We start from the raw sequence: 55889 nt of genomic DNA on the forward strand, positions 1-55889 counted from the left end.
CCACCGTAAGCGGCATTAGTCAAAAGCCCTTGTCGTGAGCGTTACGGAAAAGGCATCGTAAAGATGTCAGGTGTGAGCCAAGGAAGACGAGTACAAACAAACTGCCGTGAACGTGTCGAAAAGATTAAGATGACATCAAAACTGAAGGGAGTAGTTAATTCAGGAAAAGTTTGGCGGAAACCTGTTTACTGGCCAAGCGGTGTCCGGCATAAAGGCAGCGTGATCCTGGTTCGGGCTCTTGTATTGAACTACAGGAACCTTCGTTGGCGATGCAAAGGGAAAGGCGCAAGTGTAAAAAGCGAGGCCGATAATACCAATGCGCCATCAAGGGACGGAGCGACTCGTACGAGCAATGAAAGCCTTGTAATGAGGCTGGAGCAAAGGGGTCGCGTCATCTGGTCATACAGTCATGTCAACTGTGCAAACAGAAGGAGCTTTTCGGTATGACAAAGCCATATGAAATTTCCAAAGAACTTGTCTTGAAAGCGTATCAACAAGTGAAATCTAATGGAGGTGCAGCCGGTGTAGACCGAGAATCGTTACAGGCATTTGAAACAAAACTGAAAGACAACCTGTACAAGGTATGGAACAGGCTCAGTTCCGGCAGTTATTTTCCGCCGCCGGTAAGGGGTGTGGGCATTCCGAAGAAATCTGGAGGAGTGCGTATGCTTGGTGTTCCAACCGTGGCGGACAGGGTAGCTCAAAGCGTTGTAAAAATGGTGCTTGAGCCCATATTGGAACCAGTTTTTCATGAAGATTCGTATGGTTATCGTCCGGGGCGTTCAGCTCATGACGCTATAGCTGTAGTGAGGAAGAGAAATTGGGAATATGATTGGGTTGTAGAATTCGACATCAAGGGGCTGTTTGATAACATCGATCATGAGTTGTTAATGCGCGCTCTTCGGAAACATTGCCAAACTCCTTGGGTTTTTCTTTACGTAGAGCGGTGGCTAAAGGCACCGATGGAGACCCCGGAAGGTGAGCTGATAGAACGGACAAAAGGAACGCCCCAAGGGGGAGTGGTGAGTCCACTGTTGGCGAACCTGTTTCTGCACTATGCGTTTGACCGGTGGGTGAGCGAAAATCTACCCGGTGTGCCGTTTTGTCGGTACTCCGATGATGGCGTTCTTCACTGTAAAAGCAAGATACAGGCAGAGCTGGTAAAGCGAAAGATTGGTGAGCGTTTTCGTGAGTGCGGATTAGAGTTACACCCTGATAAGACGCAAATAGTGTATTGCAGGGATAGCAATCGCAAGGACGAGCATCCAGTAAATCAGTTTACATTTCTTGGTTTTACCTTCTGTTCACGGGAAGCCAAGAAGAAAGATGGAACTTACTTTATTGGGTTTCTGCCGGGAGTAAGCCGGGATGCACTGCGACACATGCGGCAGACGATCAGAAGGTGGAAGCTACAGCTCAAAAACAGCTTGGAACTTGCGGATTTATCAGCACAGTTCAACCCGATACTGAGGGGATGGAAGAACTACTACACGCGATTTTACGGTTCAGCAATGGCTCCGGTTTGGCAACACATGAACTATTACTTGGCACACTGGATGATGAGAAAGTACAAGCAATTGAGTGGGCACAAAACCAGAGCAAGCAGAAAACTGCGACTTCTGGCGGAAGAGAATCCAAACTTATTTGCGCATTGGAAAGCGGGGTATACCTCGATGGCTAGATGATGGGAGCCGGATGAGCGGGGACGTTCCTGTCCGGATCTGCGAGGGGCTGGAGGTGAAATTCCTCCGGTCTACTCACCTCAAACATCAAGTCAGCAACGCTATATCGGAAGGAATAAACAGCAAAATCCAGTTAATAAAAGCAACTGCTCGAGGGTTTCGAGGCTTCGAAAGCTATCGAACAAGGATCCTCTTTTACTGTGGGAAACTGGATATGAAAATCTGAGGGTGCCGTAAAATGAAATTTCTTTTCCATTAAAATGCGCGAAGAGCCATTCATCGAATAGTCGTGTAAGGCGCAATAGAGTAGCGCAGGTTAGCAAGTTAGCTGTCATTGTAACGTTACACAGCGGACAGCAACTACAATATATAAATTACCATTCCTTTGGTCAGAAAAATTCAAAATGACATATAGGTAACATTCAAATCATGAGTAATATAAAAATATCCATACGTTTTTTTGATGACCGCGAAGTGCGAGCTGTTTGGGACGAGCAAAATGCCAAGTGGTGGTTTAGTGTGTTGGATATTGTAGCTTTGCTTACCGACCAGGACGACTACACCAAAACCCGCAACTATTGGAAATATCTTAAAGCCAAATTGAAAAAAGAAAAAAACGAGTTGGTTAGTGCTACTACCCAACTGAAACTTTTGGCAAATGACGGTAAACGATATTTAACTGATGTGTTGGATTATACTGGCATTATTGCCTTAGGCAAAGAATTTCCGGGCAAAAAGGCAAACCGATTTATTGAATGGTTTACCTATAGTGATGAAAGTATAGACGGAAAAAGCAAGACAAAAGCGTATGCATTGTTTGAAAGTACTTTTATCAATAGCCTGGAAATTGGTTCAACCAAAGGTTTACAACAAATACATGCTTATTTATTTGGCGGATTATATGATTTTGCAGGGCAGATCAGACAAAAAAACATTTCAAAAGGCGGGTTTCAATTTGCCGTATCACGTTTTTTAGGTAGCACATTAAAGCAAATAGAAGCAATGCCCGAAACTACATTTGACGAAATCGTAAACAAATATGTAGAAATGAACATTGCCCACCCTTTTATGGAAGGTAATGGAAGAAGCAGCAGAATATGGTTGGATTTGATACTTAAAAAACGCCTTAAAAAATGCGTTGATTGGAGTAAAATAAGCAAACGAGATTACATGAATGCGATGATGTTAAGTCCAACCAAAAGTAGTGTTTTAAAAACACTTCTGGAAAAGGCGCTTACCACCAAAATAAACGACCGCGAAATGTTTATGAAAGGCATCGACTACTCATATTACTATGAAGAAAATGTCTAATGAAAAACGGTAAAAAGCTGTGGCGAGCTTGGGGACATCCTGAAATCATGAACTTGCAATCACAAAGCAGAGTTACCTTTCTACGAACTAAACCAACCAGTTGAGGCATGCCGAGAGGTTCAAGACTTGATTCGTCGGCACTATGCTTATGTGCAGGAAATCGGTGACGCAGCGCAATAGAAGCACAGCTTTTTCAGTGAAAGTACATAACCGTTAACTCTTTTACGATGGGTCAGTTTTTCCGAAAACAGCTTCCAGAGTCGGGGCTGTGAGAACGGCTTCACTCCATGTTTCCAGCTCATCCTCTTTTGCGCTCCCTAACTGCTCTGATGCCCACTGAGGCAATGGGCCAAAGCGACGTTCGAGTAGCCTTTTCAATAACCTGGATTCGCCCTCGACGCGGCCCTCGACGCGGCCCTCGACGCGGCCCTCGACAAGGCCTTCAACACGTCCCTCAACACGGCCTTTGGCTATACCTTTGGCTATACCAATTCGTTCTATGCTTGTAATGTATTCCACTTTTTTGTTCTCCTCAATAGTTTCAAGTTCTTGCCAGATCTGACTGTTCAACCAATCCGGGAGTTGCATCAACCAATCTGCGATATATAACAAATCAATGATACGTTGTTTTTCCCAGTGATGCTCATAAAGTATCCGTACCAAACGGAGTTTGGCTTCGTAGCGTTCCTGATGTTGTTTTCGGGTTTGCTGGGTCAGGATATGAGCCGCAGTAATCCATCCAAAAGCGTTATCCGAAGCCAACAATTCGTCGAGCTTATCTTCATAATCGGTCAGCTTGGCAACCGGGAATTTGATAGTATGACTGCAGCCCAATACGGTATAACCATAAGAGGTTGGTTTCCATTGTTTGTGTTTATCCGCCAGCACCGCCAGACTGGCAACAGGCTTGTCATATCGGTCGAAAATCCGGTAGTTGTAGACAAACATGCGTTTGGCAAACTCAGCCTGTTTTGTGCCCTGCACTTCAACATGAATGTATATCCACTTTTCATCACCATTCAGCACACTCACCCTGACCAGCTTGTCAACAAAACGCTTCCCCAACTCGGCATCCTGAACGACGGCTTGCAGTTCCTGATCAAGAAAAACATGATCCTTCGACCAATCAATTTCTGCATGAGCCGCAGGAAAGTAAAACTCCATAAACTCGGGGAAGTAGCGCTCAATGGCACTTTTCCATGGGCTGTCATAGTGATCGTTCGAGTTTTCCATTCGATCTCTTTTGTTTGGACAAACAACCAATCAGGAACAATCGGCATGAGTCACACCAAGCCGTTATCAAACTAAATATAGAGGGGAGTGCGCTTAAAACAAAATCCATTCGGCGAACCCTGTGCCTCCATATTCCAGATATAAGAGACCGAGCATACGAGTCGGCGACAAAAGGACACTGCGCCTTATCGGAAAATGGCTCAAGACGGGATATAACGAAGACGGGAAACGATATCGGCAAACAGAAGGCACACCGCAGGTGTCGGTGATCTCGCCACTGCTTGCCAACATCTATCTTCACTACGTGGTGGACGAATGGGTCGAACAGGAGAGACGTCGCCGAAACCATCATACCGAGCAGACGTTCACAACTACGTTAAGTAAACGCAACGATGGAACGTTCTTCCGTATATCGAAACAACTCTATAATATATTATATTGTAATACTATAGAATTGTAACCTGTATTCGGTATTCAGTATTCAGGTGGCCGCTTTGCTGCTGGACGGTGTATTTTCTTTGAGCAGGCTCGCTTAACGCAAATCACTGATTTCGACTACCTTTTCTCCGGAACGCAACAGTTTGGCAGCTTTATCAAGTTTTTTTTCAAGCACTTCCCGCATTCTTGCATTCGATGTGTTTCCGCAAGTCACCCAGAGGAGCTGAGGTGGGGTATTGGAGACAGGTGCGCATCAATCCAGATGATCATGCCGCAATCACCGGATGGTCGAGTTTTTTGCTGGCATATTTCAATGCCGCCAGAATATCCTCTTTTTCAAGATCGGGTAATTCCTCGATTATTTCATCCTGATTCAGACCTGCGGCAAGGAGGTCAAGGATGTCGATTACCCTGCCTCGCAGTCAACGGATGCATGGACGCCCGCCGCACTGATAAGGGTTGATGGTAATCCGCTTTTGCCACTCGTTCATATCATTTATCCTGATTATTTTATTTCTTGGGGTATCTGGGAAAGAAACGAAATAGTTTTTTAATCGTTCAAATCGGAAGGGCAGCTCTATGGCATTATTGCCTTAGGCAAAGAATTTCCGAGCAAAAAGGCAAACCGATTTATTGAATGGTTTACATATAGTGATATCATAAAATTGTAATGATAATAATTCAGAGCTATCCTTCTACGGTACAAATCAACCAGTAGAGGTAAGCCGCAAACCTTATGGACTATCAACAGTTACTTGCCCTCTTCAAAGAGACCAACATCGAGTTGCAGCACAGAGCCGCCCGGTCGGTCGACACCTCCCTGGTGATCCGGAACTGACTTTTCGGGTGGTACATTGTCGAATTTGAGCAGGGCGGAGCCGAACGATCTGAACTCTATGGCAAAGGCCTGATTAATCGGCTCTCAAAAGAACTCAAAACCCTTGGGTTAAAGGGTATCTCTTCGACTAACCTTAAATTGTGCAGAACTTTTTATCTGGCTTATCAAAAGATTGGTCAGACGCCGTCTGACCAATCTTTTGAAATTTCGGCTGGTTTGCAAAAGATTCAACAGATGCTTCCTGTGACATCTTTTGGTGCCATTGCCAGTGCTCCTGAAACTCTCTGTAACACTGGCAGGCAGCTTAGCTCTCGGGTGGTCGCATTATGTTGCTTTGCTGACCAATTCGAATGCTGATGAGCGTCGGTTCTATGAAATTGAAGCCCGTGAAAACAGTTGGGGTGCCAGAGAGCTTGAGCGGCAGATATCGGCCTCGCTCTATGAACAGTTGACGCTCAGTCGTGACAAGGAGGGAATCAGGCAGCTCTCAGAGAAGGGGCTGATTATTGAAAAACCGGAGGATGTGATTAAAAGCCCTTGCGTGCTTGAGTTTCTGGATATGGAAGAGAAGAGCGCGTATTCAGAACATGCACTTGAAACGGCCATTATCGACCACCTCGAACACTTTTTGCTTGAACTTGGCAAGGGGTTTCTCTTTGAAGCGTGCCAGAAACGGTTCGTCTTCGACAACGACCCATTGTGAATAGAGTTGTTTTCGTGTTGTTTTTTCTCTTTGGATGAGTTGATGAATCATATTTTTTTTACATCCAAGTATTACAGCTTTATGGGGTAAGATCCGTCATTCGATTCAGCAGCAAAAGTTATCGTAGGGAATACCGTAAAACTATGTATAAAAACAACAAAGCAGCGGAAGGAGGAGCCAAATCAACACCTGCTGATTCTTGAAGAACTGTAGTAATTTAAGGATTAATAACGTAAATTAAAGTATTCAGTATGGAAATATTTTTTCCGAAATCTGGGGATTCCTACTTACCGCTTTTGTCACTTAATGTGTTATGATGAAAAATTATTTTATTTAATCATAAAAAAGGAGGTGTTATGTCTAAAGATCTATCAAAAAAACAGTAATTGGTGTTTTGGCTAGTAATGATGACGTAATCGCCAATCAACGATTAATGACTGTTATTAATCAGATTTATAATTTAGAACTAAATCAAGATAGTGAGCGCTTAGATAATTTCCCATTTCATTTTGTTTTTACTGGTGGAACTTATGATCGCTTATTCTATGGTGATAAAAAGCTTAACTTAGCCCCGTTAAATCAAATAGTAGTTAATTGGTTGTTAAACTCATGTGGATTAACGCGATTAAAAAAAACAAATGAGGGGGGAGTAATTATTTTATCTGACTTAATTTGTCAGAGAAAATTAAGTATCGTTTGGCCTTTTTTTGCACCTAATGCAAATCATTGGCAAAGAAACGAAAACTTAGCTTTAACTCGTTTGTGCGATCAATGGCATGCAAAACGATTGATGAATATTGGCTCAGTTTTAGCATGGTATCATACTGAGTTTGAACTTGATAAAAATAGAAATTATCAAGCAGTACCATTGCAACTTGATATTGAGACGATACCTGATAATATAGTACATGTTCCATTGGATACTCCATCTCAGATTAGCAATGAATTATTGTGTAGGCAAACAATTCCATCTCCTCTGGTAGAGCAACCTAAAAGATTTGAAGAAATGACCATTGCATTAATTGCTCATGATGATATGAAACCAAGAATGGTCGAATTTGCAGTCGATCATGAATATGAACTTGGTCAATTTTGTGCTATATTAGCAACAGGTACAACAGGGCGTGAGGTTGCTGCAGCAACGAATAGGACGATTGGAAATAAAATGATTCGCTATCATTCTGGTCCTAAGGGTGGAGATATTGAAATAGCAACAGCTATTTTATATGGTCATTGTGATGTTGTAATATTTTTTGTTGATCCCTTAAGTCCACACCCTCATATTGACGATATACGTGTTGTTGTTCAGGCATGTATGGTTTCAGATAGAGTTGTGATGATCACTAATGAAATGCATGCAAGAGAGTTTATGACAAGAGCGGTTAGGGGTAAGCAGCAATTAAAGTTATATGCGATATAGTTAAACCTGATATGAGTGCTTTAGCATAAAAAGAGCCCTCGCTTGAGGATTTAACGTATAATCTTGTAATGAGTAAGCCTATATATTTTAGAGTAACAGGGCGGATCGATAGGGGACGTTCATGAAATCATAAACTTGTAATGACCTCAATCCTGAGTTATCTCTATACGATACACATCAACCAGAATAGGCATGCTGAGAGGTACAAGACTCGATTCGCCAGGCATGGGTTCATTTTTTGCGCTTTTTGTGGTGCTGAAGCACTCAAGGAGGCAAATATATGGGTGCTTGACCTTCTGAATCGGCAGCATCTGCATGAAGGAGATATAAGACCGACATCGAATACGGCTCTATACACCATGGCGGTTTGAAGTGGCTTCGATTTATTCAGTAAACCGTAAATTATAAATCGCAATGTTTGATTTAATGCGCAACCTGTTACCCAAAATCGCAATGGGCGTTGGAGGCTCAACGTGGGACAGTATTGCTTCTCGCCTGTTTGGTTATGACATATTTGTCTCGTTTGCATTGGGGCGACCACCAAGGGGGACAAGAAATTATGCTTCGGATCTTACACGTCGCTTGAAGGATCATGATTTTCGGGTGTTTTTCAGCGAGGAAGAAGCTGCTCCAGGAGAAGCCTTGGATGCAGCTCTTCAAAAAGCATTGTTTCGTTCAAGGGCACTGGTTGTCGTGGCAAACAAGGAGACGCTGAATGACCCGAGGTGGGTACAGGTGGAGGTTGAGAAATTCAGGGAACGACATCCAAAACGTCCTGTCATCACCATTAACGTCGAAGGGGCAATCCATGACCCTTCGATCAAGGACAGGACGAACAAATGGCTTGGCCACCTCGGCAAGATATGGCTGGATGAAACAGAGGGTGCCGTCAGGGAAGGAAAAGCCAGTGACGATCTTGTTGAACGGCTGGCGATAACGCCGAGGCATGCCAGGGTCAATACGCTTTGGAAAACGCTTGTATTCGGGGTAGTCTTTTTGCTTTTAACTTTGACGATCCTGTCGTTTAAAAGTGCAAACCGCGCAAGGTCAGAGCTGAAAAAAGAAGTATCTCTGAGGCTCGTGAGCGATGCTGACAAAATGATTACTGGCCAACAGGAAGGGGACAATCTGAAGGTGTTACAGAACTTGATAGCGGCCTACCGGATTATGCCTGGGACGGTAACGGAGGGTGGTTTGATGAGCGCCTTGCTGCATTATCGCGATCTGAAGAAAATCGTGACGGATAAGGAGCCCATCATCGCAATGACCTACAGCCCGGACGGGAGTCAGATTGTTGTTGGCCGTGAGGATTGTGCCGTAGAGTTCTGGGATGCTAAAACAGGCAATTTTATCAGGAGAACCGTTTTTGAAAACAACGAGGACGCGCTGATTAACAAAATGTTCATCAACGTCGCTAAGGGGCGTGCCGTTGCCACAGTTCCTGTTGGTGGTGGTGAGTTGACCGTTCGCGTCTATGATATTAATACGGGTGTTTTGACGGTAAAATGTATCACATTAAAAAAAGATGAGCTGACCGATGTCAAGATGAGCCCGGACGGCATGGTTGTCATCACCGTCACCAATGAAAGGCAGGCTAACAAGCTATACCCAGAAAAGGTGATGCGTTTATGGGATGCCAGCACTGGCCAGATGATCGGTTTGCCTATTATCAATCATGGGTGTGAACGGGTCGAATTCAGTCCGGATGGGCGATTTGTGGCGAGCGGCAACAGTTATTATAAAAGAATTCTCTTAAGTGAAATTTACCAGAAAACTGTTCGTCTCATCGACTTGAAGACTGGCAATATGGTGTGGGAGTCGATCAGGGGCTCCTCCGATGTTGGATATGTCAGCGCCATGGCCTTCAGCAGGGATGGTAGTCGGTTTGTCGTTGGCGATTCAAAGGGTTTTTTGCAGGTTTTGGATGCCAGTACGGGTGGCCAGATAAATAAAATCAAGGGGCATGAGGCGTATATCAACAGTCTGGCGTTTAGTCTCGATGGCAGATACATTGCTTCAACCAGCCAAGATCGAACGGTCAAGATATGGAATGCCGTTATGGGAGTGGAATGCAGTGCGTTAATGAAAAACAGCACCTTTTCAGGATCATCAATAGTGACGTATTCGCCAGACGGACGTGAGTTAACATATGCTTCGTTTGGGGGGACGGTGGAGATATGGAGAACTTCTGGATGGGAATCTTCTCAGAATAACATTGGGAAGGTTATCTGGCCCGAGACAAGCATCACATGCACCAGCAAGGACGGACGTTTGGTCGCGTTGGGGTATGGTGATGGATCGATTTTGGTCTTTGATGCAGCGAGCGGGAAACTCGCTGGACCGTTAATAAAAGGATATATCGGATTGCCATCAATCGATCGTTTTGGAGGAATAGAAGCCATGTGCTTTGACCCCGATGGCAATTCGATCATCGCTTGCCATTTCCACGGCGAAATGCAACGATGGGATGTAAAGACGGGGAAAAATATTGGCAGCACCATGATCGCAGGGGAAAATTTTTTATTTCATCCCGTTGCCGTAGCAGTCAGCAATGATGGCAAAAAAATCATAACAGGTGCGGAATACGGTCAATTGCAAATGTGGGATGCTCAATCGCAACAACCGATTGGCGGTGAAATGAAGGGCAGCATTGCTATGATGCTGAAAACCATTAAATACAGTGTGGACGGTCAGCGTATCATTTTGGGGGGGGACTTTGGAGAACTGGAATTGCTGGACGCGGATTCCGGGAAGCATCTTGCTGGTGAACGGAATTTCAAAAAGTCACTATATTCCGGATTTTTGGCATGTCTTGCAGAAAGCGTAGATGGAAAATATCTGGTTACCGGTACTGAAAATGGGTCTCTTTCTCTCTGGGATTCGAGAACTTTAAATTTGGTTAAAAAAGTATATAACGCCCATTTGGGGAAGATTACCAGTATAGGGTTCAGTCCTGACGGCAAATATATCATATCCGCTGGCGAAGACCGGACGGAACGTTTTTGGGAAGCAGGCTCAATGAAAATGATCGGAGAGCCCTTGCGTCTGCATGAATACAAGGTGGAGCGTGTGACCTTTTGCGATGAAGGTCGGCGAATTTTCTCGGTTGATGCAAATAAAATCGTTAAAAGCTGGCCAGCCCCTGTTGGATGGGTAGACGAGCTTTCTTCAAGAATAAACAGGAATATGACTGATAAAGAGTGGAAGGAGAGGGTTTCTTCTGAGTTAGACTATTTCAAACAAAGTCGTCAGCTTCCGATTGCCAAAGAGAAAAGGGCATTTGTATATGACTATTAAAGGCCTTGGTGCCTATTCGAAAAAATCCGGAAACCCAAAAAGGCTATTGCGAGCAGGTACTTCGTGCTAACGAGTATATTCGATAAGCGGATGAAATCGAGAATGGAGTCAAAGGCAAGTGAACTATGAAAATTAACCACACGCATGTGGATATATAGACCGACAAATATCATAACGGAATTGCTGAAGCGGAGTGGCAGAAAGCAAGAAAGCGTGAGATGGTCGTATCGGTGGTATTCATCTGGCATTCTGAAGTGATCAAGACGCTTGAGGGGCCGGTTCGATGCGGGGTTGGCGATGCGATTGTTATTAGTATTAGTGTTTGCGGCGAACGGTGGCCAGTTCAACGGGAGTTGTTTGAAAAACTCTATTAGCCGATTCATCCAATACAAATGGGTGAAGATAGCTGGTATCGCAGCCTTTCGCAGGCAGCAGATGTTACCCCTCTGACTTGTTCATATCGACTGGAGCTACCCGGTCACCAGGGAATGCTTTCTGGAAAAGCGGGCGACTGGTTTGTCAGAAATCAGTATGGCAGCATGGGAATTGTGGCTGGGGATATTTTTTCCGAAACCTATGATCTCGTCAAATAAAACATTCCAGAAAAGTGTACCGTTAGGTAAAAATAGAGCGGAAAGTTAAGTGGCTTGACCGCTATGGCGTCGTCGCTGTTGGAGTATTGCTTACATTTGTTATCCATGGGGGAATTAGGGACGTTCATGAAGTCATTATTTTGCCCTGATCACAATGCAGGGTTAACTTTCTGCGATACTCACCAATCAGTAGAGGCATGCCGAGAGATCCAAGACTCGATTCGCCAGACAAGTTGCATTAATGCAGGAAATAGGTGAGGCAGTCCAATAGAATCACAGTAATTTATTGTTTTTAACGTGTTTTACTGCAATCGTATATTTCCTTTTTGCAAAACGAGTTGTTCTACCCAAAGGCTCCCATAACCCTTGCGGCTTTCGAATGGATAAAAAAACTCTCTCCAGGCGGAATGTCGAGGAAAAGAAACGCTTCCCTGGCGACGGGATGCCGCAGGCCCTCAAGGCCGAACTGATGGCTTGCCTCTCGATAGACAAGAGGGTGAAGGCATGAGCGGGAGAAAAAAACAGGTAAGGAACTCTCTATCGTCCGCTCTTCGGCGGCTGAATATCTGACCTTTGTCGCCGGTTGTCGGCAAGTCGGAACCAGCGTTGAAATGCGCTATGAGTATGAAAATATCTGGCTGACGCAGAAAATGATGGCAATACCGTATGATGTCTCCGTTCCTGCCATAAACCAGCATCTGAAGCGTATTGTCGATGATAATGAGCTTGAAGAAACCTCAGTTATTAAGGATTACTTAACAACTGCCAGCGACGGCAAAAACTATCAGGTCAAGCACTACAATCTTCATGCGATGATTGCTGTCGGCTTCAATATTGAAAACGAACGTGCTGTACAGTTTCGTAAATGGGCCAATCAGATGAAATTTTTCAGGATGCCGGAAAGGTGACAGCAGAAATTGCCAAAGCACACGCCGAAAGCGAGTTTGAAAAGTACCGGATCGTGCAGGACAGGCTGTTTGAAAGCGACTTTGACGTTTATCTTCTCGTAACAGAAGCAGTTATTTGATGTGAACCCATCATGGAGAGCTGGCCATTCCAGGAGTTGCGAGATTGGATTGTAGCGGGAGTGTTGCATCTTGTGATGGGTCAGGGAATCGATTGAAATTACATCGTCGTGATTTTCGAAGCCCTGCAGGAAGGCTCTCGAAGCAGGGGGATGAAGGGCATGGAAAACAACCTGGTTCCCATGCCTAACCAGCACACCGTCGAATTACGGTTATTCAGTGAAAGTACATCGCCAGTAACTCTTTTACGATGGGTCAGTTTTTCCGAAAACAGCTTCCAGAGTCGGGGCTGTGAGAACGGCTTCACTCCATGTTTCCAGCTCATCCTCTTTTGCGCTCCCTAATCGGACTGATACCCACTCAGGCAAAGGGCCAAAGCGACGCTCAAGCTGCCTTTTCAATAACCTTGATTCGCCCTCGACGCGGCCTTCAACACGGCCCTCAACACGGCCTTTGGCTATTCCCTTGGCAATGCCAATACGTTCTACGCTTGTAATGTATTGCACTTTTTCTCTCTCCTCAATTGTTTCAAGTTCTTGCCAGACCTTGCTATTCAACCATTCCGGCAGTTGCATTAACCAGTCGATGACATTGAATAAGTTGATTACCCGTTGTTTATCCCAATGCCGGTCATACAATATCCGCAGTAAACGGAGTTTTGCGTTGTACCGTTCCTGATCCTCTGTTCTGGTCTTTTTGGTCAGGATGTGTGCCGCCGTAATCCATCCAAAAGCGTTATCCGATGCCAGCAGCTCGTCGAGTTTGTCTTCATAATCTGTCAGTTTGGCAACCGGGAACTCCAGCGTATGGCGACATCCCAGCACAGAAAAACCATAAGAGGTTGGTTTCCAAAGCTTGTGTTCATCGGCCAGCACCGCCAAACTTGCTACAGGTCTTTTGTATCGGTCGAAAATCCGGTAATTGTACACAAACATCCGTTCGGCAAATTCGACCTGCTTTTTGCCCTGCACTTCAACGTGGATGTATATCCAGCTTTCATTGCCACAACGTTCGGTCACCCTGACAAGTCGGTCAACAAAGCGTCTCCCCAGCTCAGCATCCTGCACCACTGCCCGCAACTCTTGATCCAGAAAAATATGCTCCTGTGACCAATCTATTTCAGCATGGGCATCCGGGAAATAAAAGGCCATAAACTCCGAAAAGTAATGCTCAATGGCCTCTTTCCATGGGCTGTCATAGTGATCGTTCGAGTTTTCCATTCGATCTCCTTTGTTCGGGCAAAGTACCGATCAGTAACAATCGGCATGAGTCACACCAAGCCGTCATCAAACCAAATATAGAGGGGAGTGCGCTTAAAACAAAATCCATTCGGCGACCCTTTGCCTCCACATCCATCGCAGTGATGCTGTGCGGAGATAATGGGAGCAATCGGCAAAAGTTGTTCTGCACAAATCAAAATGAGGGTTGCGCTCGGTTTCAGGATTTACGAAGGTGTTTTTCCTGGATTTCTTGACGGATCTCCATTTATTCTGTAATTTTTCCCTCAATCTGTTATTGCCGAAATAAGAGGATGAAATCGAGTTTTTAATCCTGACTGGAGCGGAAGGCAGTTCATGTCACTGCAAGCTATCTGGACGGGGCGATTATAATAATCTTCGGATACAGGGATGCTGCATGAAACAAATTGTATCAGATCAGGAGCGCAGTCACCTTGATGGACGTGTCGCCGAGACGGAAAAGCGCACCGGAACCCAGATCGTTTTGAGCGTTATCCAGCGTAGTGATGCTTACGCGGAACTGCCATGGAAAGCGTTTGCCCTCGGCGCATCCGCTGCCGGATTAATCCTTCTTCTGCTGGATTGGTGGTTGTACGACTGGTATCCTGATCTGCCTGCGTTGATCATGGTGGCTGGTATACTCTTATCCGGCGCCCTGCTGGCACTCTTGACCGTCATGTTTCCACGATTTGCGAAATGCTTCCTGTCCAGCTATCGCGCTGAGGCGGAAGTGCAGCAGTATGCAAAATCACTCTTTCTGGATCGCGAGCTGTTTGCTACCCGTAAAAGGACAGGGATTCTGCTACTGGTGAGTTTATTTGAGCGTCGGATTGTCATTCTTTCGGACAAGGGAGTGGACGTGCATCTACAGGAAGAGGATAGAAGAATCATGATTGCGGCAATGACTCCGTTCTTGAAGAGTAAACAAATCAGTCAGGCATTTGATGCCGGTTTGGACTCTCTCTCCAGCATACTGGCAACCACATCCAAGGAAGCAACGGACAACGAATTGCCCGACGAAATTATCGAGGAGGAGGGACTATGAAGAGACGATTGATCATCCTGTTACTCCCGATCATGCTTATGATCAGCACGATACTTCTTGCGGCAGACGTCCCTTATCTGACGGGCAGGATCACGGACAATGCACAGCTTCTCTCCCAGGAGGTTAACCGCTCATTGTCGGATAGCCTGCAGGCGCATGAAAAACGCACCGGAAACCAGATTGCTGTTCTGACGATTTCCACGCTCGGTGGCGAGAGCATTGAAGATTACTCAGTCAGGGTTTTCGAATCCTGGAAACTCGGCCAGAAAGACAAGGATAATGGTGTTTTGATGGTGGTGGTTCCTGGCGACCGGCGGATGCGCATCGAAGTGGGGTACGGTCTTGAGGGAACGCTTACCGATGCAATGGCGGGACGCATTATTCAAACGGTTATGACCCCTAAATTCAAAAAAAGTGACTTTGAAGGTGGTATCGTTGACGGTACCAATGCTGTGATGAAACTTCTTGAGGGAGGGGAATTACCCCAGTCAGAGGTCAAGAGCGGTTCGATGAACAAGTCGAAATTCTTTGAAATTGAAGGGCCGGAGCTTTCGATTCAGGAACGTATTCTTTTAGGAGCGTTTATTTTCGGAATCATCGGATTATTTACCGCAATCGGGATACTGACGCCGGGTGTCGGATGGTTTTTATACTTCTTTCTGATACCATTCTGGGCAGTTTTTCCGATCGTTGTCCTTGGGTCAGACGTTGCGTTTTATTGTCTTATCGTCTATCTGATCGGCTTCCCGATTACAAAGCTTTTTATACGAAAAACCGACTGGTATAAAAAAGCTCAAAAAGATTTCCAGACCAAGGGGCAGACTTCAATCGGCGGACTTTCGATTAGTTCAGGCAGTTCTGGTTCATCATGGTCGTCCGGTGGATCCGGTTTTTCAGGCGGTGGCGGATCATCGGGCGGCGGCGGTGCGTCCGGCAGTTGGTAGGTGATTCCGGGAAAAGAGAGAGGGAGCCGGAGAAAGGGCTCCCTCTCTTTCTGCTTATGGTCGAGTCCTCTCCTGTCTATGGTCTGCCGTCGGGTCTGCCGTCAGGTCTGGAATCGGGCCTCCCATCCGGCCTCTGGTCAGGTCGTCCCTGAGGCTGATCTTGAGACTGAGGCCTTCCGTCCGGTCTGTAATCAGGTCTGCCATCTGGTCTCTGGTCAGGACGTCCCTGAGGCTGATCTTGGGACTGAGGCCTTCCGTCCGGTCTGTAATCGGGCCTGCCATCAGGTCTCTGATCAGGTCGTCCCTGAGGCTGATTCTGTGGCTGAGGTCTCTGGTCGGGTCTGCCGTCTGGTCTGAAATCAGGCCTTCCGTCTGGTCTGCCATCGGGTCTGCTGTCCGGTCTGAAGTCGGGCCTGCCGTCTGGTCTGTCTCCCGGTCTGAAACCAGGTCTGCTATCGGGCCGTCTGTCGCGGATTCTCTGTTCCTCGAAATGCCTGTTCCAGTAGGTTCTGTCTTGTTTGCGGTATTCAAGGTCGCGGCGACGCCTGATATCGTTCCAATTATGTCTTCTGATCTGGTAGGGGAGATCCCAATTTCTGACACGACACCATGGCCCGCGGAAAGAGGGAGAACGGAACCATCCGCCGTTGCGGTAAATGAAGTATAATCCGTCGTACCGGATGACATCGTAGTTCCATCCCCAGGAAACGGCTAAACCGTAATCGTCGAGGTAGATGAAGTCGGGACTTCTTTCTACTACCACTGAGGGACTGCCCCCTATGTTGAGGTGCAGATTGAGATCCGCATGGGCATTACTCACAGGAGTGCAGAGCAGCACTCCAGCGATCCCTGCGGCGGCCAGAACAAGTGATTTTTTCATGGATGGTTTCTTTGATTGAGTGAATCATTATCGAAGGCTCTCATGGTTCAAGGGGGGTGACCCTGGAAGAATGCACTCCTTCTTCCCCGTATGACGTTCTTTCCTGAAAAAACATTCTCAATCACAATCAACATAATCCCCTGAATTTAAAACCGGTGACTTTGAAGGCGGGATCGTTGGCGGTGCCGGGGCGTTCAGGCTTCGATGTGCTCTGTTTTCCTGAGCAGAATCCTGAAGAAGGTACGGAAGTCCTGTTCCAGCCATTTTCGCTCAAATCTGGTGTCGAATTGTGCTGGTATGGTGCTGTTTTCAACCTCGAAGCCGGTGCCGGGGAGCTGCTTCAGCACCCAGTTATAATAATCTTTGCTGTCGGTCACGATGAGCGCTTCGCAGCCTGAAATAAGCCGGTTGTTGAGCAGGCGCAGGTATTGCGGCGAAAAGAGTCTGTACTTGATATGCCTTCTTTTTGGCCAGGGATCGGGAAAGAGCGAATAAGCCCGTGAAAGAGAACATGCGGGGAAGAGGTGGGTAAAGGCGTTGCTTGCGCACGACTCGAGCAGTCGGATGTTATCGATGTTATGGATTGCAACCTTTTTTGCAAGCTCCGTTATCAGGCCGGATTTCTTTTCGATGCCGATAAACAGTCTGTCAGGGTATTCCGATGCCCTCCTGAGAAGATACTCACCGCTGCCGAAGCCTATTTCAACCTCGATTGTTCCGGCATCCTTAAGATTTATCTCTTCCCATGCTTGCCGATCTGCGATAATGACAGGGTTCTCGTAGAATGCCGCTCTGGTATCCATGAACATACAGGATTGCGTTATGATTCATGGGAAGCTCTGAAGCGTTGTTCCGACTCCGTCAGGGCGTCTATACTCGGCTCTTTTATAGGTGTTCCCATAAAAAGGGTCGGAATATACGTAAAGTCCTGACAGAGGCCTCAACGAGTTTGAAGAATAGATCGATGAGGCGTTGTTTATTGCAGGAGATTGCCGGGTTTTTTTGGCAGGAAATATGCTGAACGGGTGGACTAATCACCGATGAATGTTTTTCTCTGTTTTTTTTCTCGGGTAATTTTCTTAAAATGGGCCACTGTTCTTTCGTCGTAGCTGGTGCCGGTTTAAAAGCCGGAGAATAGGGAATTACGTGAAAATCGTAAACTGTACCCGCAACTGTACAACGGTAAGCTGCCAATAACACTCCATGGCCATCATGGATTGTCGAAAGCAGTCGTTTCAGGTCACTGCACTCTTTTCCTCCCTGGAAAACTGCGGGAAGGCCTGCAACAGTATGAAGCCGTTATAGTCAGGAGACCTGCCAGTTATTTTTGCATTACAAGATCGGACTACGGGTTATAGTCGGGGCAAAGCTGTATCTCTTTTGCATTGCTTTTCATTTGATCTTTTTGCACGTCGTTTTGGCGGAATATTGCAGAGCGTTCCGAAACAACAGGGCTTCGTTCCCCCCGTTTCGCTCTTCTGTTTTTCTTCGCTGAACCCTGTTGCAAAAAAATCAGCGGCACTGTTTTCTGTCAGTTACACACCGCCTTCAGATAGCCCCTGTCAGTTGATGTATTTCTAAAACTGAAAACAGGTGAAAAAAACAAATGAACAAAAAAGTATTTCTCGTCGTTGTGGCCGGCTTGCTTTGCAGCAGGGGGCTTCTGGCTGAAGAGCAGCCAAAAAGCTTTACCGGAGAGGAGATGGTGGTTACTTCAAGCCGAGTTGAGGAGCCAAAGAAAAATGTGACCTCCAACATTACCATTATCGGCAGGGAGGAAATTGAGCGCTCCTCAGCACAGGATCTCGGTGCACTGCTTGCCGAAAAGAATCTTGGACAAATCCAGAAATATCCCGGAACCTTGACTTCGGTTGGTATCAGAGGGTTCAGGAGTGAATCGCATGGTAACGATCTGATGGGCAAGGTGCTTGTGCTTGTTGACGGGCGTCGTGCCGGCACGGGCAATCTTGCCAAAATCATGACTGACAATGTTGAGCGCATCGAAATTATTCGTGGCCCGGCGGCCGTACAGTATGGTTCAGCAGCGATAGGAGGTGTTGTTAATGTCATTACAATCAGGGGTGAAGCGGCTCCCTCTCTCTTCATCGAACAGAACGTTGGAAGCAATGACTACTCAAAAACAGCCGTGGGCGCTCAGGGACGAGTCGGTAACCTTGATTTTTCAGGCAGCTTCTCAATTTCTGATTCAGGCGATTATTTAACCGGTTCCAATGAAAGGTATCTGAATACCGGTTACAGCGACCAGACCCTTGCGAGCTTCAATATTGGGTATGAGTTTTTGCCGGGACAGAGGGTTGGTATAAACTACCACTCTTTCGATGTTGAAAAAGCGGGCTCTCCCTCCTATCTGAGTCAGAATGATCTTTCCAGTTACACGGTCAATAATAATCACTCGCTCGATTTTATCTATGAGGGTTCATTGTCTGACAAGCGCTTTTCATGGATGGCCCGTTATTTTACCGGTATGGATGAATACCAGTATGTCGATCCCGTCTACTCCTATAAAAGCAGCAGCGATGTTGACCAGAGAGGCGCACAGGCCCAGTTGACCTTTTCAAAAGAGTCGCTGAGGCTGACCGCTGGTGTTGACTGGCTGCAGTATGACCTTCAATCGACGCTTGTTCCTCTCTGGAGCAAATATGAGAATCCCGCCGCTTTTCTTCTTGGTAAATATGGCTTGTTCGATGACCGGTTGATTGTGACGGCGGGTATTCGTTATGATGATTACAGGGTTGATATGGCCGAAGGCGAGGGAAGCTCAAGATCGAGTGATAATTTTTCGCAGCAGGCTGGCCTTGCCTGGCATCTCACTGATGTGCTGAAACTCAGAGGCTCTTATGCTGAGGGATTCAGAATGCCCTCCGCAAGGGAGTTGGCTGGCCAGATCAACTCTTTCGGAAAAATCTATATCGGCAATCCCGATCTGAATCCTGAGACCAGTGATACCTGGGAAGCGGGATTTGATGTCGTCAGCAAGGGGCTGAACTCCTCCTTCACCTGGTTCACCACCGACTATACCGGGATGATCGAAACGGTTGCAACCGCACCAAATTCATTCACCTATCGCAATATAGGCAGTGCAAGGGTTTCAGGAATAGAATCGGAGCTTTCATGGAAACTGAACGCCCTCTCTCCTTCATGGGTATTTGAGCCCTATGTCAATTACACGCATTTGCTCGAATACAAGGATAACGCTACAGGAAAACATCTGCTTTATACCCCGCAGTGGAATGCGAGTACCGGTCTGCGTCTTCGTGATATGAACGGCTTCAGCGCGGCATTTAGTGTGGCCTGTACCGGAAAGAGTATGATTCAGGATTATGAGAGTAGTTGGTCAGGACTCGTTGTCACGAAAGGCAGTTTTGCTGTCGCTAATGTGTCAGCTTCGAAGAGATTTTCGCTTGGTACGGAGGGAAAGAAGGGATTGGGTATTACCCTGAAAGCAGAGGTCGATAATCTGTTTGATCGCCAGTACCAGTATGTAAAGGGGTACACGATGCCAGGTCGTACCGTTGTGTTTGGATTGAAGGCTGATATTTGAAGCATTTTTATCAATACGTTGTTGTGGGCAACAAGGGTGATTGATGAATGGCCCTGCTGTCCGCTCTGACACTGACATGAGAGGAACATGAGTAACCTGACAACAAACATGACCATTACCGAGGCGGAAAGAGAGGCTCTCTACAAGGTGATTTACAGCCGACGCGATGTCCGTGGACAGTTCCTGCCCGACATGGTGCCGGATGAGGTGATAGCACGCCTCCTTGATGCAGCGCATCATGCCCCAAGTGTCGGCTTTATGCAGCCGTGGGATTTTATTGTGGTGAAAGATGTTGAGACACGCCGAAAAGTGAAGGAGGGGTTTGAGATTGCCCATGCGGAGGCGGCCGGAATGTTCGGCGGTGAAAGGCAGGATGCTTACCGTACCTTCAAGCTTGAAGGGATCATGGAGTCGGCGCTCGGAATCTGCGTCACCTGTGATCGTTCGCGCAGCGGGGAGGTGGTGATTGGGCGGACAGCGAACCCGGAGATGGATCTCTACAGTTCGGTCTGTGCGGTGCAGAACCTCTGGCTTGCGGCAAGGGCTGAAAATCTCGGTGTTGGCTGGGTCAGCATTGTCCATCACGATCATATCCGTGAGGCGCTTGGTATTCCTGACCATATTGTGCCGGTGGCCTATCTCACCGTGGGCTATGTCAGCTTTTTTCATGCAACGCCGGAACTTGAGCAGGCGGGCTGGCTACCGAGAATGGAGCTTGAAACTCTTGTCCATCACGAAACATGGTAAAAGCTGAACATGAGTCACGGGCTCTTGCCATCTTTGGCACCGCTTCTGACGTCGGCAAAAGCATTGTTGCTACGGCGCTCTGCCGGATTTTCAACAACGCAGGCATCGATGTTGCACCCTACAAGGCGCAGAACATGTCTAACAACTCCGGTGTCACTCCGGACGGCTGTGAAATCGGTCGAGCGCAGATTGTCCAGGCCGAGGCCGCCAGGGTTGTGCCAACGGCTGATATGAACCCCGTGCTCCTGAAACCGAACTCCGATACCGGAGCGCAGGTGGTGTTGCAGGGAAAAGTCTGTTCGACGGAGACGGCGAAGGGCTATTTCAGGGATACCTCCCTCTGGGCTGAGGCTGCCCGTGAAAGTCTTGAACGGCTTATGAAGCGCCATGAAGTGGTGGTTATCGAAGGGGCTGGTTCCTGTGCCGAGATGAACCTGTACGACCGCGATTTTGTCAATTTCAGAACAGCAAGACTCTCTGGCGCATCCGTTATTCTTGTCGCAGATATTGACCGTGGGGGAGTTTTCGGTCAGGTGGTTGGAACGCTTGCCGTTCTTCCTGCCGAAGATCGCGCACTGGTTAAAGGGGTTATCATCAACCGCTTTCGAGGGGATATCGATCTGTTTCGTGATGGCGTGGAGATGCTTGAATCGATGACCGGAATTCCGGTGCTCGGGGTTATCCCATATTTCAGGGGCTTTGCCATTGATGCCGAAGATGCCGTACCGCTCTCGGCCAAGGTCGATCCTGCAGGCGGCCCTGAAGAGGGTAAAATCGGGGTTGCAGCTATCTATTTTCCCCATATCTCCAATTTTACCGATCTTTCGCCGCTTGAGCATGATCCGGCGGTTGAGCTGCACTATCTCCACTACCCGAGGTCACTGAAAGGGTATAAGGCGCTCATTCTTCCGGGGTCAAAAAATGTGCGGGGCGATCTTGCCTGGCTTTACTCACTTGGCTGGGAGGCTGAAATCCGGGCCTTCAGGGCAGAGGGGGGGATCATCATGGGTATTTGCGGAGGTTACCAGATGCTCGGGAACTCCATTGCTGATCCTTATGGGGTTGAAGGTTCTGCTGGCACAACAAAGGCACTCGCACTGCTCGATGTTGAAACGGTGCTTGAACAGGATAAATGCCTTGCAAATGCAAGGGGTACTGTTATCGGAACAAGCGCAGAAGCTTCAGGGTATGAGATTCATATGGGCCGAAGTGTTGTTTCCGATCTCTGCACGCCTTTCATCAGGGTAACGGCTCGGAACAACCGCCCGGAGGATGAGCTTGACGGAGCGGTGAGCAGTGACGGCAGGGTAATGGGCAGCTACTTTCATGCTCTTTTCGATGAATCGTCTGTCAAGCAGTGGTTTCTCTCTCTTTTGGAACCATCATACAGGCTCCAAAAGCATGAAAAGGGTCGTCAGGAGAGCTATGAACTGCTTGCGGATCACTTCTCCAGCCACCTTGACCTGAACAAAATTTTTACCATCATTGACAAGGTGCATTCATGACCACTCTCTATCATCATCAGCATGGTGGGGCGAACCTCAATCATGCTGCTCAGGTGAGCGGGACGGCGCTTGATTTCAGCGTCAATATCAGTCCCCTCTCTCCTCCTCTTGGCGCTCTTTCGCTCGACTCTTTTGCTCTTCAGGCCTATCCTTCGATTGATGGCCAGGGTATAAAAACGTTTTATAAAGGGAAGTTTGGTTTCGATGGCGCTATGGTGCTTCCCCTCAATGGTGCGATTGAAGGGATCTACCTGCTTCCGAGGGCTCTCGGGCTTCGCCGTCTTCTGCTGCTCACCCCCTCCTTTTACGAGTACGAAAGGGCGGGAAGGATGGCTGGCGCAGAGATTACGTTTCTTCCTCTTGCCCCTGAAAACGGCTTTCAGTTGCCCTCCATTGAGCTGCTGGCCGATGCCCTGCTTCATGCCGACGCTTTTGTTGCGGCAAATCCCAACAACCCTACGGGAACGGAGGCGCCTCCAGAGATGATCATGGCGCTGGCAAGCCGTTTTCCCGACAAGTGGTTTATTCTTGATGAGGCTTTTATCCAGTTTACTCCTGCTTTCCCCGACAACTCCCTGATGGGGAAGGTGCTGGCGCTGAAAAATGTCATTGTGCTGCACTCGCTCACCAAATTCTATGCACTGCCGGGGTTGCGCCTTGGAGCTGTGATTGCCCATCCCGACATTATCCGGAGATTGCTCAACTACAAGGAGCCCTGGACGGTCAATGCCATTGCCGAGTCGGTTGCTCCATTGCTGCTTGAGTGCGGCGCTTATGAAGAGGCGCTGCGTGAGATGATTTTTTCTGAACGAAAGAGGATCGCCGAGTCGTTTTCGACTATTGATGGAATGAGAGTTGTCGGTGGAGCTGCCAATTTTTTCCTGGTTCAATGGAAAGGCGGCTGCTCACTTGATGCATTGCTTCCTTATCTTGAGGGCAAAGGTATTTATGTCAGGGATTGCCGGAATTTTTCCGGTCTTGAGGAGAACTATTTCCGCTTTGCTGTGAGGAGCCCCGGGGAGAACAGCGCTCTCCTTGATGCCCTCCGGGCAGCTTCCGCTTCACTACAATCTTGTTGAGTCGTTTATGAACTTTATGAATGAGTTTATACTCCCGTTAGCCTTTACGCTTGATCTTCTGTTTGGCGATCCTCGCTGGATCTCTCATCCTGTTCAGTGGATAGGCTGGTTTGCCCATATTACCGAGGAGCGGTTGCGTCTTACCCGTCTGCCGCTTCGTCTGGCCGGGATTCTCGCCGTTATCATTGTTGTGGGCGCTTCTGCCGGATCAGCCTGGCTTCTTATTGCCATGGCCAGCCAACTGCATCGTGTGGCAGGGTTAGCCGTTGGGATCTACCTGCTTTTCAGCTCGTTTGCAGTCAGGTCTCTTGGTGACCATGCCGGGGCGGTACAGGCCGCGCTTGAAGCGGGTGACAAAGAACTGGCCCGCCAGAAGGTTGCCTTAATGGTTGGTCGAGATACGGCCTCTCTGGATGAAGGTGGCATAGCGCTTGCTGCAACAGAGAGTGTCGCTGAAAACTCCGTTGACGGAGTCACCGCCCCCTTGTTCTATGCGCTGCTTTTTGGCCCGGTCGGAGCAATAGCCTATAAAGCGATCAATACCCTTGATTCCACCTTCGGGTATAAAAATGAGCGTTATCTGGAGTTCGGATGGGCATCAGCAAAGCTGGATGATCTGGCCAACTATTTTCCTGCACGATTGACTGTCATCCTGATAGCTGTTGCGGCGGTGATCGGCAAACTCAGGTTTTTTGATATCTTCAAATCGGTCTGGAAGGGAGCGCGGCTGCACGCCAGTCCCAATGCCGGTTACCCGGAATCAGCATTTGCCGGAGCCCTTGGCGTCACCTTTGGCGGCCAGCGCAGTTATGGCGGTGTTGTGGAGCACGCCCCCCTGCTTGGCGTCAAGCCGGGGAAGTGCACCGCACTTGTCATCCGCCAGAGTATTGCGCTGATGTGGATGACCGCTGTGCTCTTTCTTGGCGCAGGCATGGGTATCAGGATTTTGATACAATCAGCGGGTTGAACCCCAATAATATATGATGTTATGAAACAACAACGTATTCTGCTCTTCACTGGAAACGGCAAGGGAAAAAGTACAGCGGCATTCGGGATGCTGGCAAGAGCGCTGGGCCACGGTATGCGTGCCAGAGTGATCCAGTTTGTTAAATCTGACGATTCGGTTGGCGAACAGAAATTTTTCCGCAATCTTGACGGGGTGGAATGGGAGCAGTTCGGCGAGGGATTTCTTCCGAGAGATCCTGAAAGTCCGAAAATGGAACTGCACCGGATTGCGGCGCGTAAAGGGCTTGATGCAGCCATCGCCGCGCTGCATGCATCTGATTTCGACTTTGTGTTGCTTGATGAACTCTGTTTCGCTCTTGGCCAGAATCTTATCCCCCTTGATCCTCTGCTTGAGGCGCTCCGTTCCGAAGGAGGGAGTGGCAAGATTGTGGTGATGACGGGCAGAAATGCTCCGGAAGCGCTTGTTGCTGCCGCCGATACGGTTACAGAAATGAAGATGATCAAGCATGGTTATGAACAGGGGATTCCGGCACAAAAGGGTGTGGAAAACTGATGGGCATGAAGGGTTCTCCGATATGCGCTGATAACAGCTTTACCGGTAAAGGCAAGGTGAGGACAACGGTGAGGATTGTGCTCTTTTTTGCGGCTCTCCTCCTTTTGCTCGCCCTCTCCATGCTTCTCGGTCCATCCGGTATCGGCATTCCGGATATGCAATCACCATCGGGAAACGCAATTCTTTCGCTCCGCTTCAGCCGTCTTTTGATGGGGATGATGACCGGTGCAGCGCTCTCGGCATCCGGTGTGGTCTTTCAGGCGCTTCTGCGCAATCCTCTTGCCGAGCCCTATGTTTTGGGGGTCAGCGGCGGGGCCGGTCTTGGAGCAACCCTCACCATTCTTGCCGGGTCGGGTCTGCTAACCACTCTCGGTCTGCCAGTTGTCGCCTTTATTTCTGCTGTTCTGACGCTGATGGTGGTCTATGGGATTGCAAGCCAGGGATCGAGTGGCCAGCCCTCTGTGTACAGCCTGATTCTCAGCGGCGTTATCGTAAGCTCGATCTGTTCAAGCATCGTCATGTTTCTGGTCTCTACGGCAAGTGTTGAGGGGATGCACAATGTTATCTGGTGGATGCTCGGCAGTCTGCAGCCGGTCACCGCCAGCCAGCAACTCCTCTCCGCTGGTCTTATTTTTGCCGGTCTTGGCGGAATCTGGATTCTCTCTCCTCAGCTCAACGCGCTTGCACTTGGTCGCGAGATGGCCCATTATCAGGGATTGCGTGCCGACTTTGTGATTGTCATCGGCCTTCTCTTTGCAACGCTGCTTGCCGCAACCGCCGTCTCCCTTTCCGGCATGATCGGTTTTGTCGGCCTTATTGTGCCCCATGTCATGCGGGCCCTCTTCGGACCGGATCACCGCAAGCTTGTTCCTCTCGCCGCTCTTGGTGGGGGAGCTTTTCTGGTTTTGTGTGATGCCGTGGCCCGTACCCTGCTTGCTCCAATCGAGATACCGGTCGGTGTGGTGACCGCCCTTGCCGGGGGCCCATTTTTTCTCATTATTCTCCAGCGGAGAATGAAACAGGCCTGGATAGCATAGTATGGAACAGGAAGCCTTGACATTCAGGAATGTTTCCGCCGGATACAAGCAGAGACGGGTGCTCGATAACGTGAGTTTCACGGTAAAGGAGGGGGAGTTTGTCTCGCTTATCGGCCCCAACGGCTGCGGAAAAAGTACCCTTTTAAAAACCGCAGCCGCACTGCTGAAACCCCTCTCAGGCAAGGTTGAGCTTTTCGGGCAGGATGTTCAGCACATCAAGCCTGCCGTTCGCGCATCCCTGCTCGGCGTTGTTCCGCAGAAGATCGATTCGCCAATGGCCTTTACTGTCAGCCAGATTGTGATGAATGGCCGAATCAGCTCCATGGGGTGGTGGGGAACTCCCTCTTCGCTCGATCATGACCTTGTTGAGCGCTCCATGATTTATACCGATGTTCTTGGGTTGCGCGACCGCTTCTTTACCGAGCTGAGCGGGGGAGAGCAGCAGCGCGTTGCCCTCGCCATGGTGCTTGCACAGGAGCCGAAAATCATCATGCTCGATGAGTCAATTTCCCACCTCGATATCAACCATCGCCAGGAGGTGCTTCAGATTCTGATGAACCTGAACCGCGAAAAGCGGATGACCATTCTGCTGGTGAGCCATGACCTGACGCTCTCTGCCGGAATCTCCGACCGATTTCTGCTGATGGAGGCTGGCACCGTTGCAAAAGCGGGAACGCCAGCCGAGGTGCTGGAGCCTGCATTGCTGAGCCGGGTCTATGATTGCGACCTTACGGTGCAGCAGGATCCCTATACCGGTTATCTTCAGGTATCGGGAGCGATTGACAGTCTGAGGCGGCGCCGGAAGCTGGAGAGGAGTGTTCATGTTATTGCTGGCGGGGGAAGCGGCATTGAGCTTTATCGCAGGCTCCTCATTGAGGGGTACGAGGTGACCAGCGGTGTTTTAAATCGCCTTGATTCTGATGCCGAAGCGGCCAGGGCGCTCAACATCCCCGTTGTGCTTGAACAGCCTTTTTCGCCGGTCGGCGCTGCGGCCATTGCAAAAGCGATGGAGATGATTACGAATGCTGACGCTGTGGTGCTCAGTCAGGTGCCTTTTGGTTCAGGAAATCTGGTCAATCTTCAGCTTGCCGAAGAGGCGCTCAAACGAGGCAAAACCGTGTTGCTTGCCGCCGGTATCGGCGAAAGGGACTATACCGAGGGAAAGGCGGCTGTTGATTTCGCCGCCCGTCTGAAGCGTTCCGGCGCGCTCAACTGGCACTCCATTCATGAGCTGGTAGCCCAGCTTCAGCAACAATTACACCACTGAAAATCATGATCTGCAAACAGCAATTTCCCTTTCGTTTCGGGACAAGTTCCTACATCATTCCTGCTGATATCATTCCTAATGTTGAGTTTCTCAAGGATAAGGTGGACGATATTGAGCTGGTACTCTTTGAGTCGGATGAATTCAGCAACCTGCCCTCTCCGGGGGATATGCAGAAGCTGGCGGAACTTGCCGAAGCCTCTGCACTGACCTATTCGGTGCACCTGCCGCTTGACGTCTATCTCGGCCATCCTGACCGCAGTGAGCGGGAACGCTCAGTCGGCAAATGCCTGAGAATTATCGAGCTGACCCGCGATTTGCCGAAATCAGCCTATGTCATGCATTTCGAAGCGGGGCCGGGTGTCGATATCAACGCATTTTCTGCAGATGAAAAGAGACTCTTTACGGAGGCACTTCACGATTCCATTTCGATGCTTCTGAAGGGTACCGCTGTTCCGGCATCAGAATTCTGTGCTGAAAATCTCAACTACCCCTTCGAGCTTGTCTGGCCTGTGGTCGAAGCGTTCGGCCTCTCCGTTACGCTCGATGTTGGCCATCTTGAGTTCTACGGCTTTCCAACCGCAGAGTATCTTGAGCGTTACCTGCCTTATGCCAGGGTGCTGCACATGCATGGCACGCTTGAGGGAAAGGATCACAACTCTCTCTCCTTCATGAAGCCTGAAGCGCTTGATCTGGTGATGAAAGCACTCACGGATGCGCCTGTACAAAGCAGGGTTTTTACCCTCGAAATTTTTTCGCAGGAGGATTTTGACTCCTCCTGCAGGGTGATGGAGCGGTTTGTACTCTCAGACTGATTGTATTACATTGTAATACGTGAAAAGATATTTCAATGCAATTGAAGATAAGGAGGGCTTGATACTATGAATACTGCGATATCGGTGAGATTGCCGGATGAGCTGGTGAAGCGGTTGGAGGGGATAGCGAAAGAGAGCGAGAGAAGTCGTTCCTTCATTATACAGAAGGCTTTGGAGTCCTGGGTTGAGGAGGTTTCTGATCTTCAGATAGCCTATGACCGGCTTCATGATGCGGATGATCCTGTTATTTCGGACAAAGAGATGAGGGACTCTCTTGGCATATAGTGTTGGTTACAAGAAGTCGGTTCAGTGCGACCTACGGCAGTTATCCCGTTTGGATGCACAACGGATTTATGATCAGATTGAGCAAGAACTTGTCAAGAATCCAAAGTCAAATCCGCTTCTTAAAGGACGTTTTGTTGGCCTTCGGAAATATCGGGTTGGTGACTACCGTGTAATTTATTGTGTTTTGGATGAAGAGGTTATCATTTTGAGAATTGCCCATCGGCGAGATGTGTATAAGCGTGATATCTGACAATTTATCTCTTATGATTACAATAACCTCTCCCCTTGATTTCACCCTGCTGCCGCTCCCGTCAATTTATTTCGGTGCCGGGCGCTTTTCCCGGCTTGCGGAACTTGCCGGAAGCTTTGGTAAAAATATTCTGGTAGTCACCGGAAGTCGAGCTTTGCAGCGGTCAGGCCGTTTAACCTCTCTTTTTGATGGATTGCACCGTGACGGTTTACACTCCTTTCATCTTGTCGTTGACCGGGAACCCTCTCCGGAACTTGTTGACGGCGCTGTTTCATATTACCGTGAATTTTCTGTTGATGCTGTTCTGGCGGTCGGTGGGGGCAGTGTGCTTGATGCAGGCAAGGCCATTTCGGCCATGTTGCGTTATGATCTTCCGGTTGAGCGTTTTATCGAGGGGCAGGAGGGTTTCATGCAGCATGACGGGCGTAAGGTGCCCTTCATTGCTGTGCCGACAACATCGGGTACCGGAAGCGAGGTGACGAACAATGCGGTCATCAGCCGGGTTGGCCGGAACGGCTTCAAGCGTTCTCTCCGCCATGCAGCATTTGTGCCCGATATCGCCCTTGTTGATCCTGAACTCATGGTGACCGTTTCACCGGAATTAACGGCGGCATCAGGGATGGACGCCTGTACCCAGCTTCTTGAAGCCTATACGTCGCCCTTTGCTACGCCTTATACCGATGCCCTTGCCTGCAGCGGCCTTGAACATTTCAGTCGCTCCTTTCTTTCCGCCTGCACTGTCTGCTCAGGCGACAGCGCTGTGCGGGGTGACGTTGCCTATGCCGCACTGATGTCGGGTATTGCGCTTGCCAATGCCGGTCTCGGGATTGTGCACGGCTTTGCTTCGTCTGTGGGTGGCCTGATCGACATACCGCACGGCACACTCTGCGCCACCCTGCTTGCTGAAGCGACAAGGGAGAATGTCGCTCAACTCCGCGCAATTGATGGGAGTCACCCGGCTTTGCAGAAATATGCCAAAGCTGGCGTCATACTCTCGGGAGTTGCCGCAAAGGATGTTCCTGCAGGCTGCGAACGTCTGGTCGAAACGCTTGAAGAGTGGCAGGAGAGCCTCTCTTTTCCCCGGTTGCGCAGTTATGGGCTCAATCTGGAAGATCTTGATGGTATTGTCACTGCTACCCGCAGCAAAAGCAATGCCGTTGTGCTTGACCATGCCGCCATGAAACGGATTCTCTCAAAGCGGTTGTGAATTTGTGCATCATGCCCTGGTGCTCCACCAGTCATCTCCGTAGGTGTAGAAGAGCTCTTCACCCTCGTTGATATTGCGTAACGCATAGAGGACAAGTTCCACCCCGAGTGCTCCCTGCTCTCGGTAGTAAGCGACGTTGGGTGTCGATGAATGGTTGAAGAGCATACCGTTGCCCATCACCACAAGGCGGGCGCTTTCTGTGCTGCCGTAAAAGACATAGTTCAGCAGTTCACCCCCGACGTCCTGATCGGTCACCTCAAGGGCAGGGCAGCGCTCAATAATGTCGCCCTCACTGATCTTTTTCAGGGCAAACGCTCCCCGTCCGCTGACGGTTGATGCTCCGATCGTAACCACTCCTCTCTGGCCTGCGAAATTTTTTTTTGCAAGGAAAAAGCCGATTGCACTACCGGCGATCATGCCAATAAGAAGCATGACGGGAATGATAACGAACATGTTGATGTTCATAAGCTTGGAGCAGGGTTGGAAAAAGGACGCGCCGAAGCTGAAGCTGAAGCCACCCGGCAGGTTCGTCGTGAAAATTCATGGAAAATAGCAATATTTCAGGGGTTGCAAGAGCGATCAGCAGAAGATTCTCAAGCACTTGTCTTGTTGATACAGAGAAAAAGAGCGCTTATTCTTATATTTTGTTTTCAACTTTAAATACTAAACCATTAAATCCGGATACAGAAATGTCTGCTGTTTCAAAAAAAACGGTTTCCAGTGCCGCTGCAATGGGGAAAGAAGAGCAGGAAAGCCTGGAGCGAAACCGGAAAAGGGCTCTCTACCAGGCAACAATTGAGCAAATCGTTGAGGGTTGGGCCGTAGGCAAGCCGATACTTGAGTCTACCGGTAAGCCGAGTGGCTATTACCGTCTCACCAATTATCTTCGTCAATACATCATTGAGCATGAGAGTCTGCCGAAAGGGATTCACACCATGCCTGAAGGACGGGACAGCTTCAATAACATTGAACCCTCTTTTCCGGTTGATTTCAATAGTATCATTGGGGATATTACTTTGCCCGAATGAGAGGCTCATGCCATGCTTCCCGTGAACTGAACTTTCATTTGTTTCGTATCGAAACTTTTTGTGCTTTTTTTTGTTATTGTTCCTTACTGTTATGTAAGAATTAATGTAAAGAGTAAGAGGGTTTAGATGTCTATTGCAACACTGACAAGCAAAGGTCAGGTGACCATACCGAAAGAGGTTCGTGAGATTTTTGGACTGCATTCGGGAGACAAGCTTGATTTTTCATGCGATCATGGGGGACACATCGTTGTCACTCCAATTAAGAAAAATGTTGATGAGCTTTTTGGTAAGCTGTATAATCCGGAAAGAAAAGCTCTTTCAACTGAGGCCATCAATAAAGCGATTCGGCAAAAATTCCGACAGCAAGAGTTGTGAATGCCCTCGATACCAATATTCTTGTCCGATTTCTTGTCCGTGACGATGCCGGGCAGGCTGATCGTGTCTATCGGTTGTTTAAAACTGCCGAGACGGAGAAAACAGCTTTCCTTGTTTCAATTCCTGTTCTTCTTGAACTGATCTGGGTGCTCGATTCTGCTTATGAAATTCAACGGCAAGAAATTCTTGATGCTCTTGGAGAGCTTTTGCTGCTTCCCATTCTTGTCTTTGATGCTCAGTCAGCCGTAAGCTCTTTTATTGCAGATGCTCGCAAAAATAATCTTGATCTTTCGGATCTCTTGATCGCCTTTGATGCTGTATCGTCCGGCTGTGAACAGGTGTTGACGTTCGATAAAAAGGCAGCAAAATCAGATCTATTTGCACTCCTTGTGGAGTAGGTGTCAACGAAGCAAACAGCTTGCACGTTGGTTGCAGCTCATTTTCTGAGGTTGCCTAGGATTTATGTGCGATTGAACCCAGAGGCATGGTTGAACTTCAGGCTGAAGTATAAACGCAAGCAATAAAATAAATTATTCAAAGAAATAGATGGAGGAGGGCATATGAACACACGGGAGTTATCACCCTGTTTTGTCACAAAGGATGTGGATGCCTGCCGCGATTTTTACCAGCGACACTTCTCGGCAACAGCCATTTTTGATTGCGGCTGGTATCTCAACATGCGTATTGGAGGCGATGGCTCTTCGATTCAGTTCATGCAGCCGCAGGATGGTATGGTTGAATACGGTGCAGAGGGGGTTATGCTCAACTTCAGGGTTGACGATGTCGATGCAGAATATGCAAGGCTTGTGAGCGAGGGGGTTGCACTGGCCATGCCGCTTGAAGATCATCCATGGGGCGACCGGGGATTTTCGATTATCGATCCCATTGGAACAGCTCTCTACATCTACTCTGATCGGGAACCGTCGGATGAATTCAGGCAATACTATACCTCCTGACAACGGCGACCCTGCCGATCACCTGATATAAACGGAAGGTTCCTTGAATTTGTAAGATGACGCAAGTACACGTAGTCAACAACGTCCCCCTATTGAAATGAAAAGTTCTCAAGTGGTTGATTCCTCTGTTGACGTAAGTGCTAATAGTCAACAACGTCCCCCTGTGTTGAGGATTAGTGATTTGTCGAAGTTTTATATGATGGGGGAGGTGCGGGTTGATGCTTTGAAGCATATTTCGCTTGAGTTTCATGCGGGGGAGCTGGCGGTGCTGCTGGGGGCTTCGGGGAGCGGGAAATCGACGCTGCTTAATATTATCGGGGGGCTTGATGTGCCCTCTTCGGGGAAACTTTTTTTTCATGGGAGAGAGATGACTGCGGCCACGGAGGCGGAGCTGACGGCCTATCGTCGTCGTTCGATTGGCTTTGTGTTCCAGTTCTACAATCTGATTTCAAGCCTTTCGGCGCTTGAAAATGTGCAGCTTGTGACCGAGATTGCCGATAATCCCATGCCTGCAGAGGAGGCCTTGCGGCTGGTGGATCTTGGCCATCGTCTGAACCATTTTCCAGCACAGCTTTCCGGCGGGGAGCAGCAGCGGGTGGCGATAGCGCGGGCGGTTGCGAAGCGGCCTGAGCTGTTGCTGTGTGATGAGCCTACCGGGGCGCTTGATTTCCAGACGGGAAAACTGGTGCTTGATGTGATCGAGAAGGTCAATCGGGAAATCGGTACGACAACGCTTGTTATTACCCATAATGCTTCGATTGCGGGGATGGCTGACCGGGTTGTGCGTCTGCGGAGCGGGGAAATTTCTGAGGAGAGGAGGAACCTTACCCGGCTGTCACCTTCTGAACTGGTCTGGTAGAGAGTTCAGATGAAACAACTTCAGAGAAAGCTACTGCGCGAACTGATGCGCCTCAAGGGTCAGATGCTTGCTGTTGCGGCGGTGGTGGCCTGCGGTATTTCGGTTTTTGTCTCCATGAGCAGCGTGAAGCATTCACTTGAGGTTTCGCGGCAGCGCTATTACAACAGCTATCGCTTTGCGGATGTTTTTGTGCAGGTGAAGCGTGCACCGGAGTTTTACCGCGAAACGGTGAGTCGTATTCCGGGGGTGGCATCGGTCAGCACTCGCATTACGGCTGACGTTACCCTCGATGTTCCGGGGCTGGACGAACCGGCTACAGCCCGGCTGGTTTCGATTCCCGACTATCGTACGCCGATGCTGAATGATCTTTTTCTGAAAAAAGGGCGCTATATCGAGCCGGGCAAACCTGATGAGGTGATTGCGAGCAAGCCCTTTCTCGAAGCTAACCACCTTGTTCCCGGCGACCGGATCAGTGCGGTGATTAACGGTCGAAAGCGGAGTCTGCTGATTGTCGGCATGGGGCTCTCACCCGAATATATCTATGAGGTGCAGCCCGGCTCCTTTTTCCCCGACAAGCGGCGTTTCGGGATTTTCTGGATGGGGCGTCGCTCGCTGGAGTCTGCGCTCGACATGAGCGGAGCGTTCAACGACCTTTCGCTGACGCTTGCTCATGGGGCATCGGAAAAAGATGTCATCATGCGTCTCGACACTCTCTTTAAACGCTATGGTTCGCTTGGTGCCTATGGACGCAGCGAGCAGCTTTCCGATCGATTCATTGTCGATGAGATCAAGCAGGTCGGCATTCAGATTACCTTTCTTCCGGTTGTCTTTCTCGCTGTGGCAGTTTTTCTGCTCAATATTGTGCTTCGCCGTATTGTTGCCACCCAGCGCGACCAGATTGCCGTGCTCAAGGCTATCGGCTACTCCAATGAGGATGTCGGGTTGCACTATCTGGGGTTTGCCATGATTCCTACCGCTTTTGGGGCGGTTGTGGGTACGCTGTTTGGAGCGTGGCTTGGCAGGGGGCTGATGAACATCTATGCCGATTTCTATAATTTTGCGGAGCTGGTCTATTACTTCCGTTTCGAGGATGTTGCCCTCTCGGTTCTTTTGAGTTTTGCTGCAGCCATTTTTGGCGCGCTTGGTGCGGTGCGCAAGGCGGTGCAGCTTCCTCCGGCTGAGGCGATGCGCCCGGACTCCCCGGTGCTCTACAAGCCGGGTATATTTGATCGAGAGTCGTTGCGAAAAAAAATTCCGGTATCACTGCGGATTATTGTGCGTAACCTGGAGCGCCGCCCCTGGAAAGCCGTGCTTTCTGTGCTGATGACCTCCCTTTCTGTCGCGATTCTCATTGCCGGTCGCTATACCTATGACTCTCTTGACCGGATGATTCAGGTGGAGTTTACCCGCAAACATCGCGAGGATGTTACCGTGATTTTCAATAATCCCATGCCTCCTTCGGTACGCTATACCATTGCGTCGCTTGACGGTGTGCTTGAACATGAATATTATCGTGAAGAGCCGGTGAAGATGCGTTTCGGTCATCGTATCCGTCGGCAGTCGATCAAGGGAATGGAGTCTGCCGAGGGGTTGCAGCGGCTGGTTGACAAGGCAAACCGACAGTGCAGCTTGCCTCCTGACGGCATTGTGCTGACCTCAACGCTTGCGACGCTTCTTGGTGTTGGGCCGGGCGACAAGCTGCAGATCGAGTTTCTGCAGGGCAGGCAGCGTCATGCCGAGCTTCTTGTCAGTGGAACCATTGATGAAATTCTTGGCCTCTCGGCCTACATGAACCTTGGTGCGCTGAACCGTCTGGCAGGCGATGGCGGGGCTCTGAATGCGGCATATCTGCGTCTTGATCAGGCAAAGGCCGGGAAGCTCTACACAACCTTCAAGGGTATGCCGGGAGTTTCCGGCATCATGATGCTGAAGGCGATGAAGGAGAGTTTTGATGAGCTGATTGCCCAGAGTATGAACACCTCGACCGTCATTCTCACCTCTTTTGCCTGTGTGCTTGCCTTTGCGGTGGTTTACAATGGCGCCCGCATCTCGCTTTCCGAGCGGGCACGAGAACTGACAAGCCTCCGGGTGCTCGGTATGACAAAAGGGGAAATTTCCTTTATTTTGCTTGGTGAACAGGCTCTGCTTACCAGTGCTGCCGTACCGCTTGGCTTTTTGATTGGTATCGGGCTCTCTGCACTGCTCGCCCATGCGCTCAGTTCAGAACTCTATCGGCTCCCTTTGGTGTTCAGCGCCTTTAACTTTCTCTTTGCCTTTATGGTTATTGTTCTTGTCTCGGTTGTCTCCGCTCTCCTGGTCAGAAAGCGGCTTACGGAGCTTGATCTTGTCGAGGTTTTAAAAACAAGGGAATAGATTATGGTATTTTCGAAAACACAGCGCATTGCAGGGATCTCGGTTGCCGTGGCAGCGCTCATTCTTTTTTTTGTTTTCCGCCCCTCTCCGCTTCCTGTAGATTCGGGTGTGGTCAGTCGTGGCCCCTTGCAGGTAACGCTTGAAGGGGAGGGAGTTACCCGCGTGAATGACCGTTTTGTTCTTGCCGCACCGGTCAGCGGAAAGCTGGTGAGGGTGGAGCTTGAAGAGGGCGACCATGTCCGGAAGGGGAGCGTGGTGGCCTCACTGCTTCCTGCCCAGCTCGACAGCCGTGAGTATCGTGAAGCCTCTTCACGGGCGGGGTCAGCCCGGGCAGCTCTTGACGAGGCGATTGCCCGGCAACGCAGGGCTGATCTCACCCTTGTGCAGGCTGAACGCCGTTTCGGTCGTTACCGTAATCTCTATGGTGAGGGGGCCGTTTCAAAAGAGAGTTATGAACTTGCAGAGAATGAGGCTCAAACATTGCGAAAAGAGCGTGATGCGGCCCGCTCAGGGGTTGAGGCTGCCCGTTATAACCTTGGAGCGCTTCAGGCCCTTGTTGATCGCCAGGTAGCGGGGCAGCCGGTGAAGGTACTCTCCCCGGTTGATGGTCGGGTGCTCCGTATCCATGAGCAAAGTGAACGGGTCGTGAGTGCCGGGTCACCACTGGTTGATATTGGTGATCCTTCGGCGATTGAGATTGTGATTGATCTGCTCTCTTCCGACGCCATCAGGGTAAAGCCGGGAAACCGGGTGGTGATTATGGACTGGGGCGGTGAAAGGGAGCTGCAGGGAGTGGTGAAAACGGTTGATCCGGCGGCATTTACCAAAACATCGGCACTCGGGATTGAAGAGAAACGGGTGAACATTGTGGCGCTTCTCAGCCGCAACGAACCGCTGCTTGGCGATAATTTTCGTGTCCAGGCAAGCATTGTGCTCCGTGAAGCGAGTGCTGTGCTTCAGGTGCCGGTAAGCAGCCTCTTCAGGGGAAAAGAGGGCTGGCATCTCTTTGTTCTTGAGGATGGCAGGGCGGTTGATAAAGCCGTGAGGATCGGTATGAGGGGCACCTTGCAGGCGCAGGTGCTCGCAGGGGTCAGGGAGGGGCAGAAGGTGGTGGTGCATCCTACCAACGAACTCAGGGATGGCATGTCGGTGAAGGCGCAGGAGTGATGAAAAAGAGCGCTTGCACGTTTCCCTGTACGGAGTAACTTTACCCACACTATGAGCAGAATTGAAACAACAGCAGCGGCAGTCAGGAGTGCGGAGATCTCCCACTCGATGATTCTTATTATTGGCGGTGGGGCGGCAGGAATGATGGCGGCGATTGCAGCACGTCGGAGTGCAAAAGCTTCCGGCAACTCCTGTTCGATAACCCTTCTTGAGCGGAATCCCCGTCCGGGAACAAAAATCAGGATATCGGGGGGCGGTAAATGTAATGTAACTCACACTGGTACTTCGGCGGAGCTGCTTGAGCAGGGTTTTCTGCGTCGCAATGAGGCGCGTTTTTTGCGTCAGGCCCTCTACAGCTTCTCAAACAGTGACCTTCTTGCTCTCTTGCGTTCTCGGGGTGTTGAGAGTGAAGAGCGGCCTGACGGAAAGGTGTTTCCCGTCAGCGAGGATGCCTCAACGGTTGCCCGTGCCTTTGAGGAGCTGCTGAAGGAGTCACGGGTGCAGGCACACTTTTCCTGCCGGGTCAGGAGTGTCGAACGCAAGGGTGAACTTTTTATGGTGACCACTGCCGATGGGGTATTCACGGCAGATCGTCTCATTCTTGCAACCGGTGGTGTCTCCTATCCCGGAACCGGTACGACGGGTGACGGCCTTGTGATTGCTCGCTCGCTTGGCCACTCGATAAAAAAGCCTTCGGCAGCGCTGGCGCCCCTCTACACCCTCAACGCTCCTCCCGCTTCACTTTCAGGGCTGGCACTCCGCTCAATCAGCCTTGTAGCCACTTCCGGTGGACGGAGTGTTGAACGGCGTGGCGACCTGCTCTTTACCCATCGCGGCGTCAGTGGTCCGGCTGCACTCTCGCTTTCACGCGACATCGCCGAGCTGATTGGTGAAACAGGTAATTGCGCTCTCTTTGCCGATCTCTTTCCGGAACAGAGCAGCGCTGAACTTGAGGCTGAGCTGCTGCTCCAGGCTCGCAGGAGTGGGGCACAGATGGTACGCAAATTCCTGCAGGGATGTCCGATAGCTCCTCTCAGTGGCGCTTTCGGCATGGCTCGTCAAGGGACGATTCCAACCGCTCTTGTACCCTTTCTTATGCGCCATGCAGGCCTTGGGAATGATGTGACCTGGAGCGGACTTGCGAAAGAAAAACGGCAGTCGCTCCTCTCAACGCTCAAGCGATTTCCGCTTGGCAGTGTACGCGATGTGCCGCTTGATCAGGGGGAAATTTCAGCCGGAGGCGTTTCGCTGGGGGAGGTGAACCCCAAAACCATGTGCTCAAGGGTTGTTCCAAACCTTTTTCTCTGTGGCGAACTTCTCGACTACGCCGGTGAGATTGGCGGCTATAACCTGCAGGCCGCATTCTCCACCGGCTGGATGGCGGGTGTGAACGCGGTCAAGCCAGTAGTGACGAACTCTCTGTAAAAGGCAGAAAGCGTTGATGTTAATTGGCGTTTCCTGCCTCTAACCCTTTTATTCTGAGCAGGAATAAGCAGGCTCTTTTGTTGCACTGTCCATCATCCGTACTTCAAACCGGCACTCTTTAATGTCGAATGAGAAGGCGGGATTGTCGTGAAAGATGACCCGTCTGTTTTCGAAGCGCACCTTCATGGGAACGCTTACCTTCCGCTCATCACCGCAGACGTTGTTCTTTACTCCGGGATGGAAGAGCGCGCCCTCTTTATCCAGCACAGAAACATGGATGGCATGGTCAACAGTACTCAGCGCCTCTATGGAGCCGTCTTCTGCAAGCTGGACAGAGTTAATGTCGCCGTGAATCCCGTTCGGTTCGTTGTCGTAGGAGGAGATCACCCCGATTGGCGTAAGGATGTCAATCTTTTTGAGTGGCTCAAAAGAGCGGATTGAGCCTGACTCATAGAAAGCCAGCCCTTTTCTCACGGTGATTTCACCCATCGGCGTCTTTACGGTCAGGGTTTGATCCGGCCAGAGAGTGATGCTTTTGAGCGCACCGCTTTCGTAAAACTGCAAACCAATCACCTTGGTGGCAAGGGTTCCTATAGGCGAACTGAAGGTGAGGGTGGTGGCAAGGGCAAATTCGTTCTTCCACGACCAGAAGCCGCTCAGTTTACCGTCAAGTGGAAAGATCCGTTTGATATTGCCATTTTTATGGAAGGTCACCAGCTCCGCCGGGATGGCGCCGACCGGTGTTTCAAGCATGGTTTGCGATTGCAGGGCAATTGATTTCAGAGCGCCATCCTTGTAAAAGTACATCGGCTTGACGGCGCGTCGCCCCATGTCCTCGGCTTCGTATTGAGGCACCAGCGTGCCATAAGGGGTGCTCAAGCTGTTTGGCTCGGTGACAAGGCAGCCATCCGTTTTGCCGTTCGAAAAGAGGGTGCGGAACTCGACACCGGAAAGGTCGCCATATATGGTGCTTGTTGTGGCCATGATGTTTCTCGTTATGTTGGTTTTTCCAAACTCTTTTCACTTCCCCTTCCTTTATATTGCAATTATCGTGCCGGAAGGTGGAAAAAGGTATAAAATACTTATTTGTAAGAGGTTCCCTTTTCTCTTTCTGGTTGAGGATGACCAAAAAGGGCTACAAAATGGTAGAAATTATCGGGCGATCTACATTGTGGTAGAAAATGCGGAGGGAGTGGCTGGTCAGATTCGTTTTGCTTGTTGCTTCGCTAATCGCGTTTGGCGACGCAGTTCATTCCTGCTCAATTATCTGCTTTCGTTGGGGATTGCGCGGAAGGGTGGTTTACTGGTAAGCTACGGTTACATCAAAGGTTCCGGTGTAGTTCCCCGGTGGCTGGTTTGCAGAGACCTCCAGCTTTCCGCCGATATTGAATGCAGAGAGCCCCTCACTATTCAGTTTCAGGGTGTTTGAGGCTGGTGAGACGGTAAAGCTGTTTACCACCATGCTGCTACTCCCGTTGGAGATCGTGATTCCTGTATTTGGCAGTGTAACATTATAGGCAGAGTTTGCCGTACCGGTGACATTGAATGATGCTGGCCCGGAGACTGAGGAGACGAGCTGCACTCCTCCCGAATTTGTTCGATCGGAGGTTGATGGATTGATGGTCACCGTTCCTACTGATTCACTTGGAATGATGACTCCAAAAGCCAGATCGCCATGGGTGGGTGTTGATGTGTTTTTGGCACTGGAGATTCCGGGCGCGATTGTTGCTGTGGCGGTGCCTTCGGCAGCCTGTGCCACACTCCCGGAGGAGAACAATGCCCAAAGGGAGAAGAGAACTACAACTCTGTTTTTCATGGGGAACCTCCCATTTAACTTCCATGACGGAGGCTGCGTCTCTGAAAAGGATAACAATAAAGTATAATAACCTTAATGCGGAACAAATGTCAGGATAAATTCATACCCCCATACGCAAATCTATAACAGATTTTGAAGAAAACAAATCCTGATATGATAATAGTTTTTATTTCAGGGCAGCAGGGGAGTTTGAAGTGATTTCTCTTTGCCGGAGTCGACTGGAGCCTTCCCGTTCGATTCAACAGGTGTTTCAATGCCCGGTTCAACAGTTAGCGGCTCAAGTACCAGATTGATATTGTCGATATATGCTCCTTCGGCTGGAATGACCAGCTCCTTGAATGGCGCTGTAGTGCCAAGTTTTGCGGCCTGTTCGGGTGATACGCGCAAGGTGTAGTTCCCGGTGGGGAGCGCTCCGAGAATGTAAACACCGTCATATTCTGACCGGGCCTTGCCAGCTACCTTTCCCTCCTTGTCAACAGCTTCAATGGTGATACCGGACGCAGGTTCCTCAATGCCCTCTTTCTTGTTGAAAACGGTACCGCTCACTTCACCGGTGACCCATACGGGAAATTTTACCGGGAGAGGATAACCTGGTCTTGGTACCACACGTACCCCTTTGTCGGCAGGCACCCAAAGCAGCTCTTTAAGTGTTGAGGGTGAAATGGTGATATCCGTCAGAATGTTGGGAGAAATTCCCTGAATAAAAGCGATACCCTTTGCATCAGTGAGTGCGGGATTGCTTTGTTGATTGACAAAAAAACCGGCATCCTTGATTTCGGGCTCATCGGGGTCCAGCTCCCTGTTGCGATTCTTGTCGAGGTATGCCTGGGCGGAGATTCCTGCCTGCTGGCTGCTCAGGCTTCCATCGATATTCCATTGACCACTTTTTGGCTCATGACTGAGGTTCGTCGAGAGCTGGATACCGATACCCCATGCTCCGCCACTGGTATAGTTACCTGTAACTCCCATTGCCATCTTTTTGAAGGTATGGTTGAGCCCTGTTGATGCAGTCAGGGTTTTGCCAAGCGGTGTGTAGGTAATGCTGTTGAGAAGCAGCCATTCATGCTTGAGGCGCAGTTCGCAGGTACCTCCAACGGTGCTGATGACTCTTTCAGGAAGGAGCTGGTATCCAATTTCAGCCCTGAGTGAGAGGTTTTGGCGTGTCATGCTTGCATATGAGCTGCCAGAAAGGGCATCACTTTCTGTGTCACCATCCAGCATTCGTTCCAGTGTAACGGTGTGTGTATGATCAATACCCCAAGTCCGGTTGCTGCTGGTCATGGTGGCACTCTTCGATTTCCGCAGTTCATCAAACTCTGTCTGGGCCAACGTCATCGAGAATCGGGAGTTTGTCAAAAAGAAAAAGGGGTTCAGGCCGTCGATGCGGATATCCTCTTTTTTCAGATATGAAAGAGTCCCGGTTGTTGTATGCCAATCTTTATCATACTCCTGCATCAGGACGGAGAGTGTTAATGGTCCAAATCGTGTCTGGATACCTGCCTGCCTGGCCAACCGACTGGTGGCAAGATTGCGGGCTATCTGCAGATCGAGCTGTATCATTTTCAGGTAACCGCTGAACCCCGCTCCGGCAAACGTCTGACGTTCGTCGTCGATGAGCGCTGATGCGAGATAATTGGTTGCAGTGAGCCATTTGTTCACGCCAAGTGTGCTCTTCCAGGTCATGAGGGGCGCTGGATCACCATCTGGTGATGCGAGCAGCGAACGTTGTGTTGCGTTGGTTGCTGTTATTTGATAGTTCCAGCTACCCGGTTCGATCATGTTGCGTCCGACATTGTAGATATGCCGTTCAACCCGCTGCTCGCCCTGGGGGCCATGGAAAACAAGTCGCAGTTCATTCAGACCATAGATGAGTGGGATATCGGCAAATGAATAGCTCTCACGGGGGTTTGATGGGCGGTAGTCGAGCAGGTTTGCATTGCTGAAGAGTTCTACATCCCAACCCTTTGCAAGAAAACCGTTCAGGGTCAGCTTGTCAAAAAAAGAGGATTGATTGATCGGGTAACTGCTTACCATGATGCCGGTTCCGACACTGTTGCCTATCAGTGGAAGTGTTTCGGGCTGAATATCCCCGATGGCAATCTTGCGAGCGTCAAGTACTCCCAATATGCCGCCCGTCGGGCTTGTCCGTTCAAGGATCATGGTGCCGTTGTCAACTCCGATAATCGATTTGCCGGCGCCAGCAATATGGCCTGAAAGATCAAGTCTTCCGCTCATCCAGAGGAGATCACCAGAGAGGCGGGTGTAAAAGCTGCTGTTTCCTGGAGTAATGTTAGCTGTCCCCTCTCCGGTCAGTGAGGAGGAGAGGGAGATGTCAATGCTCGGGCCGGCAAGGAGGCGGAATGGAGTGTTCAACAGCGGATAGCCGGGATCATTGTAGCTGCCATAGCCCCATGTATTGGAGCCTCGCTGGCTGCGCGCCATGCGTTGCTGAATAGGAAGCGGTTCAAACGGACGAATATCGACTGCAGCATCAAGGCGGTTGGCATCGATGCGCATGGCAAACCATTCGGCAAGCAATCTGCTTTCGACATAGATATCGTCAGTGAGGGCTACCACCAGCTTCGGGTCGTACCGGTATGTGTTGCCGTCTACGATAATGGAGGATTTTGCCATATCGAGCATGAAAGACTGAGAGGGCAGGGCAACATGGCCTGATCCGACTCCTTTTGCAGGATCAACAGTAATGCCGAGTTCAAGGCTTCGGCTCAGCTCACCAAGAGGAAGAAAGAGTCCAGGAGGGGCAGAATAGGTGACCAGATTACCGGAAAGCGTCGCTCCGCCAAGACGAACGACGCAAAGCAGCAAATCGTCCTCACTGAGGGCGGTCGGAGACTCTGCCGTCCTCTTCTCTTCACCATACAAGAGTTCCGTCTGGTGGCCGGTCGCAAGGCATATCCAGAAAAAAAAGAGAAGTGAACTTCGTAAAACTCTGAAATAATTATGCAATGACGACAATATGACCCTCTGCGAGTAGGTGTTCAGCGCTCTTCTCCTTATTGCTGTAGTGAATGATCAGGGCTCCTGCTGCCAATGACTCTCCAGCGCCTTGAACAGTAGTAGCAATGAAGAGGCATGGCAGAAAGTTCCTGATGTTCAGAGTACTATTGAAAACCGACAAAGTACTCTTCCGGCGAGCGCTTAATTGTAATTTGCCGTCACGGTAAAGGTTCCGCTGTAGTCTCCGGATGGCTGATTGGCAATAAGTGAGAGCGTTCCGCCAACCGTAAATTCATTGCTGGAAGGGGAGTCACTTATCGTTAATGATGATCCTGTCAATGAAGAGGTGAAATCGTTGATCGACATATTGATTCCACCGCCTTTGGTAATGGTAACGATGCCATTAGCGGGCAGGGAGATGGTACAGGCGAGGCCGGTATCACCAGCAACCCTGAATCGTGCAGCTCCAACGGTTGAGCTGACAAGTGTTACGCCACCACCAGCGCTCCGCACACCATCCGTACTGATGGTAACGGTTCCCCCTTCTGTACTGCTTGGTGTGATGGTTCCAAAGGCCAGATTAGATGGGGTTGCAGAGCCTCCATTGCCAATATTGCTGATACTGATTGCCCCCCGCACCGTCGCAGTGGCGGTTGCACTAACACTTGCAGCCTGCGCCTCACTGCCGAAAGCGAGCAGGGTGGCCATGCATAAAAACGTTGAAATTCTCTTGTTCATGATAATCGTCTCTTTATGAGTGACTGGATTGTCGCCAGTTACTACTTTGATTTTGCATATCTACTCCGCCCCGTGCGTCATTTTCTGCTCCTGTTACTGTCGAAAATATATACAATACATATATTAATTCCAATCTAATTAAATATCGTGTATGTGCAAAATGGCGTAATACCATGTTCCCTGTAAGAGGGCGCTTTTTCGATTTGACGAATAAATAGTCTCTTATTGCCTGAAAAATATCTATTTAAGGCCGTTTCTCGGTTGTCTGGCATACACTCATCCGCGACAAATTTGCAAGGGAGGTTGTTTGCTCTGTATATATTGTCAGTATATATGGCTGCAGAGAGATGCCGGGGAGTTATACAGTTTCCATAGCCAGCCAATCCTCGGGAGCTGAGGATGTGGCTGGTAAGAAACAAAGGGGGGCAGGGGGAGTGGCGGAGTGCAAGAGCGAGATTTTATGGAACGGCAATCTTGCCTTCAGCGAGTACCTGTTCAGCGCCATTTTCCTGACCGGTATAGCGGACCATTAGCTCTCCGCTCCGAAAATCAACACCTTTTTGGGGGGTGAGGGCAAGGAGCATGGTGCGTTTTGCATTGGGTGTATAAACGGCCACTCCTTTTATCAGGGCAACGGAGATGGCCTTGTTTCCCGGCGCTTTCCAGAGCACCTCGACATCACCATAGGTAGAGCGAGTTCCTTCACGCTGAATGGTCAAAGCCAGCGCCGGTTTCCCCTCATTGCCTTTCGGGTCAAGACGAAGGCCGCTCAGTCGTGCTGTTGCTGTCAGCGAACCGTGGCGCACAATGACCGGAATCGTCACTCCATAGATCGGCACCAGTTTGATCTGTATACCACGGCTCACCGAATCGGGTTTGACCGCATTCTCGGCAGTGGGTATCAAACGAAAGCTGAGATGGGAGCGGTACTCACCATCAGCAAGATCAGAGGGTTTGCGCAACATCATGCGCACCATCTGCACCTGGCGGGGCTCAAGGATCACCCTGCGCGGGGTAAAACGGACGAAGGTATCAGCAAAGCGGTCATTCGGATCAGCCGGGGTACCTTTCTCGATCTCCTTGATCTCTCCGTTTTCGCTCATGCGACACTGCACAAAGGAGATGGCATAGGTGTGCGCCTTGTCGCTGCGGTTGACCAGAGCCAGTTCAGTGGTCGGCATATTCCCCTCAAAGACAATCCGTGTAGGGGTTACCAGCAGATCCTGAAGTGAATAGCCAGCAGAAGCAGGCTCATCGGCAGCCAGGGTTGATTTGGTGGAACTGCAAAATGTAGCCATCATAAAGAGGGCCGAAAGCAGGTGCTTGATGTTCATAGAGGTTAATAGAAACTATTTTAAGGATGGCATAGTGAACCGTAAAAGCGCAACAATACGCTCAAGATAGGTAAAGAGCGTGTAATTCACTATTGATTATTGGCGGATGAAGCGGGAGTGATGGTAACGCTTTCCCGTGCAGGAGTGAAACGAAAAGAGTTTGCTTTTACGCCCAACATACGGGGAAGCCGGAAAATTAATGCCAGTCTTCCCGTATGTGTACAGGAGAATGCGAGTTGCGAAGAGTTACTTATTGGTATAATACAGTTACATCAAAAGTGCCATTGTAGACCCCTGAAGGCTGAGCTGCAGCGACAGCCAGTTTTGCGCCAACCTTGAAAGTTCCTTGACCGGCAGGATCACTCAGCGTACCTTTATTGTCGATCAAGTTACTGGTAAAGTTTGTAACTGCCATGTCAGTAATAACAAGAGCACCAGTTTTATGGAGAGTTGCAGCACCTGGTAAAGTTACAGAATAACCTGTACCACTATCACCTGAGACAGCAAATTGAGCTGGACTCTGTGTTATCTGAGTGGTCACCGTTACAGCAAAAGAGTCATTCGTTCCACTTGCAGCAACCGTAACTGTTCCTGGTGTTTCTGCATCGGGAATAATGTGTCCAAAGGTTAGAACGCCACCATTCACTCCATCTGCATCCTGTGAAACCGTGAGCGCACCCGCAATTGTTGCTGTTGCATGGCCTGTTGCAGCATAGGCATTGGACCCTGAAGCAAGCAAAGCAGCCATACCGACGAGTGCCAAAATTCTCTTTTTCATAGGTTGTTATTTTTTTCTTAGTAAGGTATAAAGTATATATCGACATAGGTTCCAATATATATAAATCACAAACCGTTTATATGTTTTTTATCACTGGTGTCCAACTGTTGAAAAAATAAATCCATATAGATTATAATAATAAAATAGAATACGAGGTTTTTTAACCGTTACCGACTTGAAAATGCCTGCGATCTTCAATCATTTTATAATTCTTCACCAAGGAATGATCGATGTACACAGGAAAAAAGTTGGTTGAACACCTGTCGCTTTATCAATTTCGCCTGGGTGTTAAGCGATACAACGGCCTTTTCAAGGTTCAATCGTTCATCTGCCTTGATCAATATCTCTCCCTGTTCTTTGCACAACTGACCTATCGAGAAAGTCTTCGTGATATCACGACATGTCAGCTCGACATGCAGAACAAATGGTATCTCATGGGCATTCGTGGAGCACAAGAAGGCTTATGATGATTTTCTTATTCAGAAGAGAACGCCCAAGCGCGGCCTGGTAGTCACGTATAATAATGAAGCAATAAGCCGACACATTAGCCGATATGCGGGATTCCAGGCACTGCTTTCCAATGGCATCAAGGATCCTATCGAAGTCATGAGGGTTTACCGTGACAAGGATGCAGTAGAGAAGTGCTTCGACGACCTGAAAAACTCGTTTTATAGTTGGACAGTAGTGTTTTTTTTATAAATCTCTACGGGTCATATTCCCCGCCGCTTGCGGCGTGATATGATGTATATTAGTTGGCATGAGCGAATATATTCACAAGAGCCACAATGTCACCGTTCTGATGTATCACATAGTGCTACCAGCAAAGTATAGACGCGTGATTTTTGATAATGAGGTGGATGAAGTCCTAAAAGACGTGTGCTTGGACATAGAAAATCGTTATCAGATCAAGTTCCTGGAAATTGGTACAGATAAAGATCATGTGCATTTTTTGGTGCAATCAGTGCCAACGTATAGTGTCACGAAAATCGTGACGATGATAAAGAGTATTTCTGCTCGAGAAGTGTTCAGGCGATGTCCCAAAGTAAAAAAACTGTTGTGGGGTGGTGAGATGTGGACGGATGGGTATTATGCCGGAACGGTTGGAAAGCATGGAAATGAAGACATGATAGGCAAGTATGTCAAAGGGCAGGGCGGTACGTATCAGAAACGCTACAGTGATTATCAGTTGTCACTGTTCTAAAAGAGGAAATCTTCAATACCCCGCTGCTTGCGGCGGGGATTCTTTATTGGAGTTGATGCGCTTTTTGTGGAGGGCTTGTATCGAACGGCTATGCGGAGACGATGCTAAAATAAAATAATGCCTCTTCTTCGAAAGGAGATCTTTCGCGAAGAGGCATTGACTTTGTGTTACTTATTGATATACAACAGTTACTTTGAATGTCCCGGCATATATTCCGGACTTCTGATCTGAAGGTACCTCAAGTACACCACCAACAGAGAATGTTCCCTTACCCTTAGGATCAAGTGTAAGGCTTGTTGCAGATTCAGCCAACTCAGCTTTCATGCTACCTTGTCCAGCGTCTCCAACCAATTCTACGCTTTGTTCTGCATCTATATCGCATATACAGCTAGCACCTCCACTGACAGAGAATTGGGCTGCTCTGGTCGGTGATGTACCTGCGTTGATTTGTGTAGGACCGTCAAAATTGGCTGTTCCATCTGCAGCAACGGTAACTTTCCCTCCGCTACCAGGTACCATGGTTCCGAAAGAGAGCCCTTTATTGGAATTTGTTATCGTTAAAGCGGTTACAATTTTTGCTACCGCATCCGCACTAGCTGTTTCCGCCTGAGCCTCACTACCAAAGGCAAGCAAAGCTGCCATACATCCGAGTGCCAAAATTCTTTTTTTCATGATAATTCTCCTTTGTGTGATTTAAATATCTATCGTTTGTCAAAAAAACTGGAAGCTCTGTAATCTGATTGCCTGATGAAGGTTTGTTAAAACATCCTTTCCCGATCAGCGCCATCTTTCTACTGGTAGAAATATATATAAAATATGGATATTTGCAAATAAATATATATACGCCACCCCCTTATTATTTCCGCGTTATTACAATTTTTTTTATTGAAAAAATCTTAAAATGTTTATTTATAGAGTTTTAAAAAAAGTTAGAAACGGCGATCTCTCTGGTGATGCGCTTGGGTATATATATATGCGGGGTGAATGATACGTGTTTTTTATACACTGGAGCAGGAGCCCTTTCTTTTTTCGGTGAATTTGGTGGGTTGACTTATGCCGGGAGGGGATCGCGAAAAGAAAGAGCTTTTTTTTCGGGCGCCTTACCTGCTGATCACTATATTCTGTACCGCTCAATGGCGGGCGCTGTTACGGAGTGTTCACGGTGACTTTCGGTAACGCGAAATCATGAAATAAGTTATCTTAACAGCACGCATATTGTATGGAACGAACCATCACACCGAATATTTATTATGTCACTGGCGGGGCGCGGAGCGGTAAAAGCTCGTTTGCCTTGCAGCTTGCAAAGCCTTACTACAGTCGCGTTTTTCTTGCGACGGCGGAGCCCTTTGACGGGGAGATGGTACAGCGTATCAGTAAGCATCGGGAGGAGCGGGGTGAGCAGTTCACAACGGTTGAGGAGCCGCTTGCTCTTGATCGTGCCCTCCTGCACCTGCCGGAAGGTACTGATGTGGTGCTGCTCGATTGCCTGACCGTCTGGACCGGAAACCTGATGCACTACGGCGAGGGGAAGGGAGAGGGGGAGATTGACCAGCAGATTGAGCGCTTTCTTGAGGTATTGCGTCATCCTCCCTGCGATATGATTCTTGTTTCCAATGAGGTGGGGATGGGCATTGTGCCGGAGAATGCCATGGCCAGAAGGTTTCGCGATATTGCCGGTATCATCAACCAGCGGGTTGCCGCACTCGCAACGGAGGCTTGGCTGCTTTGCAGTGGTCTGCCGATTCGGCTGAAATAACCTCGAAAATGTATTGAGTAACCAATTAATAGAGTAATGAGAGAATCTATCATGCCTGAAAAGTTGCAGTTATTGCTGGATCGAATTAAACCTGCCTCCCGGTCGCTGAGTGATGCGGCCCGAGCCCATCTTGATGATTTGACCAAACCGCAGGGGAGTCTTGGCCGTTTGGAGGAGATTGCTCTTAAATATGTTCTGGCGACCGGCAACCTGAGCCCGTTGCTTTCAAAAAAGAAAATCTGCTGTTTTGCCGCCGATCATGGTGTGGCGGCTGAAGGGGTTTCGGCTTTTCCGGCAGAGGTGACTCCTCAGATGGTTTATAACATGCTCGGTGGCGGAGCGGCCATTAATGTGCTGACGCGTCATGCGGGTGTTGACCTCGATGTGGTGGATATGGGTGTGAACCATGATTTTCCTGATCTGGCAGGGCTCGTCAAAAGAAAGGTGCAGCCGGGAAGCGCCAATATGGCTACCGGCCCCGCCATGAGTGAGGAGGATGCCCTGCAGGCTCTGCTTTGCGGTGCTGAACTGGCGGCTGAAGCCCAGGAGGCGGGCTACCATCTCCTTGGAACCGGTGAGATGGGGATTGCCAATACCACTCCGGCAACGGCGCTCTATGCTGTTTTGCTTGATGTATCGGTTGAGAGCATTACAGGAAGGGGCACCGGTATTGATGATGAGCGCCTGCTCCACAAGATTGCTGTTATCAAACAGGCGATTGCCGTTAATGGCTCCCGCTGCACCACGCCGTTCGCGACGCTTGCCGCGCTTGGTGGTTACGAAATTGCGGCCATTGCCGGATTCATTCTTGGCGCAGCCGCAGCCCGCACTCCTGTGGTTGTTGATGGCTTTATCTCTTCTGCAGGAGCGGTGGTGGCGCTCAAACTCTGCCCGGCAGTTGAAGACTATCTTTTTTTCAGCCATCTCTCCAATGAACAGGGGCACAGGGCAGTTATGGAGAAGCTTGGCGCCCGGCCGATTCTTGATCTTGATCTTCGCCTTGGTGAGGGGACGGGTGCGGCTATTGCTATGCAGCTTATTGAGGGCGCTGTAAAAATTTACAATGAGATGGCCACCTTCAGTGCTGCAAGGGTCAGTGAAAAAAGCGGGGAGTAGGGGATGCTGAGCGGCCTTGTTACAGCGTTGAGAACACTTACCCTCTTTCCTGTTCCCGGAAAGGAGACCGACACCTTCAGCCGCTCGCTTTTCTGGTTTCCTGTTGTGGGGTTGCTGCTTGGATCTATCCAGGCGGCGCTCGGCTATTTTACCTCTCTTCTTGGCTGGAATGAGCTGTCGGCTGCGTTTGTGGTGCTTGGCGGTATTGCGCTTACCAGAGGAATGCATGCCGATGGGCTTGCCGATCTGGCTGATGGTTTCTGGGGGGGCAGGACGAGGGAGTCGGCTCTGCGGATTATGAAGGATCCCAACGTCGGCTCTTTTGGAGCCATCGCTCTCTCCGGCATGATGCTGCTCAAATGGATTGCCATCCTTAAGCTGGTTGATATCGGAGCGTTTGCATGCATTGCTGCAGGGGTACTGCTTGCCCGCTGGGTGCAGGTTCTCCTCGCCTCAGCGCTCCCTTACGCCCGCCGGGAGGGAGGCACGGCGCAATCTTTTGTAAGCGGGGCAGGTGTTGTCCATATCGTGGTTACCTCCGCGCTGACGCTCTTGTTTCTTTTTCCGCTTCTTCATGCCGACCTTTATGCCAACCTTTATGCCGTTGTCGCAATGATAAGCGCCGCACTCGCTGCCGCTTTGTTGACTGGCCTCTTGAGTTACCGCAAAATCGGGGGAGTTACCGGCGATGTGCTTGGGGCAGGAAGTGAGGTGACCGAGTTGTTTGTCTGGATTGCGGCAGCGCTCTCTGCCGCTCTCAAGGCGTAGTCTCTGTTTTGTTGGGGGCGAAACAGTGATCAGTCACGGTTTTCAACCTGAACGATTTTTCTTTCCGGCAGGATCACAGCCGTCAGCCTCCCCATGAGCGGGTTTTTGCTGTAGACGCAACCGGTGTCGATGGCGATCAGCCGTTCAAGCATTACTGGTACAGGAATTGCGGTGTGGCCGCAGACAACGGTTTTTTCCCATTTGTAGTTGTTGCTTTCAAGGAAGGTGGTACGCATGTGCACCCGTTGCCAGCAGAACTCTTCAGGTTTGTAGTAACGGATATTATCTTTGATGGAGAGTTCAGGATCGAGGCCTCCATGGGTAAAGAAATAGTGCTCGGTTTCAATGAAGTGCCGGCAATTACGAATAAAGAGCAGGTGCTCTTCCTCCAGATCGCAGCCGTCGAGGCTGTTGTAGGATGCAAGGGTGGCCTGCCCTCCGTTGCCGAGCCAGTTGTCTGAGCTGCAGTTGTCGAGATAATCAAGAAACATCAACTCATGATTGCCCATAAGGAAATGGCAGGAGTACCTGCTGCTGAGTTCGATGAGAAAGTCAATTACCTCTTTTGAGTGATTACCACGGTCAATCATATCGCCTAAAAAAAGAAGCTGATCTTCAGCTTCAGGCTTAATCTGCCGGATCAGTTTTTTGAGGGGATGGAGGCAGCCGTGGATATCTCCGATAGCGATGATCCGACGGGTTTCTGATAACAAAGGTTGCATTGCGGTAGTAACATATTCTGTATTGCAACAATATCCATGCTTTCAAGCAGGATTGCCGATGCAACTCTTCTGGTTTCTGCTGTTTTGTTGATTGAAAATGGTGGTGAGTCTGCGCTATTTAAAATATTTCATTTCAACCGTCACCTCAAGCTCCTTGGTGTCGAGCGTAAAAACGGAATCGTTGAATTTAGGTCCGCCCATTCCAATTTTCGGGTTGTTTGAAACCCCGACACCCTCTTTTGGTATCCCGATAAAGTTGGTATCAAGTTTTCCATTATTGTTTTCGTCGTGCATGATGCTGACGGCGTAACTACCGTAAGGAAGATCTTCGAAGACAACGGTTTCGGTAGTGCCGGAGATTTTTTTCAGTTCCGAGGTATAAGCTTGCTCATGTTTGCCGGGAAACCCTTTTTTTGAGTTGTAGAGTGAAACGCCAAGCATGCCCTTAAGGTGCTTTAACTCTATGATGTGTACCGTGATTTTTCCGGTTTGGGCGGCTGTTGTTTTGTTGATTTCATCGGCGGACAGAGTTGCGGTACCTATAAAAAAGAGTACAACAAAAAAGAAAATGTTCTTCATAGCGAGAAGGAGATACGTTTCACAGGGTTTCATCAAGAGCATGATCACTCAACATTGCGACTTCACTCACGTTGTGAGTATTGACCCAATATCGGTAATCATGGCATCAGGTACAAGCAGATAACATGGATAGAGCGTGATAACCGGTTTCGATGCTGCTGTTTTCGTTTATATCTTGTAAACATTGCGAATTAAAGCTAAATAGCTCTATCAGCAACCCGGATGTGTTGATGACAGAGTTTCCATCTCCCATTGTAACTGTGGTGATGCTGGACTGTCTGAGAAAAAACAGTGTTTGAAATACGGGAAACCGCGATGAAAAAAAGCCAAGCCACCGTGACGGATATTTCTGAATTGCGATGTCGGGCAGAGGATCATCTTCGAAAAAGCCAGCCTGGTGAGCAGGGTTTTTCCCTGTCGCAGGGTGATATGCATCGGATGATCCATGAGTTGTCGGTTCATCAGATTGAACTTCAAATGCAGCAGGAGGAGCTGCTTCAGTCGAAGGATGAGCTGGAAGATGCTCTTGCACGCTATACCAGGCTTTACGATTTCGCTCCTGTGGGCTATCTGACGCTTGCTGTCGATGGCACCATTCTTGATGCTAATCTTACGGCAACAACGATGTTTGGTGTGGATCGCTCCTTGTTGAAGGGCTCCTGTATGGCGCTCTTTGTCGCTCCTGAAGAGATGAGGGTTTTTAAAGCGCTGATGGAGAGGGTTTTCAGCCATCAGGCGCAAGGCTCTTGTGATCTTACGCTTTGTTACGAGAGTCTCTCTGCGACTTTGCGATGTACCGTGCATATTGATGCTGTCATTCAGGATGATGGCCAGTCATGCTGCATGGCGCTTTCTGATGTCACCCGCCAGAAGCGGATTGAGAGAGAGCATGCGGCGATTCAGATAACTTTGGTTCAGGCTCAGAAGATGGAGTCAATCGGGAGGCTTGCGGGTGGTGTTGCGCATGATATGAACAATATGCTGCAGGTGCAGCTTGGTAATATCGAGTATTTACTCTCAATGGGGGAGCTTTCGGAGAGTGTGCGGCTGACCCTTTCCGATCTTCAGAATTCCGTCATGAGATCTGCAGGGATTGTTCGTCAACTGCTTGCCTTTGCCCGAAAGCAGATAATCCATCCGAAGGTGCTCGATTTCAATGCTGCGATAACTACTATTCTGAGAATGCTTGGACACATTCTTGGTGAGCATATCAAGCTGATCTTTGCTCCAGGAACTCTTCTCTGGTCAGTGAAGATAGATGCCGTGCAAATAGATCAGATAATGACCAATCTTGCTCTCAATGCAAGGGATGCCATCAAGGTGAACGGTACCCTTTTTATTGTGACCCGCAATGTTGTTGTTGAAGCTGATTTCTGTCACGATCATTCTGAACTGATTCCTGGCGATTACGTCTTGCTTGAGGTCCGGGATGATGGCTTCGGGATGGAGAAGGAGGTTCTCGATTATGTTTTTGAGCCCTATTTTACCACCAAATTCATGGGTGATGGCGCGGGTCTTGGGCTTGCAATGGTTTATGGCATCGTACAACAGAACCATGGAGCGATTTTTGCCTCCAGCATAAAAGGCACAGGGACGACATTCGCGATCTATTTGCCCCGTGTCCCGGCTTGCCCGCAAATCTGATGAACTTTTGGATGCCATCGCTCCATAGTGGACAAGGGGTTATCGAAGCTCTGCTGACGGAGCTGGGCTCCCTTTGCTGGCAACACACTCCTTGTTGCGTAACAACCCTTTTGGCAAAGAGCTGATATAGCCCGGACACGTCAGTTTGTCACATGCTGTTTTATTGTCAGACCAGAAGAGATGCCCGGTTATATCGACCTTGGCAGCAATCATGGTTTGTTCCGGTGTGTCAAGGTAGCCCACATCTCCCTGCTGCAGAATATAAGCCACTTTACCTCCGCCGTATGTATCGCCGATAATGAGCGGCGCTGCGGATGAGAGGGAAGAGCATCCTGCAAGAGCGGTACCAGTGAAAAGGAGCACTTTCAGATACCTTGATGCGCCTGTTGTTTCGAAGGGTTTCATGATGCTATACGTTAATTTTGTTCTGTTACCGTCAACAGTTTGCCTGTTATTCGATTATCGTTTAATCGAGCGGATGTCGATGGCCCGTTTTTCCGTTGCATCAGCATCGCTTTTGCGCCCGGTATGCGAATAGATGACCGCTAAATTTTCAAGGAGTGTTGCAACATTTGGGTGAATCAGTCCAAGATTTTTTTCGATGATTGCCAGTGAACGCAACGATAACGGTTCGGCCTCTTTATACTGCCCCTGGGCTACATAAATCACCGCCAGGTTATTCAAACTCACGGCTACATTGGTGTGATAGGGGCCAAACGTTTTCTCCCAGATTGCAAGCGAACGGTTCAGAAGAGGTGTTGCTTCATGGTATTTACCCTGATCATTGTAGAGTAAGGCCAGGTTATTAAGGCTTAATGCCACATCAGGGTGAAGGGAGCCAAACAGTTTTTCCCGGATGGCGAGCGCTCGCCTGAAAAGTGGCTCAGCTTCGCTGTACTTTTTCTCGGTAAGAAACAGTTGCGCCAGATTATCAAGACTCAGGGCAACATCAGGTGAATCGGAGACAAAGGCGTGTTCAAAAATCGCAAGCGTACGCTTGTAAAGCGGTTCAACCTCTTTGTACCGACCCTGGGCATAATAGAGCGCAGCAATGTTGTTGATGCTGAAGGCAAGATCGGGAGAATCAGAACCAAGGGCTTTTTCAAAGATGAGCTGTGCTCGTATAAAGAGCGGTTCGGCCAGTGTATATTGAGCCTGGGCATAATAAAGGGAGGCCAGGTTATTCAGCTTCACTGCTACATCAGGATGGTCGGGGCCGAGGATTTTTTCCTGCATGGCCAGCGCCCGTTTCATCAGTGGCAGTGCTGTGGCGTATTTTTCCTGAACCCTGTACAGTGTGGCCAGGTTGTTCAGGCTCCTGGCAACATCGGGGTGCTCAAGGCCAAAGCTCTTCTCCCTGATTTCAAGTGCACGCAGGTAGAGGGGCTCTGCTTCCTGGTATCTCCCCTGGGTTTTGTAGAGCTCAGCCAGGTTGTTCAGAATCTGGGCTACACGGGGGTGCTCCTTGCCGAATGTTTTCTCATGGATAGTGAGCGCCCGCAGGTAGAGCGGTTCGGCCTCCTGATATCTGGCCTGGAGTGCGTAAAATCCAGCCAGATTGTTCAGGCATGTAGCGATATCGGGCTGATCGGATCCAAAAACCTTCTCCCGGATGGCGAGCGCCCGTTTGGAGAGCGCTTCAATTTCTGCATATCTCCCCTCTGCCGAGTACAGCCCGGCAAGACTGTTCAGGCTGATGGATACCTTGGAATGAAAAGGGCCAAAAACCTTCTCCCGGATCGCCAACGAACGTTTGAAGAGTGGCTCAGCCTCTTTGTACCGCCCCTGCATTTTATACAGCTCTCCAAGGTTATTAAGACTTGTTGCAATATCGGGGTCATCCGGATAAAGAGCCTTCTCCCGAATGGCGAGTGCCTGCAGGTAGAGCGATTCGGCTTCTGCATAGCGCCCCTCGACAAAGTAGAGTCCTGCCAGATTGTTGATACTTGTTGCCAGATGAGGATCAAACGGGTCAAGGTTTTTTTCTCGGATGGCCAGTGCCCGGAGATACAGCGGCTCGGCTTCACTGAATTTCCCCTGAATTTGATAGAGTTCACCCAGGTTGTTCAGAGGCCTGACGACATCAGGGTGATTCTGGCCGAGCAGACGTTCATCAATCTGGAGTGCACGTTTAAAGAGCTGCTCCGATTCTGCATACCGACCCTGGGCAAAGTATAATCTTCCGAGGTTGTTCAGACTCATGGCTACATCAGGATGATCTTTGCCAAGGAGTCTCTCACGGATGGCAAGTGAGCGGAGAGAGAGCGATGTTGCCACGCTATATTTGTCGAGAGTACCATAATACTCAGCCAGGTTGTTCAGGCTTACGGCAACATCAAGGTGATTGTCTCCAAAGATTTTTCCCCTGATGGCCAGCGC

Annotated in this window: 58 protein-coding genes, 4 pseudogenes and 1 riboswitch (1 of these 63 cut by a window edge); of the genes and pseudogenes, 42 read left to right on the forward strand and 20 right to left on the reverse strand. The window is 49.3% G+C overall.

Features of this window, described 5'->3' with window-relative positions:
• The first annotated feature begins 443 nt into the window (after positions 1–443).
• The 3 genes and pseudogenes from ltrA to fic all read left to right on the forward strand — a co-directional run bounded on the left by ltrA (position 444) and on the right by fic (position 2993).
• Positions 444–1685 (forward strand): group II intron reverse transcriptase/maturase, encoded by a 1242-nt coding sequence (gene ltrA, locus AC56AD_RS06270; protein ID WP_012507238.1) that lies wholly within the window; start codon positions 444–446, stop codon positions 1683–1685.
• Positions 1686–1764: 79 nt separating this feature from the next.
• Positions 1765–1908: pseudogene (locus AC56AD_RS06275) on the forward strand (transposase); the annotation flags it as partial.
• 203 nt (positions 1909–2111) lie between these two features.
• Entirely contained in the window at positions 2112–2993 is an 882-nt protein-coding gene (gene fic / locus AC56AD_RS06280; RefSeq protein WP_012508008.1) for a protein adenylyltransferase Fic, read from the forward strand.
• Between the two features lie 222 nt (positions 2994–3215).
• On the opposite strand, the gene AC56AD_RS06285 is transcribed toward fic, so the two are convergent.
• Both AC56AD_RS06285 and AC56AD_RS06290 read right to left on the reverse strand, forming a co-directional pair.
• A complete protein-coding gene (locus AC56AD_RS06285) occupies positions 3216–4226 on the reverse strand; it encodes a DUF4351 domain-containing protein (protein WP_012508009.1) in 1011 nt (336 codons plus the stop codon).
• A gap of 704 nt (positions 4227–4930) precedes the next feature.
• The gene (locus AC56AD_RS06290) at positions 4931–5086 is read right to left on the reverse strand and encodes a DUF433 domain-containing protein (RefSeq protein WP_223294024.1); all 156 of its coding nucleotides are present in this window, start codon (positions 5084–5086) and stop codon (positions 4931–4933) included.
• 431 nt (positions 5087–5517) lie between these two features.
• On the opposite strand from AC56AD_RS06290, the gene AC56AD_RS06295 reads away from it, so the two are divergent.
• The 4 genes and pseudogenes from AC56AD_RS06295 to AC56AD_RS06310 all read left to right on the forward strand — a co-directional run.
• A complete protein-coding gene (locus AC56AD_RS06295) occupies positions 5518–5859 on the forward strand; it encodes a DUF1016 N-terminal domain-containing protein (protein WP_397234022.1) in 342 nt (113 codons plus the stop codon).
• A complete protein-coding gene (locus tag AC56AD_RS06300; RefSeq protein WP_049759901.1) occupies positions 5759–6205 on the forward strand; it encodes a PDDEXK nuclease domain-containing protein in 447 nt (148 codons plus the stop codon). Before AC56AD_RS06295 ends, AC56AD_RS06300 begins: the two co-directional genes overlap by 101 nt.
• Before the next feature lie 394 nt (positions 6206–6599).
• Positions 6600–7625 carry a methylglyoxal synthase gene (locus AC56AD_RS06305; RefSeq protein WP_049759902.1) on the forward strand — a complete coding sequence of 342 codons (1026 nt, stop codon included), beginning with the start codon at positions 6600–6602 and terminating at the stop codon, positions 7623–7625.
• A gap of 453 nt (positions 7626–8078) precedes the next feature.
• Positions 8079–8393 (forward strand): annotated as a pseudogene (locus AC56AD_RS06310) (toll/interleukin-1 receptor domain-containing protein); the annotation flags it as partial.
• On the opposite strand, the gene AC56AD_RS06315 reads toward AC56AD_RS06310, so the two are convergent.
• Positions 8301–8573 (reverse strand): hypothetical protein, encoded by a 273-nt coding sequence (locus tag AC56AD_RS06315; RefSeq protein WP_263053228.1) that lies wholly within the window; start codon positions 8571–8573, stop codon positions 8301–8303. The pseudogene AC56AD_RS06310 and the gene AC56AD_RS06315 sit on opposite strands and share 93 nt — an antisense overlap.
• Positions 8574–8705: 132 nt before the next feature.
• Between AC56AD_RS06315 and AC56AD_RS06320 the strand changes: the two genes are divergently transcribed.
• The 6 genes from AC56AD_RS06320 (at position 8706) to AC56AD_RS06345 (ending at position 12542) form a co-directional block, all read left to right on the forward strand.
• A complete protein-coding gene (locus AC56AD_RS06320) occupies positions 8706–10922 on the forward strand; it encodes a WD40 repeat domain-containing protein (protein WP_223294025.1) in 2217 nt (738 codons plus the stop codon).
• Positions 10923–11140: 218 nt separating this feature from the next.
• Entirely contained in the window at positions 11141–11296 is a 156-nt protein-coding gene (locus AC56AD_RS06325) for a hypothetical protein (protein ID WP_190274032.1), read from the forward strand.
• 18 nt (positions 11297–11314) lie between these two features.
• Positions 11315–11515, forward strand: coding sequence for a hypothetical protein (locus AC56AD_RS06330; RefSeq protein ID WP_041526461.1), 201 nt, complete (start codon positions 11315–11317; stop codon positions 11513–11515).
• A 379-nt stretch (positions 11516–11894) separates the two neighbouring features.
• The gene (locus tag AC56AD_RS06335; protein WP_263053229.1) at positions 11895–12023 is read left to right on the forward strand and encodes a hypothetical protein; all 129 of its coding nucleotides are present in this window, start codon (positions 11895–11897) and stop codon (positions 12021–12023) included.
• Between the two features lie 103 nt (positions 12024–12126).
• Entirely contained in the window at positions 12127–12423 is a 297-nt protein-coding gene (gene rhuM / locus AC56AD_RS06340) for a RhuM family protein (RefSeq protein WP_223293998.1), read from the forward strand.
• Positions 12420–12542, forward strand: coding sequence for a hypothetical protein (locus AC56AD_RS06345; RefSeq protein ID WP_263053230.1), 123 nt, complete (start codon positions 12420–12422; stop codon positions 12540–12542). Before rhuM ends, AC56AD_RS06345 begins: the two co-directional genes overlap by 4 nt.
• A 243-nt stretch (positions 12543–12785) precedes the next feature.
• On the opposite strand, the gene AC56AD_RS06350 is transcribed toward AC56AD_RS06345, so the two are convergent.
• Entirely contained in the window at positions 12786–13760 is a 975-nt protein-coding gene (locus AC56AD_RS06350; protein WP_012508013.1) for a DUF4351 domain-containing protein, read from the reverse strand.
• A 415-nt stretch (positions 13761–14175) separates the two neighbouring features.
• Between AC56AD_RS06350 and AC56AD_RS06355 the strand changes: the two genes are divergently transcribed.
• Positions 14176–14823, forward strand: a complete 648-nt coding sequence (locus AC56AD_RS06355; RefSeq protein WP_012508014.1) for a TPM domain-containing protein — start codon at positions 14176–14178, stop codon at positions 14821–14823.
• Positions 14820–15767, forward strand: a complete 948-nt coding sequence (locus AC56AD_RS06360; RefSeq protein ID WP_012508015.1) for a TPM domain-containing protein — start codon at positions 14820–14822, stop codon at positions 15765–15767. Before AC56AD_RS06355 ends, AC56AD_RS06360 begins: the two co-directional genes overlap by 4 nt.
• Positions 15768–15821: 54 nt before the next feature.
• On the opposite strand, the gene AC56AD_RS06365 is transcribed toward AC56AD_RS06360, so the two are convergent.
• The 3 genes and pseudogenes from AC56AD_RS06365 to trmB form a co-directional block, all read right to left on the reverse strand.
• Complete coding sequence (locus AC56AD_RS06365; protein WP_190274033.1) at positions 15822–16298, reverse strand: hypothetical protein; 477 nt, start codon at positions 16296–16298, stop codon at positions 15822–15824.
• A 103-nt stretch (positions 16299–16401) separates the two neighbouring features.
• Positions 16402–16647: pseudogene (locus AC56AD_RS06370) on the reverse strand (hypothetical protein); the annotation flags it as partial.
• A gap of 194 nt (positions 16648–16841) precedes the next feature.
• The gene (gene trmB / locus AC56AD_RS06375; RefSeq protein ID WP_223293999.1) at positions 16842–17450 is read right to left on the reverse strand and encodes a tRNA (guanine(46)-N(7))-methyltransferase TrmB; all 609 of its coding nucleotides are present in this window, start codon (positions 17448–17450) and stop codon (positions 16842–16844) included.
• Positions 17451–17740: 290 nt separating this feature from the next.
• Positions 17741–17983, forward strand: a riboswitch (cobalamin riboswitch).
• A gap of 270 nt (positions 17984–18253) precedes the next feature.
• On the opposite strand from trmB, the gene AC56AD_RS06380 reads away from it, so the two are divergent.
• From AC56AD_RS06380 to AC56AD_RS06435, 12 genes are all read left to right on the forward strand, one after another.
• On the forward strand, positions 18254–20209 hold the full coding sequence (locus tag AC56AD_RS06380; RefSeq protein ID WP_012508018.1) for a TonB-dependent receptor plug domain-containing protein: 1956 nt from the start codon (positions 18254–18256) through the stop codon (positions 20207–20209).
• Positions 20210–20317: 108 nt separating this feature from the next.
• Positions 20318–20956 (forward strand): 5,6-dimethylbenzimidazole synthase, encoded by a 639-nt coding sequence (gene bluB, locus AC56AD_RS06385; protein WP_041526462.1) that lies wholly within the window; start codon positions 20318–20320, stop codon positions 20954–20956.
• Complete coding sequence (locus tag AC56AD_RS06390; RefSeq protein ID WP_012508020.1) at positions 20950–22461, forward strand: cobyric acid synthase; 1512 nt, start codon at positions 20950–20952, stop codon at positions 22459–22461. Before bluB ends, AC56AD_RS06390 begins: the two co-directional genes overlap by 7 nt.
• Positions 22458–23540, forward strand: coding sequence for a threonine-phosphate decarboxylase CobD (gene cobD, locus AC56AD_RS06395; protein ID WP_012508021.1), 1083 nt, complete (start codon positions 22458–22460; stop codon positions 23538–23540). The genes AC56AD_RS06390 and cobD overlap by 4 nt, the downstream gene beginning before the upstream one ends.
• Positions 23541–23547: 7 nt before the next feature.
• Positions 23548–24507, forward strand: a complete 960-nt coding sequence (cbiB, locus tag AC56AD_RS06400) for an adenosylcobinamide-phosphate synthase CbiB (RefSeq protein ID WP_012508022.1) — start codon at positions 23548–23550, stop codon at positions 24505–24507.
• A gap of 21 nt (positions 24508–24528) precedes the next feature.
• Entirely contained in the window at positions 24529–25059 is a 531-nt protein-coding gene (gene cobO / locus AC56AD_RS06405) for a cob(I)yrinic acid a,c-diamide adenosyltransferase (protein WP_012508023.1), read from the forward strand.
• Positions 25059–26096, forward strand: a complete 1038-nt coding sequence (locus AC56AD_RS06410) for a FecCD family ABC transporter permease (RefSeq protein WP_012508024.1) — start codon at positions 25059–25061, stop codon at positions 26094–26096. Before cobO ends, AC56AD_RS06410 begins: the two co-directional genes overlap by 1 nt.
• A 1-nt stretch (position 26097) precedes the next feature.
• Positions 26098–27363, forward strand: a complete 1266-nt coding sequence (locus tag AC56AD_RS06415) for an ABC transporter ATP-binding protein (protein WP_012508025.1) — start codon at positions 26098–26100, stop codon at positions 27361–27363.
• A gap of 5 nt (positions 27364–27368) precedes the next feature.
• Positions 27369–28175 carry a cobamide remodeling phosphodiesterase CbiR gene (gene cbiR, locus AC56AD_RS06420; RefSeq protein WP_012508026.1) on the forward strand — a complete coding sequence of 269 codons (807 nt, stop codon included), beginning with the start codon at positions 27369–27371 and terminating at the stop codon, positions 28173–28175.
• A gap of 66 nt (positions 28176–28241) precedes the next feature.
• The gene (locus tag AC56AD_RS06425; RefSeq protein WP_012508027.1) at positions 28242–28460 is read left to right on the forward strand and encodes a ribbon-helix-helix protein, CopG family; all 219 of its coding nucleotides are present in this window, start codon (positions 28242–28244) and stop codon (positions 28458–28460) included.
• Entirely contained in the window at positions 28450–28710 is a 261-nt protein-coding gene (locus AC56AD_RS06430; RefSeq protein WP_012508028.1) for a type II toxin-antitoxin system RelE family toxin, read from the forward strand. Before AC56AD_RS06425 ends, AC56AD_RS06430 begins: the two co-directional genes overlap by 11 nt.
• 13 nt (positions 28711–28723) lie before the next feature.
• A complete protein-coding gene (locus AC56AD_RS06435; protein ID WP_012508029.1) occupies positions 28724–29917 on the forward strand; it encodes an iron-containing alcohol dehydrogenase in 1194 nt (397 codons plus the stop codon).
• 9 nt (positions 29918–29926) lie between these two features.
• Here AC56AD_RS06435 and AC56AD_RS06440 read toward each other — a convergent pair whose 3' ends face one another.
• Complete coding sequence (locus AC56AD_RS06440) at positions 29927–30382, reverse strand: SET domain-containing protein-lysine N-methyltransferase (protein ID WP_012508030.1); 456 nt, start codon at positions 30380–30382, stop codon at positions 29927–29929.
• Positions 30383–30606: 224 nt separating this feature from the next.
• Here AC56AD_RS06440 and AC56AD_RS06445 point away from each other — a divergent pair, with 224 nt between their 5' ends.
• From AC56AD_RS06445 to AC56AD_RS06480, 8 genes are all read left to right on the forward strand, one after another.
• The gene (locus AC56AD_RS06445) at positions 30607–30945 is read left to right on the forward strand and encodes a hypothetical protein (RefSeq protein ID WP_012508031.1); all 339 of its coding nucleotides are present in this window, start codon (positions 30607–30609) and stop codon (positions 30943–30945) included.
• A gap of 126 nt (positions 30946–31071) precedes the next feature.
• Positions 31072–31320 (forward strand): AbrB/MazE/SpoVT family DNA-binding domain-containing protein, encoded by a 249-nt coding sequence (locus AC56AD_RS06450; RefSeq protein ID WP_012508032.1) that lies wholly within the window; start codon positions 31072–31074, stop codon positions 31318–31320.
• On the forward strand, positions 31317–31718 hold the full coding sequence (locus tag AC56AD_RS06455) for a type II toxin-antitoxin system VapC family toxin (protein WP_012508033.1): 402 nt from the start codon (positions 31317–31319) through the stop codon (positions 31716–31718). The genes AC56AD_RS06450 and AC56AD_RS06455 overlap by 4 nt, the downstream gene beginning before the upstream one ends.
• A gap of 162 nt (positions 31719–31880) precedes the next feature.
• The gene (locus tag AC56AD_RS06460; RefSeq protein WP_012508034.1) at positions 31881–32276 is read left to right on the forward strand and encodes a VOC family protein; all 396 of its coding nucleotides are present in this window, start codon (positions 31881–31883) and stop codon (positions 32274–32276) included.
• A 196-nt stretch (positions 32277–32472) separates the two neighbouring features.
• The gene (locus tag AC56AD_RS06465) at positions 32473–33135 is read left to right on the forward strand and encodes an ABC transporter ATP-binding protein (protein WP_190274044.1); all 663 of its coding nucleotides are present in this window, start codon (positions 32473–32475) and stop codon (positions 33133–33135) included.
• A gap of 9 nt (positions 33136–33144) precedes the next feature.
• On the forward strand, positions 33145–35508 hold the full coding sequence (locus AC56AD_RS06470) for an ABC transporter permease (protein WP_012508036.1): 2364 nt from the start codon (positions 33145–33147) through the stop codon (positions 35506–35508).
• A gap of 3 nt (positions 35509–35511) precedes the next feature.
• Entirely contained in the window at positions 35512–36675 is a 1164-nt protein-coding gene (locus tag AC56AD_RS06475; RefSeq protein WP_012508037.1) for an efflux RND transporter periplasmic adaptor subunit, read from the forward strand.
• A 51-nt stretch (positions 36676–36726) separates the two neighbouring features.
• A complete protein-coding gene (locus AC56AD_RS06480) occupies positions 36727–38100 on the forward strand; it encodes a BaiN/RdsA family NAD(P)/FAD-dependent oxidoreductase (RefSeq protein ID WP_012508038.1) in 1374 nt (457 codons plus the stop codon).
• A gap of 48 nt (positions 38101–38148) precedes the next feature.
• Here the strand turns inward: AC56AD_RS06480 and AC56AD_RS06485 are convergent, their stop codons facing one another.
• The 7 genes from AC56AD_RS06485 to AC56AD_RS06515 form a co-directional block, all read right to left on the reverse strand.
• Entirely contained in the window at positions 38149–39084 is a 936-nt protein-coding gene (locus tag AC56AD_RS06485; RefSeq protein WP_012508039.1) for a hypothetical protein, read from the reverse strand.
• Positions 39085–39400: 316 nt separating this feature from the next.
• Positions 39401–39916, reverse strand: a complete 516-nt coding sequence (locus AC56AD_RS06490; RefSeq protein ID WP_012508040.1) for a DUF4402 domain-containing protein — start codon at positions 39914–39916, stop codon at positions 39401–39403.
• 171 nt (positions 39917–40087) lie between these two features.
• Complete coding sequence (locus AC56AD_RS06495) at positions 40088–42892, reverse strand: carboxypeptidase-like regulatory domain-containing protein (RefSeq protein WP_012508041.1); 2805 nt, start codon at positions 42890–42892, stop codon at positions 40088–40090.
• Entirely contained in the window at positions 42876–43055 is a 180-nt protein-coding gene (locus AC56AD_RS06500; RefSeq protein ID WP_150085621.1) for a hypothetical protein, read from the reverse strand. Before AC56AD_RS06500 ends, AC56AD_RS06495 begins: the two co-directional genes overlap by 17 nt.
• 20 nt (positions 43056–43075) lie before the next feature.
• Positions 43076–43612, reverse strand: coding sequence for a DUF4402 domain-containing protein (locus AC56AD_RS06505; RefSeq protein WP_041526463.1), 537 nt, complete (start codon positions 43610–43612; stop codon positions 43076–43078).
• 458 nt (positions 43613–44070) lie between these two features.
• Positions 44071–44946: a fimbrial biogenesis chaperone gene (locus tag AC56AD_RS06510; RefSeq protein ID WP_012508043.1), complete on the reverse strand. Its 876-nt coding sequence runs from the start codon at positions 44944–44946 to the stop codon at positions 44071–44073.
• A 250-nt stretch (positions 44947–45196) separates the two neighbouring features.
• The gene (locus tag AC56AD_RS06515; protein WP_012508044.1) at positions 45197–45724 is read right to left on the reverse strand and encodes a DUF4402 domain-containing protein; all 528 of its coding nucleotides are present in this window, start codon (positions 45722–45724) and stop codon (positions 45197–45199) included.
• A gap of 230 nt (positions 45725–45954) precedes the next feature.
• Here AC56AD_RS06515 and AC56AD_RS06520 point away from each other — a divergent pair, with 230 nt between their 5' ends.
• The 3 genes and pseudogenes from AC56AD_RS06520 (at position 45955) to tnpA (ending at position 46925) form a co-directional block, all read left to right on the forward strand.
• Positions 45955–46191: a DUF4372 domain-containing protein gene (locus AC56AD_RS06520; RefSeq protein WP_012508045.1), complete on the forward strand. Its 237-nt coding sequence runs from the start codon at positions 45955–45957 to the stop codon at positions 46189–46191.
• Positions 46175–46390, forward strand: a pseudogene (locus AC56AD_RS06525) (IS1634 family transposase); the annotation flags it as partial. The gene AC56AD_RS06520 and the pseudogene AC56AD_RS06525, both read left to right, overlap by 17 nt.
• A 91-nt stretch (positions 46391–46481) precedes the next feature.
• On the forward strand, positions 46482–46925 hold the full coding sequence (gene tnpA, locus AC56AD_RS06530; RefSeq protein WP_012508047.1) for an IS200/IS605 family transposase: 444 nt from the start codon (positions 46482–46484) through the stop codon (positions 46923–46925).
• A 171-nt stretch (positions 46926–47096) separates the two neighbouring features.
• On the opposite strand, the gene AC56AD_RS06535 is transcribed toward tnpA, so the two are convergent.
• Complete coding sequence (locus tag AC56AD_RS06535) at positions 47097–47597, reverse strand: DUF4402 domain-containing protein (RefSeq protein ID WP_012508048.1); 501 nt, start codon at positions 47595–47597, stop codon at positions 47097–47099.
• Between the two features lie 547 nt (positions 47598–48144).
• Between AC56AD_RS06535 and cobU the strand changes: the two genes are divergently transcribed.
• Genes cobU through cobS form a run of 3 tightly spaced genes read left to right on the forward strand, consistent with a single transcriptional unit; the run spans position 48145 to position 50565 of the window.
• Positions 48145–48681 carry a bifunctional adenosylcobinamide kinase/adenosylcobinamide-phosphate guanylyltransferase gene (gene cobU / locus AC56AD_RS06540; protein WP_012508049.1) on the forward strand — a complete coding sequence of 179 codons (537 nt, stop codon included), beginning with the start codon at positions 48145–48147 and terminating at the stop codon, positions 48679–48681.
• 51 nt (positions 48682–48732) lie between these two features.
• Positions 48733–49797, forward strand: a complete 1065-nt coding sequence (cobT, locus tag AC56AD_RS06545; RefSeq protein ID WP_012508050.1) for a nicotinate-nucleotide--dimethylbenzimidazole phosphoribosyltransferase — start codon at positions 48733–48735, stop codon at positions 49795–49797.
• A 3-nt stretch (positions 49798–49800) separates the two neighbouring features.
• On the forward strand, positions 49801–50565 hold the full coding sequence (cobS, locus tag AC56AD_RS06550; RefSeq protein ID WP_012508051.1) for an adenosylcobinamide-GDP ribazoletransferase: 765 nt from the start codon (positions 49801–49803) through the stop codon (positions 50563–50565).
• Positions 50566–50594: 29 nt separating this feature from the next.
• Here the strand turns inward: cobS and AC56AD_RS06555 are convergent, their stop codons facing one another.
• Both AC56AD_RS06555 and AC56AD_RS06560 read right to left on the reverse strand, forming a co-directional pair.
• A complete protein-coding gene (locus tag AC56AD_RS06555) occupies positions 50595–51287 on the reverse strand; it encodes a metallophosphoesterase family protein (protein WP_012508052.1) in 693 nt (230 codons plus the stop codon).
• 114 nt (positions 51288–51401) lie between these two features.
• Positions 51402–51866 (reverse strand): DUF2141 domain-containing protein, encoded by a 465-nt coding sequence (locus tag AC56AD_RS06560; protein WP_041526742.1) that lies wholly within the window; start codon positions 51864–51866, stop codon positions 51402–51404.
• Positions 51867–52181: 315 nt separating this feature from the next.
• Here AC56AD_RS06560 and AC56AD_RS06565 point away from each other — a divergent pair, with 315 nt between their 5' ends.
• On the forward strand, positions 52182–53510 hold the full coding sequence (locus tag AC56AD_RS06565; RefSeq protein ID WP_012508054.1) for a two-component system sensor histidine kinase NtrB: 1329 nt from the start codon (positions 52182–52184) through the stop codon (positions 53508–53510).
• A gap of 39 nt (positions 53511–53549) precedes the next feature.
• Here the strand turns inward: AC56AD_RS06565 and AC56AD_RS06570 are convergent, their stop codons facing one another.
• Together AC56AD_RS06570 and AC56AD_RS06575 are read right to left on the reverse strand one after the other, a co-directional pair.
• Positions 53550–53915, reverse strand: a complete 366-nt coding sequence (locus AC56AD_RS06570) for a hypothetical protein (RefSeq protein WP_012508055.1) — start codon at positions 53913–53915, stop codon at positions 53550–53552.
• Positions 53916–53969: 54 nt separating this feature from the next.
• On the reverse strand, positions 53970–55889 hold the 3' portion of the coding sequence (locus AC56AD_RS06575) for a tetratricopeptide repeat protein (protein WP_012508056.1). 396 nt of this gene lie beyond the right edge of the window; the window shows 1920 of its 2316 coding nt (coding positions 397–2316); its start codon lies beyond the right edge, outside the window — the gene reads right to left on this strand; it ends in the stop codon at positions 53970–53972.

It is taken from the genome of Pelodictyon clathratiforme (assembly GCF_982375515.1).

What these genes read in the sequence shown, in the direction of transcription:
- AC56AD_RS06285 (WP_012508009.1), bottom strand. Translation starts at nt 4,226, where the DNA reads ATGGAAAACTCGAACGATCACTATGACAGCCCATGGAAAAGTGCCATT.
- AC56AD_RS06570 (WP_012508055.1), bottom strand. Translation starts at nt 53,915, where the DNA reads ATGAAACCCTTCGAAACAACAGGCGCATCAAGGTATCTGAAAGTGCTC.
- AC56AD_RS06535 (WP_012508048.1), bottom strand. Translation starts at nt 47,597, where the DNA reads ATGAAAAAAAGAATTTTGGCACTCGGATGTATGGCAGCTTTGCTTGCC.
- AC56AD_RS06390 (WP_012508020.1), top strand. Translation starts at nt 20,950, where the DNA reads ATGGTAAAAGCTGAACATGAGTCACGGGCTCTTGCCATCTTTGGCACC.
- AC56AD_RS06560 (WP_041526742.1), bottom strand. Translation starts at nt 51,866, where the DNA reads ATGAAGAACATTTTCTTTTTTGTTGTACTCTTTTTTATAGGTACCGCA.
- AC56AD_RS06355 (WP_012508014.1), top strand. Translation starts at nt 14,176, where the DNA reads ATGAAACAAATTGTATCAGATCAGGAGCGCAGTCACCTTGATGGACGT.
- AC56AD_RS06460 (WP_012508034.1), top strand. Translation starts at nt 31,881, where the DNA reads ATGAACACACGGGAGTTATCACCCTGTTTTGTCACAAAGGATGTGGAT.
- cbiR (WP_012508026.1), top strand. Translation starts at nt 27,369, where the DNA reads ATGATCTGCAAACAGCAATTTCCCTTTCGTTTCGGGACAAGTTCCTAC.
- fic (WP_012508008.1), top strand. Translation starts at nt 2,112, where the DNA reads ATGAGTAATATAAAAATATCCATACGTTTTTTTGATGACCGCGAAGTG.
- AC56AD_RS06475 (WP_012508037.1), top strand. Translation starts at nt 35,512, where the DNA reads ATGGTATTTTCGAAAACACAGCGCATTGCAGGGATCTCGGTTGCCGTG.
- cobD (WP_012508021.1), top strand. Translation starts at nt 22,458, where the DNA reads ATGACCACTCTCTATCATCATCAGCATGGTGGGGCGAACCTCAATCAT.
- AC56AD_RS06315 (WP_263053228.1), bottom strand. Translation starts at nt 8,573, where the DNA reads ATGCCTCGGCGTTATCGCCAGCCGTTCAACAAGATCGTCACTGGCTTT.
- AC56AD_RS06350 (WP_012508013.1), bottom strand. Translation starts at nt 13,760, where the DNA reads ATGGAAAACTCGAACGATCACTATGACAGCCCATGGAAAGAGGCCATT.
- ltrA (WP_012507238.1), top strand. Translation starts at nt 444, where the DNA reads ATGACAAAGCCATATGAAATTTCCAAAGAACTTGTCTTGAAAGCGTAT.
- AC56AD_RS06360 (WP_012508015.1), top strand. Translation starts at nt 14,820, where the DNA reads ATGAAGAGACGATTGATCATCCTGTTACTCCCGATCATGCTTATGATC.
- AC56AD_RS06470 (WP_012508036.1), top strand. Translation starts at nt 33,145, where the DNA reads ATGAAACAACTTCAGAGAAAGCTACTGCGCGAACTGATGCGCCTCAAG.
- AC56AD_RS06330 (WP_041526461.1), top strand. Translation starts at nt 11,315, where the DNA reads ATGGGTGAAGATAGCTGGTATCGCAGCCTTTCGCAGGCAGCAGATGTT.
- AC56AD_RS06510 (WP_012508043.1), bottom strand. Translation starts at nt 44,946, where the DNA reads ATGAACATCAAGCACCTGCTTTCGGCCCTCTTTATGATGGCTACATTT.
- AC56AD_RS06445 (WP_012508031.1), top strand. Translation starts at nt 30,607, where the DNA reads ATGTCTGCTGTTTCAAAAAAAACGGTTTCCAGTGCCGCTGCAATGGGG.
- cobT (WP_012508050.1), top strand. Translation starts at nt 48,733, where the DNA reads ATGCCTGAAAAGTTGCAGTTATTGCTGGATCGAATTAAACCTGCCTCC.
- cobO (WP_012508023.1), top strand. Translation starts at nt 24,529, where the DNA reads ATGAAACAACAACGTATTCTGCTCTTCACTGGAAACGGCAAGGGAAAA.
- AC56AD_RS06505 (WP_041526463.1), bottom strand. Translation starts at nt 43,612, where the DNA reads ATGAACAAGAGAATTTCAACGTTTTTATGCATGGCCACCCTGCTCGCT.
- AC56AD_RS06450 (WP_012508032.1), top strand. Translation starts at nt 31,072, where the DNA reads ATGTCTATTGCAACACTGACAAGCAAAGGTCAGGTGACCATACCGAAA.
- AC56AD_RS06415 (WP_012508025.1), top strand. Translation starts at nt 26,098, where the DNA reads ATGGAACAGGAAGCCTTGACATTCAGGAATGTTTCCGCCGGATACAAG.
- AC56AD_RS06410 (WP_012508024.1), top strand. Translation starts at nt 25,059, where the DNA reads ATGGGCATGAAGGGTTCTCCGATATGCGCTGATAACAGCTTTACCGGT.
- AC56AD_RS06380 (WP_012508018.1), top strand. Translation starts at nt 18,254, where the DNA reads ATGAACAAAAAAGTATTTCTCGTCGTTGTGGCCGGCTTGCTTTGCAGC.
- AC56AD_RS06485 (WP_012508039.1), bottom strand. Translation starts at nt 39,084, where the DNA reads ATGGCCACAACAAGCACCATATATGGCGACCTTTCCGGTGTCGAGTTC.
- AC56AD_RS06480 (WP_012508038.1), top strand. Translation starts at nt 36,727, where the DNA reads ATGAGCAGAATTGAAACAACAGCAGCGGCAGTCAGGAGTGCGGAGATC.
- tnpA (WP_012508047.1), top strand. Translation starts at nt 46,482, where the DNA reads ATGAGCGAATATATTCACAAGAGCCACAATGTCACCGTTCTGATGTAT.
- cobU (WP_012508049.1), top strand. Translation starts at nt 48,145, where the DNA reads ATGGAACGAACCATCACACCGAATATTTATTATGTCACTGGCGGGGCG.
- AC56AD_RS06520 (WP_012508045.1), top strand. Translation starts at nt 45,955, where the DNA reads ATGTACACAGGAAAAAAGTTGGTTGAACACCTGTCGCTTTATCAATTT.
- trmB (WP_223293999.1), bottom strand. Translation starts at nt 17,450, where the DNA reads ATGGATACCAGAGCGGCATTCTACGAGAACCCTGTCATTATCGCAGAT.
- cbiB (WP_012508022.1), top strand. Translation starts at nt 23,548, where the DNA reads ATGAACTTTATGAATGAGTTTATACTCCCGTTAGCCTTTACGCTTGAT.
- bluB (WP_041526462.1), top strand. Translation starts at nt 20,318, where the DNA reads ATGACCATTACCGAGGCGGAAAGAGAGGCTCTCTACAAGGTGATTTAC.
- AC56AD_RS06555 (WP_012508052.1), bottom strand. Translation starts at nt 51,287, where the DNA reads ATGCAACCTTTGTTATCAGAAACCCGTCGGATCATCGCTATCGGAGAT.
- AC56AD_RS06335 (WP_263053229.1), top strand. Translation starts at nt 11,895, where the DNA reads ATGGATAAAAAAACTCTCTCCAGGCGGAATGTCGAGGAAAAGAAACGC.
- cobS (WP_012508051.1), top strand. Translation starts at nt 49,801, where the DNA reads ATGCTGAGCGGCCTTGTTACAGCGTTGAGAACACTTACCCTCTTTCCT.
- rhuM (WP_223293998.1), top strand. Translation starts at nt 12,127, where the DNA reads ATGCGCTATGAGTATGAAAATATCTGGCTGACGCAGAAAATGATGGCA.
- AC56AD_RS06325 (WP_190274032.1), top strand. Translation starts at nt 11,141, where the DNA reads ATGGTCGTATCGGTGGTATTCATCTGGCATTCTGAAGTGATCAAGACG.
- AC56AD_RS06425 (WP_012508027.1), top strand. Translation starts at nt 28,242, where the DNA reads ATGAATACTGCGATATCGGTGAGATTGCCGGATGAGCTGGTGAAGCGG.
- AC56AD_RS06565 (WP_012508054.1), top strand. Translation starts at nt 52,182, where the DNA reads ATGAAAAAAAGCCAAGCCACCGTGACGGATATTTCTGAATTGCGATGT.
- AC56AD_RS06490 (WP_012508040.1), bottom strand. Translation starts at nt 39,916, where the DNA reads ATGAAAAACAGAGTTGTAGTTCTCTTCTCCCTTTGGGCATTGTTCTCC.
- AC56AD_RS06440 (WP_012508030.1), bottom strand. Translation starts at nt 30,382, where the DNA reads ATGAACATCAACATGTTCGTTATCATTCCCGTCATGCTTCTTATTGGC.
- AC56AD_RS06465 (WP_190274044.1), top strand. Translation starts at nt 32,473, where the DNA reads ATGATGGGGGAGGTGCGGGTTGATGCTTTGAAGCATATTTCGCTTGAG.
- AC56AD_RS06435 (WP_012508029.1), top strand. Translation starts at nt 28,724, where the DNA reads ATGATTACAATAACCTCTCCCCTTGATTTCACCCTGCTGCCGCTCCCG.
- AC56AD_RS06515 (WP_012508044.1), bottom strand. Translation starts at nt 45,724, where the DNA reads ATGAAAAAGAGAATTTTGGCACTCGTCGGTATGGCTGCTTTGCTTGCT.